Source organism: Bradyrhizobium sp. UFLA05-108 (genome assembly GCF_059803455.1).
Genome location: NZ_JBANAZ010000018.1, coordinates 1 through 57671 on the forward strand (window position 1 = coordinate 1; position 57671 = coordinate 57671).

General features: G+C 63.4%; 49 protein-coding genes and 1 tRNA gene (1 of these 50 running past the window's edge). 15 read left to right on the top strand and 35 right to left on the bottom strand.

Features of this window, described 5'->3' with window-relative positions:
- Positions 1-95: 95 nt before the first annotated feature.
- The 5 genes from SO140_RS15300 to SO140_RS15320 all read right to left on the bottom strand — a co-directional run bounded on the left by SO140_RS15300 (position 96) and on the right by SO140_RS15320 (position 5398).
- Complete coding sequence (locus SO140_RS15300; protein ID WP_449384531.1) at positions 96-410, bottom strand: DUF3551 domain-containing protein; 315 nt, start codon at positions 408-410, stop codon at positions 96-98.
- A 118-nt stretch (positions 411-528) separates the two neighbouring features.
- A complete protein-coding gene (locus SO140_RS15305; protein WP_449382426.1) occupies positions 529-1602 on the bottom strand; it encodes a sensor histidine kinase in 1074 nt (357 codons plus the stop codon).
- Complete coding sequence (locus SO140_RS15310; protein ID WP_449382427.1) at positions 1589-2281, bottom strand: response regulator transcription factor; 693 nt, start codon at positions 2279-2281, stop codon at positions 1589-1591. Before SO140_RS15310 ends, SO140_RS15305 begins: the two co-directional genes overlap by 14 nt.
- Before the next feature lie 110 nt (positions 2282-2391).
- A complete protein-coding gene (locus tag SO140_RS15315) occupies positions 2392-2931 on the bottom strand; it encodes a hypothetical protein (RefSeq protein WP_449382428.1) in 540 nt (179 codons plus the stop codon).
- A gap of 130 nt (positions 2932-3061) precedes the next feature.
- The gene (locus SO140_RS15320) at positions 3062-5398 is read right to left on the bottom strand and encodes a Tex family protein (RefSeq protein ID WP_474801801.1); all 2337 of its coding nucleotides are present in this window, start codon (positions 5396-5398) and stop codon (positions 3062-3064) included.
- A gap of 492 nt (positions 5399-5890) precedes the next feature.
- Between SO140_RS15320 and SO140_RS15325 the strand changes: the two genes are divergently transcribed.
- Positions 5891-7366 carry an amidase gene (locus SO140_RS15325; protein WP_474801799.1) on the top strand — a complete coding sequence of 492 codons (1476 nt, stop codon included), beginning with the start codon at positions 5891-5893 and terminating at the stop codon, positions 7364-7366.
- Positions 7367-7502: 136 nt separating this feature from the next.
- Here SO140_RS15325 and SO140_RS15330 read toward each other — a convergent pair whose 3' ends face one another.
- A complete protein-coding gene (locus SO140_RS15330) occupies positions 7503-7820 on the bottom strand; it encodes a hypothetical protein (RefSeq protein WP_449382431.1) in 318 nt (105 codons plus the stop codon).
- Between the two features lie 123 nt (positions 7821-7943).
- Between SO140_RS15330 and SO140_RS15335 the strand changes: the two genes are divergently transcribed.
- Both SO140_RS15335 and SO140_RS15340 read left to right on the top strand, forming a co-directional pair.
- Positions 7944-8855, top strand: a complete 912-nt coding sequence (locus tag SO140_RS15335) for a PaaI family thioesterase (RefSeq protein ID WP_474801797.1) — start codon at positions 7944-7946, stop codon at positions 8853-8855.
- Positions 8856-8924: 69 nt separating this feature from the next.
- The gene (locus SO140_RS15340) at positions 8925-9290 is read left to right on the top strand and encodes a hypothetical protein (protein WP_449382433.1); all 366 of its coding nucleotides are present in this window, start codon (positions 8925-8927) and stop codon (positions 9288-9290) included.
- A gap of 10 nt (positions 9291-9300) precedes the next feature.
- Here SO140_RS15340 and SO140_RS15345 read toward each other — a convergent pair whose 3' ends face one another.
- The 5 genes from SO140_RS15345 to SO140_RS15365 form a co-directional block, all read right to left on the bottom strand.
- Positions 9301-9933 (bottom strand): 2-dehydro-3-deoxy-6-phosphogalactonate aldolase, encoded by a 633-nt coding sequence (locus tag SO140_RS15345; RefSeq protein WP_474801794.1) that lies wholly within the window; start codon positions 9931-9933, stop codon positions 9301-9303.
- A 13-nt stretch (positions 9934-9946) separates the two neighbouring features.
- Positions 9947-10861: a 2-dehydro-3-deoxygalactonokinase gene (locus SO140_RS15350; protein WP_474801792.1), complete on the bottom strand. Its 915-nt coding sequence runs from the start codon at positions 10859-10861 to the stop codon at positions 9947-9949.
- Positions 10862-10962: 101 nt separating this feature from the next.
- The gene (locus SO140_RS15355) at positions 10963-14268 is read right to left on the bottom strand and encodes an acetyl-CoA carboxylase family protein (RefSeq protein ID WP_474801790.1); all 3306 of its coding nucleotides are present in this window, start codon (positions 14266-14268) and stop codon (positions 10963-10965) included.
- Positions 14269-14580: 312 nt separating this feature from the next.
- Complete coding sequence (locus tag SO140_RS15360; RefSeq protein WP_474801788.1) at positions 14581-16260, bottom strand: methyl-accepting chemotaxis protein; 1680 nt, start codon at positions 16258-16260, stop codon at positions 14581-14583.
- A 97-nt stretch (positions 16261-16357) separates the two neighbouring features.
- Complete coding sequence (locus SO140_RS15365) at positions 16358-17380, bottom strand: AraC family transcriptional regulator (RefSeq protein WP_449382438.1); 1023 nt, start codon at positions 17378-17380, stop codon at positions 16358-16360.
- 257 nt (positions 17381-17637) lie between these two features.
- Here SO140_RS15365 and SO140_RS15370 point away from each other — a divergent pair, with 257 nt between their 5' ends.
- Complete coding sequence (locus tag SO140_RS15370; protein WP_449382439.1) at positions 17638-19653, top strand: glycogen debranching protein; 2016 nt, start codon at positions 17638-17640, stop codon at positions 19651-19653.
- Positions 19654-19712: 59 nt separating this feature from the next.
- Here the strand turns inward: SO140_RS15370 and SO140_RS15375 are convergent, their stop codons facing one another.
- The 3 genes from SO140_RS15375 to SO140_RS15385 form a co-directional block, all read right to left on the bottom strand.
- Complete coding sequence (locus SO140_RS15375; protein WP_449382466.1) at positions 19713-19955, bottom strand: GCG_CRPN prefix-to-repeats domain-containing protein; 243 nt, start codon at positions 19953-19955, stop codon at positions 19713-19715.
- Positions 19956-20050: 95 nt separating this feature from the next.
- On the bottom strand, positions 20051-20914 hold the full coding sequence (locus SO140_RS15380) for an urea carboxylase-associated family protein (RefSeq protein ID WP_449382440.1): 864 nt from the start codon (positions 20912-20914) through the stop codon (positions 20051-20053).
- Positions 20915-20987: 73 nt separating this feature from the next.
- Positions 20988-22256, bottom strand: a complete 1269-nt coding sequence (locus SO140_RS15385) for a serine hydrolase domain-containing protein (RefSeq protein WP_449382441.1) — start codon at positions 22254-22256, stop codon at positions 20988-20990.
- Between the two features lie 118 nt (positions 22257-22374).
- On the opposite strand from SO140_RS15385, the gene SO140_RS15390 reads away from it, so the two are divergent.
- Both SO140_RS15390 and SO140_RS15395 read left to right on the top strand, forming a co-directional pair.
- On the top strand, positions 22375-23319 hold the full coding sequence (locus SO140_RS15390) for an AEC family transporter (RefSeq protein WP_449382442.1): 945 nt from the start codon (positions 22375-22377) through the stop codon (positions 23317-23319).
- Positions 23320-23340: 21 nt separating this feature from the next.
- Positions 23341-23736: a GFA family protein gene (locus SO140_RS15395; RefSeq protein WP_449382443.1), complete on the top strand. Its 396-nt coding sequence runs from the start codon at positions 23341-23343 to the stop codon at positions 23734-23736.
- Between the two features lie 205 nt (positions 23737-23941).
- On the opposite strand, the gene SO140_RS15400 is transcribed toward SO140_RS15395, so the two are convergent.
- The 11 genes from SO140_RS15400 to SO140_RS15450 form a co-directional block, all read right to left on the bottom strand.
- Positions 23942-24520, bottom strand: coding sequence for a redoxin domain-containing protein (locus SO140_RS15400; protein ID WP_449382444.1), 579 nt, complete (start codon positions 24518-24520; stop codon positions 23942-23944).
- Between the two features lie 39 nt (positions 24521-24559).
- Positions 24560-26320, bottom strand: a complete 1761-nt coding sequence (locus SO140_RS15405) for an MOSC domain-containing protein (RefSeq protein ID WP_474801784.1) — start codon at positions 26318-26320, stop codon at positions 24560-24562.
- A gap of 196 nt (positions 26321-26516) precedes the next feature.
- Entirely contained in the window at positions 26517-27575 is a 1059-nt protein-coding gene (locus tag SO140_RS15410; RefSeq protein ID WP_474801782.1) for a transporter substrate-binding domain-containing protein, read from the bottom strand.
- Between the two features lie 404 nt (positions 27576-27979).
- Positions 27980-28396 carry a YybH family protein gene (locus tag SO140_RS15415; RefSeq protein WP_474801780.1) on the bottom strand — a complete coding sequence of 139 codons (417 nt, stop codon included), beginning with the start codon at positions 28394-28396 and terminating at the stop codon, positions 27980-27982.
- Positions 28397-28416: 20 nt separating this feature from the next.
- Complete coding sequence (locus SO140_RS15420) at positions 28417-31779, bottom strand: adenylate/guanylate cyclase domain-containing protein (protein WP_449382448.1); 3363 nt, start codon at positions 31777-31779, stop codon at positions 28417-28419.
- The gene (gene qhpG, locus SO140_RS15425) at positions 31776-33188 is read right to left on the bottom strand and encodes a flavin-dependent monooxygenase QhpG (protein ID WP_449382449.1); all 1413 of its coding nucleotides are present in this window, start codon (positions 33186-33188) and stop codon (positions 31776-31778) included. Before qhpG ends, SO140_RS15420 begins: the two co-directional genes overlap by 4 nt.
- Positions 33181-34533, bottom strand: coding sequence for a radical SAM protein (locus SO140_RS15430; RefSeq protein ID WP_449382450.1), 1353 nt, complete (start codon positions 34531-34533; stop codon positions 33181-33183). The genes qhpG and SO140_RS15430 overlap by 8 nt, the downstream gene beginning before the upstream one ends.
- A 26-nt stretch (positions 34534-34559) precedes the next feature.
- Positions 34560-36947 carry a hypothetical protein gene (locus SO140_RS15435; protein ID WP_498542768.1) on the bottom strand — a complete coding sequence of 796 codons (2388 nt, stop codon included), beginning with the start codon at positions 36945-36947 and terminating at the stop codon, positions 34560-34562.
- An 18-nt stretch (positions 36948-36965) separates the two neighbouring features.
- Complete coding sequence (locus SO140_RS15440) at positions 36966-38447, bottom strand: ferritin-like domain-containing protein (RefSeq protein WP_449382452.1); 1482 nt, start codon at positions 38445-38447, stop codon at positions 36966-36968.
- A gap of 405 nt (positions 38448-38852) precedes the next feature.
- A tRNA-Glu gene (locus tag SO140_RS15445) sits at positions 38853-38927 on the bottom strand.
- A 286-nt stretch (positions 38928-39213) separates the two neighbouring features.
- Positions 39214-39555 carry a hypothetical protein gene (locus SO140_RS15450; RefSeq protein WP_449382453.1) on the bottom strand — a complete coding sequence of 114 codons (342 nt, stop codon included), beginning with the start codon at positions 39553-39555 and terminating at the stop codon, positions 39214-39216.
- Here SO140_RS15450 and SO140_RS15455 point away from each other — a divergent pair.
- Together SO140_RS15455 and rpoH are read left to right on the top strand one after the other, a co-directional pair.
- Positions 39554-40561 carry an RluA family pseudouridine synthase gene (locus SO140_RS15455; protein ID WP_474801774.1) on the top strand — a complete coding sequence of 336 codons (1008 nt, stop codon included), beginning with the start codon at positions 39554-39556 and terminating at the stop codon, positions 40559-40561. The genes SO140_RS15450 and SO140_RS15455 overlap by 2 nt on opposite strands.
- A 216-nt stretch (positions 40562-40777) precedes the next feature.
- Positions 40778-41677, top strand: a complete 900-nt coding sequence (gene rpoH, locus SO140_RS15460; RefSeq protein ID WP_449382455.1) for an RNA polymerase sigma factor RpoH — start codon at positions 40778-40780, stop codon at positions 41675-41677.
- A gap of 505 nt (positions 41678-42182) precedes the next feature.
- Here the strand turns inward: rpoH and SO140_RS15465 are convergent.
- The 4 genes from SO140_RS15465 to SO140_RS15480 all read right to left on the bottom strand — a co-directional run bounded on the left by SO140_RS15465 (position 42183) and on the right by SO140_RS15480 (position 45717).
- Positions 42183-42806, bottom strand: coding sequence for a peptidoglycan recognition protein family protein (locus SO140_RS15465; RefSeq protein ID WP_449382456.1), 624 nt, complete (start codon positions 42804-42806; stop codon positions 42183-42185).
- 39 nt (positions 42807-42845) lie between these two features.
- Positions 42846-44066, bottom strand: a complete 1221-nt coding sequence (locus tag SO140_RS15470; protein ID WP_449382457.1) for a GGDEF domain-containing protein — start codon at positions 44064-44066, stop codon at positions 42846-42848.
- Between the two features lie 611 nt (positions 44067-44677).
- A complete protein-coding gene (locus SO140_RS15475) occupies positions 44678-45289 on the bottom strand; it encodes a LysE family translocator (RefSeq protein WP_449382458.1) in 612 nt (203 codons plus the stop codon).
- Positions 45290-45342: 53 nt separating this feature from the next.
- The gene (locus tag SO140_RS15480; RefSeq protein WP_498542769.1) at positions 45343-45717 is read right to left on the bottom strand and encodes a response regulator; all 375 of its coding nucleotides are present in this window, start codon (positions 45715-45717) and stop codon (positions 45343-45345) included.
- Between the two features lie 127 nt (positions 45718-45844).
- Between SO140_RS15480 and SO140_RS15485 the strand changes: the two genes are divergently transcribed.
- Positions 45845-46675 carry an SDR family NAD(P)-dependent oxidoreductase gene (locus SO140_RS15485; RefSeq protein WP_474801768.1) on the top strand — a complete coding sequence of 277 codons (831 nt, stop codon included), beginning with the start codon at positions 45845-45847 and terminating at the stop codon, positions 46673-46675.
- Positions 46676-46949: 274 nt separating this feature from the next.
- Here the strand turns inward: SO140_RS15485 and SO140_RS15490 are convergent, their stop codons facing one another.
- The gene (locus SO140_RS15490) at positions 46950-47756 is read right to left on the bottom strand and encodes a lytic murein transglycosylase (RefSeq protein WP_449382461.1); all 807 of its coding nucleotides are present in this window, start codon (positions 47754-47756) and stop codon (positions 46950-46952) included.
- A gap of 119 nt (positions 47757-47875) precedes the next feature.
- Between SO140_RS15490 and SO140_RS15495 the strand changes: the two genes are divergently transcribed.
- The 3 genes from SO140_RS15495 to SO140_RS15505 all read left to right on the top strand — a co-directional run bounded on the left by SO140_RS15495 (position 47876) and on the right by SO140_RS15505 (position 49929).
- Complete coding sequence (locus SO140_RS15495; protein WP_498542770.1) at positions 47876-48730, top strand: OmpA family protein; 855 nt, start codon at positions 47876-47878, stop codon at positions 48728-48730.
- Between the two features lie 143 nt (positions 48731-48873).
- A complete protein-coding gene (locus tag SO140_RS15500) occupies positions 48874-49215 on the top strand; it encodes a hypothetical protein (RefSeq protein ID WP_474801803.1) in 342 nt (113 codons plus the stop codon).
- A gap of 477 nt (positions 49216-49692) precedes the next feature.
- Positions 49693-49929: a hypothetical protein gene (locus tag SO140_RS15505; protein WP_449382463.1), complete on the top strand. Its 237-nt coding sequence runs from the start codon at positions 49693-49695 to the stop codon at positions 49927-49929.
- Positions 49930-49947: 18 nt separating this feature from the next.
- Here the strand turns inward: SO140_RS15505 and SO140_RS15510 are convergent, their stop codons facing one another.
- Positions 49948-50328 carry a thiol-disulfide oxidoreductase DCC family protein gene (locus SO140_RS15510; RefSeq protein WP_474801763.1) on the bottom strand — a complete coding sequence of 127 codons (381 nt, stop codon included), beginning with the start codon at positions 50326-50328 and terminating at the stop codon, positions 49948-49950.
- Between SO140_RS15510 and SO140_RS15515 the strand changes: the two genes are divergently transcribed.
- Together SO140_RS15515 and SO140_RS15520 are read left to right on the top strand one after the other, a co-directional pair.
- On the top strand, positions 50309-50530 hold the full coding sequence (locus SO140_RS15515; protein WP_449382465.1) for a hypothetical protein: 222 nt from the start codon (positions 50309-50311) through the stop codon (positions 50528-50530). The genes SO140_RS15510 and SO140_RS15515 overlap by 20 nt on opposite strands.
- Positions 50531-50644: 114 nt before the next feature.
- Positions 50645-51058 carry an alpha/beta hydrolase family protein gene (locus SO140_RS15520; RefSeq protein WP_474801760.1) on the top strand — a complete coding sequence of 138 codons (414 nt, stop codon included), beginning with the start codon at positions 50645-50647 and terminating at the stop codon, positions 51056-51058.
- A gap of 256 nt (positions 51059-51314) precedes the next feature.
- On the opposite strand, the gene rpoD is transcribed toward SO140_RS15520, so the two are convergent.
- Together rpoD and dnaG are read right to left on the bottom strand one after the other, a co-directional pair.
- Positions 51315-53474 (bottom strand): RNA polymerase sigma factor RpoD, encoded by a 2160-nt coding sequence (gene rpoD / locus SO140_RS15525; protein WP_498542771.1) that lies wholly within the window; start codon positions 53472-53474, stop codon positions 51315-51317.
- A gap of 377 nt (positions 53475-53851) precedes the next feature.
- Positions 53852-55858, bottom strand: a complete 2007-nt coding sequence (gene dnaG / locus SO140_RS15530) for a DNA primase (RefSeq protein ID WP_474798495.1) — start codon at positions 55856-55858, stop codon at positions 53852-53854.
- Between the two features lie 162 nt (positions 55859-56020).
- Between dnaG and SO140_RS15535 the strand changes: the two genes are divergently transcribed.
- Positions 56021-56584, top strand: coding sequence for a chlorite dismutase family protein (locus tag SO140_RS15535; RefSeq protein ID WP_449377429.1), 564 nt, complete (start codon positions 56021-56023; stop codon positions 56582-56584).
- Here the strand turns inward: SO140_RS15535 and SO140_RS15540 are convergent.
- Both SO140_RS15540 and SO140_RS15545 read right to left on the bottom strand, forming a co-directional pair.
- Positions 56581-56976, bottom strand: a complete 396-nt coding sequence (locus SO140_RS15540) for a gamma-glutamylcyclotransferase family protein (RefSeq protein WP_474798493.1) — start codon at positions 56974-56976, stop codon at positions 56581-56583. The two genes, SO140_RS15535 and SO140_RS15540, sit on opposite strands and share 4 nt — an antisense overlap.
- 117 nt (positions 56977-57093) lie before the next feature.
- Positions 57094-57671: the 3' portion of a transglutaminase-like domain-containing protein gene (locus SO140_RS15545; RefSeq protein WP_474798491.1), read on the bottom strand. It continues 238 nt past the right edge of the window; the window shows 578 of its 816 coding nt (coding positions 239-816); its start codon lies off the right edge, out of view; it ends in the stop codon at positions 57094-57096.

Here is a 57671-nt window from a genome sequence, read left to right on the forward strand (position 1 = left end):
TCGCCTGCGACGATGTCCGTGCTGTACTGCTCTCATCCAAAGACGTACCGTGCGGATGATTTTATGACACAGTAAGATTAGTAGACGCGGCCTTGTCATCGATGGACGCGGCCCGGTGACGTCTGATCCCCCTGCTGCCAATATGGGTTGGCGTAGCACGTAGCCGAGAGTCCCGACGCCGTCGCCCTGCATTGGTCCAATGATGTATAACCGCAGTAGATGGAGGTGGCACCGCTCTGCCCCCACTTCTGGAGGCAAACTGGGTAATTGGAGTCGTAGCGTTGAGCCGTGACCGGGGTGACGGCCAGGAACGTCGTGACCACGAGGATTGTCCAACGAAGCATGCGCATCGCAACCTCGTTCAAACCAGCGCTATTGAACAGGGCGCCGCTGACCCGCGCAAGATGCATTTCACCGCACTTCTGCTTCCTGGGAACAGCGGGGCCATCGCCTAAAACGCCATGAGATTAGGATGAATCGTCATCCGCTCCACACTTTTCCTGATCATGCTCCAGCAAATTTGTACGCCTACAGTGCGGACGACGGAAAACGGACCTGGATCGTCAGCCCCGGCGCGTTGTCATGGAGTACGATCTCAGCACCGTGCAGCCGCACGATCGCGGCGACGAGGCTCAAGCCTAGGCCGTTGCCTGGCGTGTAGCGACTCTGCTCGAGTCTGTAAAAGCGCTTGAATACGTGGTCCCGCTGATCTTTCGGGATGCCGGGCCCGTCGTCCTCGATCGAGATCAGCGCGCCACCGTCGCTGGACTTGCAGATCACGGTCACCTGCCCGTTCGCGCGGCCATGCTTGATCGCATTGTCGACGAGGTTGGCGATGGCGTCGAACAGCAGGTCGCGGTCGCCGGTGACCCTGACCTCGCGGTCGCCCGTCAAATTGAGACGGGTTGCCACCTGCTCGGCGGCGGCATCGTAGAGCTCGACGACTTCGCCGGCGATCTCCACGAGGTTCAGCTCGCGGAACGCGCCCTTGCGCGCGCGGGTCTCGATCTCGGATATCCGCGTGATGGAGGCGAACATTCCGAGCACGGCATCGAGGTCGGCGATGGTATCGCCGATCAGCGCAGCGTCGGCTTCGCTGTTGCGCGGGGCATGATAGGCCTTTTCCAGCCGGCCGCGCATGCGCGTCAGCGGCGTGCGCAGATCGTGCGCGACGTTGTCGCTGACCTGCTTGACCTCGCCCATCAGGGTCTCGATGCGGTCGAGCATCTGGTTGAGGTTTTCAGCGACGCTGTCCCATTCGTCGTGGCTGCCGCGCAAGGGAATGCGCTGGTCAAGGCCCGAGAGCATGATGGCGCGGCTGGTGGCGTTGATCTGCTCGATGCGGCCGACCGTACGCCGCGTCACCAGTACCGCGGCGACCGCGGCGAGCACCAGCAGCAGCAGGGCGACCGCGATCATGGCAAGCTCGATCATTCCGGTGAAGCCGTCGTGATCGCCGACATCGCCGACCCGGCTCTGCACATAGGCGAGCGTCCCATAGTAGACATAGGCGATGATCGCCGCGACGATCAGGCCGAAGACCGCGATCGCGATCAGCGCCAGGCGGAACGTCGATGATTTGAGCGTGTTAGCGAGGAGCACGGAGGCAATATCCGATGCCGCGGATGGTGTGGATCAGCGGATAGGCCTGGCTGTCGTCGACCTTGCGGCGGACACGGCCGACATAGACGTCGATGATGTTTGTGGAGGGATCGAAATGCAGGTCCCAGACGTGCTGGAGCAGCATCGCGCGGGAGACGACGCGGCCCTCGTTGCGGACGAGATATTCGAGCAGCTGGAATTCACGTGGCAGCAATGGGATCTTCTTGCCGCGGCGGCTGGCGCTGCGGGAGATCAGGTCAACCGCGAGATCGCCGACGCGCAAGATCGTCTCCTTGGCGATCGTCTCGCTGCGGCGGCCGAGCGCTTCGAGGCGCGCGAGCAACTCGACGAAGGAGAACGGCTTGACGAGATAGTCGTCACCGCCGGCGCGCAGGCCCCGCACGCGGTCGTCGACCTCGCCGAGCGCGGAGATGATCAGGAAAGGCGACGCGATACCGTCATCGCGCAGCTGGCGCATCACCGTGATGCCGTCGATGTCGGGCAGCATGCGATCGATGGTGATCACGGCATAGTCGCGCTCGCTGCCGCGGCTGATCGCCTCGCGGCCGGTCGCGGCGAGATCGACCTCGTAGCCGCTGGTCGTCAGCTCTTCTGCGAGCTGGCCTGCGGTCTCCAGGTCGTCCTCGACGACGAGAATGCGGCGGTGACCTCCGCTCATGGCTCAACCCGTGGCTCAACTTCTTGCGACGATCGCCACCAGACTATCCCGTTCCGGGGCAGGGCGGAACTGCCCGGCGGCGATCGCGACAACGGTGCGGTTACGCGATGCTAGTACCAATCGTCCCCGCACACATTGACCCACTGCCAGCCCCAGGGCGTCCAGCTCTGCCGCCAGCAGCCACCGTAAAAGCCAGCATAGACGAAAGGCGCGCCGAAGAAGGCGAAGCGACGATGGTGCCGGAAGAAGAAGGCGTGGCGGCCGATGAAGGGCCTGCCGTGCCAGCCGGCACCGGCGAAGCGCGGCCCGACGAAGGCAGCGCGGGCGGCCATTGGGTTGCCTGCAAAGCGCGATGCGAAGGCCGCACGGCCTGCAATCGGTGCGCCGGCAAAGCGCGCGCCACCAAAACTCGCGCCAGCGAAGCGCGCGCCGCCCATGCCGCCAAAATGAGCGCCGCCCATACCGCCGCCCATGCCACCACCACGAAAGCCACCGCCGCCCATGCCGCCACCACCCATATGGCCGCCACCGCCGCCGAAGCCGCCGCCATGCCCGCCGCCGCCACCGCGTTGTGCGAGGACGGGCGACGCAACCGCCAGCGTCGCGGCGACTGCCGCTGCGACGAGGCCTGTGAGAAGCCTGTTGTTCATCGGAAAACCTCCTTGCAGTGCGGCGACATGCCTCGCCGCCCGAGGAGGCTCAGGAGATGAGAATAGACGGGCTCCTTCAACTTACAAATGCGCCAGATTCTAACGCAGAAGTTAATTTGCGCGGCTCGCCTTACGCCGGTTTGCCGCGGCCACTCTTTTCAGCGGCGCGACGCAGCGCTTCGGCGAGCGCGCCGCCGCCGGAGGATTCCTGCTTGCGCGGCGCCGAGGAGGTCATGCGGCCGGAGTTGCGCGAATTGTCGCGCTGCATGCCGGGCGCGTCCTTCGTGGCTCCGACTTCGTCGTCGAGGCGCAGCGTCAGCGAGATGCGCTTGCGGGCGACCTCGAAGTCCAGCACCTTCACCTTGACGATGTCGCCCGGCTTCACCACCTCGCGCGGATCCTTGATGAAATTCTTGGACATTGCCGAGATGTGCACGAGGCCGTCCTGGTGCACGCCGATATCGACGAAGGCGCCGAAGGCGGCGACGTTGGTGACCGTGCCCTCGAGGATCATGCCCTTCTTGAGGTCCTTGATCTCCTCGACGCCTTCCTTGAACACCGCCGCCTTGAACGCCGGACGCGGGTCGCGGCCGGGTTTTTCAAGTTCGCGCAGGATGTCGGTGACGGTCGGCAGACCGAAGGTTTCGTCGACATAGTCCTTCGGCTTCAGTGTACGGACAACGTCGCTGTTGCCGATCAGCGCCTTGATGTCGCTCTTGGTGGCGCCGAGGATTCTGCGTACCACTGGATAGGCTTCCGGATGCACGCCGGAAGCATCGAGCGGATCCTCGCCGCCGAGGATGCGCAGGAAGCCCGCGCATTGCTCGAACGCCTTGGGTCCCAGCCGTGGCACGTCCTTGAGCGCCTTGCGCGACTTGAACGGACCGTTGGCGTCGCGATGCTGCACGATGCTTGTGGCAAGGCCCGCACCGACGCCCGACACGCGCGCGAGCAGCGGCGCGGAGGCGGTGTTGACGTCGACACCGACGGCGTTCACGCAGTCCTCGACCACGGCATCGAGCGACTTGGCGAGCTTGGCCTGGCCGAGATCGTGCTGGTACTGGCCGACGCCGATCGCCTTGGGCTCGATCTTGACGAGCTCAGCGAGCGGATCCTGGAGGCGCCGGGCGATCGAGACCGCACCGCGCAAGGTAACGTCCAGGCCCGGCAATTCCTGCGAGGCGAAGGCCGAGGCCGAATAGACCGACGCGCCGGCTTCCGACACCACGATCTTGGTCATCTTCAGCTCGGCCAGGCCCTTGACGAGCTCGGTCGCGAGCTTGTCGGTCTCGCGCGAGGCGGTGCCGTTGCCGATGGCAATCAGCTCGACGCGATGCTTCAGCGCGAGCCGGCCGAGGGTCGCAAGCGACTCGTTCCACTGCCGCTGCGGCTCGTGCGGATAGATTGCGGTGGTGTCGACCACCTTGCCGGTCGCATCGATCACCGCGACCTTGACGCCGGTGCGGTAGCCGGGATCCAGTCCCATGGTGACGCGAGTGCCGGCGGGCGCGGCCAGCAGGAGATCGCGCAGATTGGAGGCGAACACGCGCACGGCCTCGGTCTCGGCCGCGTTCCACAGCCGCATGCGCAGATCGATATTCAGATGCACCTGGATCTTGGTACGCCAGGCCCAGCGTACTGTGTCGATCAGCCAGCGGTCGCCCGCGCGCTTGAGGTCGGCAATGCCGAACCGTTTCATGATCCTCAATTCATAGGCGCTCGGCACGCCCGCCGGCGGCACTTCGGCCTCGGCCTGGATCTGGAGATCGAGGATCTCCTCCTTCTCGCCGCGGAACATCGCGAGGATGCGATGCGACGGGAGTTTTGTCAGTGGCTCGGAGAACTCAAAGTAGTCGGCGAATTTCTCGCCCTCGGTCTTCTTGCCGTCGCGCACCTTGGAGGCCATCCGCGCATTGGTCCACATCTCCTCGCGCAAGCTCCCGATCAAATCGGCGTCCTCGTCGAAGCGCTCGACCAGGATGGCGCGGGCGCCATCGAGCGCGGCAGCAGCATCAGCGACGCCCTTCTCCGCGTTGACGAACGTTTCCGCCACCAGCTTCGGATCGTTGGTGGGCTCCGCCATCAACTGGTCGGCGAGTGGCTCGAGGCCGGCCTCCTTGGCAATCTCCGCCTTGGTGCGGCGCTTGGGCTTGAACGGCAGGTAGATGTCCTCCAGGCGCGCCTTGCTGTCGGCGGCCATGATGGTGGCCTCCAGCGTCGCGTCGAGCTTGCCCTGCTCGCGGATCGATTCGAGGATCGCCTTGCGGCGGTCTTCGAGCTCGCGCAGGTAGACAAGGCGCTCTTCCAGCGTGCGGAGCTGCGCGTCATCGAGCGCACCGGTGGCTTCCTTGCGGTAGCGAGCGATGAAGGGAACCGTGGCGCCACCGTCGAGCAGCTCCACCGCCGCCTGAACCTGCTCCTCCCGGGCCCCGAGCTCCTGCGCAATCTTCTGGTTGATGTTTGCCACGCCAGTTTCCTCTAATCAAAGCACGCGACGCGAACCGAACCGACGGCCCGCGGGACGCCGCTTATGGACCATCCCGACTTGATTCATCAAGGTACGACACCGAACAGTCGACAAGGGATTTTTTTGTTGCGCTGATGCGATCTCGCCACATTCGGCTGGTTGCCGCGGCTGGCGCGCCCTTCATTGCGAGCGTGGGCGCCGACGCTCCAGACTATCGAGATTCCGAAGCTCTACAAACCAAGCCATTTGCGCCGCGGAGCACTTGTAGCCCGGACGGAGCGAAGCGAAATCCGGGCCACCCGATTTGCCCGGTCGTCAACGCTTACGGCGCGACTCGTCGAGGGTCTTCAATCTCAGGATTTAGTCACGCGCGCGTGCCGCCAGGACCGCCGCAAAATCTCCGGATTCGGCGGCGCAGCCATGCGGGTCCTGTCGATTGACACACCCTCTCGCGAAACTATGTTCGCCGCCGAACGAGAGGATTGAATCGCCATGACCTTGCCGATGAGCTGGAATGAATGGGCGCAACACGATGGCGTAGCGCTGGCCGCATGCGTCAAGAAGGGCGACCTCACGCCTGCCGAATTGGCGCGCCAGGCCGCGGCCGCGGTGGCGAAGGTCGATACCGCGCTGTCCGGCGTGGTCGAGCTGTTCGACGACGTGATCGCGGATCCCGCCAAGGACGGCGCCAACCTCACCGGCCCGTTCGCCGGCCTGCCCTTCCTGATGAAGGATCTCGGGCCCACCATGAAAGGCCGCTTGCAGGAAATGGGCTCGCTGCTGATGCGCGGCAATCGCGCAGGCGCCGACACCTTCCTGACCTCGAAATTCCGCCAGGCCGGATTGAACCTGATCGGACGCACCACGACGCCGGAGTTCGGGGTATGCAGCTCCGCCGACAACCCGGCCGTCTATGTCACGCGCAACCCCTGGAACACCGACTACACCACCTGCGGCTCGTCGGCAGGCAGCGCCGCATCGGTCGCCGCCGGCATCGTGCCGATTGCGCATGCGACCGACGGCGGTGGCTCGATCCGCATTCCTGCAGGGGTCAACGGCAATATCGGGCTGAAGGTGTCACGCGGCGTGTTCTCGCTCGCGCCGCACATGTCCGATCTCACCGGCCTCGTTTCGATCCAGGGCTGCCAGTCGCGCAGCGTGCGCGACACCGCGGCCTTCGTCGATCATGCCCGGGGACCTGCGCCCGGCGAGTTCATGCCGTTCTGGACCACGGCGCAGCCCTATACCGATATGATCAAGCGCGATCCGGGCAAGCTCCGCATCGCGCTGTCGCATCAATGGGGCGATTATCGCGCGACGCCGCACATCGCAGCCGAACTGGAGAAAGTCGGCCGCTTCCTCGAAGGCCTCGGCCATCACGTCGACTTTGCCCTGCCCGAGCTCGATTTTCGCGCCGCTTTCGACGCGCAGACGACCTGCTACATCTCCAACTTCGCCGTCGTGATCTCCAACATGCTCGCCGCGCGCGGGCTGGAGCGGCCGCCGGAGGATCTGATCGAGCCGATGAACATCCGGATCTGGGAGGCGGGCCGGCACACGAGCTTTGCCGAGCGGGCAAAAATGCAGGCGGTGTTCAACACGACATCGCGCGGCTTCGGCGGCTTCTTCGAGCAGTGGGACGTCATCCTGACGCCGATCACCGCGCTTCCGACGCCGAAGGTCGGCACCAAGGAGTATCTCACGATCTCCGACAATCCGGATGTGCTGGACTGGTTCGGCAATCTCTGGCGCAATTTTGCCTTCACGCCGCTGGCGAACCTCTGCGGCATGCCGGCGATCTCGCTGCCACTCGCCGAGAACGAGCACGGCCTGCCGCTCGGCATCCAGGCCATCGCCAAGCAGGCCAATGACGGCCTGCTGCTTCAACTCGCCGCGCAGATCGAGCGCGCCATCGACGGCAAGTGGAATGCCGGCAAGAAGCCGAAGGTGCACGTGACGAAGGGATGAGCGCGCGACTGCTTGACCTGCGTAGGGTGGATCAGCCGAAGGCGTAATCCACCATTTACGGGGCACAGAAGTGGTAGGTTACGCCCGTCGGACTGCGCTTCGCGCAGCCGCGGGGCTAACCCACCCTACGAAGCGATCAATTCTTCATGGCCGGAATCGTCTCCATCGGCTGCTGCTGGCCCTGCTGCATCATGGCGAGCGCCTTGTCGAGCGCTTCGCGCAGGGCGATGGCGGCGGCAGGACTGCAGCGGATGTGTCCGGTCTGGATCACGTCGACCCGGACGCCCGGACCCACCGGCATCAAAAGGTTCGCGGCGAGCTCGATCTGGATCGCGCCGTTGTGATGGCCGAAGCAGGACACGCCGTCGAAATAGATGAACGGCGCCCGCTCGGCGCTTCCTGTCGAAATCGTCACGCCCCCTGAACTGGTCGCCGGCGCGTCGGGGTCTGCCATGGGGTTCCTCGTCGTTCTCAAAACAGATGATCCCGCAGCATCGTTGCTTCGTCCTCGCCTGTCGAGCCCCGAATGAAGCAGGAGATTTTTGCGCGAGCCGCGACAACGGTCTAAAATATGGTCATGTCCAGATCGCAAAACACGACTCTTCCGTTCGACGTGCTCGCCGAGGCCATTAGGGGACGCCGCTCCGATTATGGCTATATCAGCGGGCTCAGGCTCGACCGCGCAGCACCTGGTGAAGCCTGGTCGAGCCTGCCGTACCGCCCAGTCTTCGTCGGCGATACCGAAACCGGCGTGCTGCATGGCGGCGTGGTCACAGCGATGCTGGACGAGTGCTGCGGCATGGCGGTGCAACTCGCGCTCGACGGCACGCACGCGATCGCGACGCTGGATCTGCGCATCGACTATCAGAAGCCGGCCACGCCCGGCCTCGACATCCGAGCGCATTCGATCTGCTATCGCACAACGCGCTCGATCGCCTTCGTGCGCGCGACGGCCTACCAAGAGTCGGAGGACGACCCTGTTGCAACCGCGACCGCCTGCTTCATGATCGGCGCCAACCGCACCAACATGCTGGCCGAGCGCGCGACGGACCAGCGCAGCATCCCGACGCTGGACGCACCGGAGGATCCGGCCGGCCCCTTCGCCAATAGCCCCTTCGCGCGCTGCCTCGGCATCCGCTTCCAGGATAACGGCACGCTGATGATGCCGTTCTCGCCGAAGATCATCGGCAACCCGATCCTGCCCGCGATCCATGGCGGCATGACCGGCGCATTCCTGGAGACCACGGCAATCGTCGGCGTGACACGCGAGCTCGGCATCTCCAGGCCGCCCAAGCCGATCGGACTCACGATCAACTATTTGCGCTCCGGCCGCGCGCTCGACAGCTTTGCCAACGTCTCGATCGTCAAGCAGGGCCGGCGCATCGTCGCGTTCGAGGCAAGGGCATGGCAGGACGACCCGGACAAGCCGATCGCGTCCGCCTTCGGTCATTTCATGCTGCGGCCGACGCCTGGAAGCGAGGAAGAATAGGCGCATTGGGGGCTTGACGGCCGGCGCAAGCGCCACAACGATAACGCGGCTTCCACCAGAGGAACCGCAGTGCGGCATCCGATCGACATCATCGCCATGTTCGCCGCCATATGGCTGTTGGCGTCGATGGTGCTGGACGCGCTGACGCCGAAAGAGCTGACCGCGGTCATGATCGGCGTCGCAATCGGACCCGCTGTGATCATCACCGCGATCTTCTATTACCTGCGTTTTCCGCGAACCGACTTTGCCGTGCTATTCGCCGCGCTGTGGCTGATCTCGGACATCGCCATCGAGTTCATCTCGCCGAAGCCGCTGCCAAACTTCCTGATCATCCTCGGCTTCGTGCCTGCGCTGCTGGTCGGCGCGGTGCTGCACTGGCAGCGCTTTGCGCGCCGCCATGAGCGGCTGGTGTGGCCCTCGGCAAGACGAAGCTGACGCTCCGCTCTCACGCGTCCTGAATTGCGAGATCGTAGGCCGCAATTGTCGCCTTGGCGCGCGCGGCGACATCGGCCGCGGTCATGCCCGGCTTGTAGAGGCTGCTGCCGAGGCCGAAGGCGCGCACGCCGCTTTTGACATATTCGGCAAAATTCTGCTCGGAGACCCCACCGACAGCAGCGATCATTGCGCTTGCCGGCAACACGGCGCGGATCGCGGCAATGCCCGCGGCGCCGAGCACGCTGGCTGGAAAGAATTTCAGGCTCGATGCGCCGGCGCGTGCGGCCAGCAACGCTTCAGTCGGCGAGAACACGCCGGGCATGGTCACCATGCCGTGCTCATGCGCACGCGCAATCACCTGCGTGTCGACATTCGGGGCCACCAGCAGCTTGCCGCCGGCCTCATTCAGCCGGTCGACATCGGCGGTGGTGAGCACAGTACCGGCGCCGACCAGCACGCCAGTGGGCGCACGCTTGACCGCAATCTCGATCGAGCGGAACGGGTCGGGCGAATTCAAGGGAATCTCGATCGCAGTCATGCCGGCTTCGATCAGCACGCTGACGATGCCGTCGGCCTCGTCGGGCTTCACGCCGCGCAGGATTGCGACCAGCGGACGCTTCATCGTCGGAAATGGCACGTTCATGCAAAAAATCCTTCTATCTCGTCCAGATGGCGCGCGCCGCCATCGCAAGGCCGCTGCGCACTGCCTCGTCGGCATCGATTGGCTCAACCGCCACCGCAAGTGTTTCAAACGCCAGCCGATACAGCATCTGAAGCCGCCCTGATGCAACCAGTCTGATACCGCTCTGCGGCCGGCCGTGGGCGAGCCCTGCCGCGAGCTCGATTCCGATCAGGGTGCCCGAGATGGTTTCGCGCGCCGCGGCCGGCGTGCCGCCGAACAGGAGCTGCCGCGACCGCACCTGGAACAGAAGGTTGGCTGCCGATGCCGGGGTCTTGAACCCAGCCGCAACCGCTGACCTGAACGCCTCGCGGTCTTCAGCATCATCGGCTCCAGTAACCGCATGCGAGAGGATCGTCTCGCGCGAGACGACGCTGAACAGCTCGCCCGTCATGAAGGTGGCAAAACGTGCGACCGTTCCACCGCTGACGCTCACCCATTTCGAATGCGTCCCGGGCATGCAGACCAGCGCCTCGCCGGCGGCCTCAAGACCAAGCGCGCCGAGCAACTGGGTCTCCTCGCCCCGCATCACGTCCGGCGCGCCGGCGTCACGCTGCGCAATTCCCGGCAGAATCCGGATGTCGCGCGACTGTCCGGCGACCGGAACCGCGCGCGCGAGGATCGCGGCGAGCGGAACCGGGGTATCGACATAGCCGGCTTCGACCCAGCCCTGGCGGGCGCCGGCCATGCCGCAGATCAGCACAGGCAGCTCGCTTCCCGCCCCGACCGCATCCAGATGCGATTGCAGCACGGTGGCAAAGCCAGTCTTCGCCGCCGCCATCATGCCCTCGCCGCTGCGGCGCTCAGCCAGAACCTGGCCGTCACGGTCGATCAGCCAGAGCCTGAAGCTCGTCGTGCCCCAATCAACCGCAACATAGGCAGCTTCCGTCATGACAAACCACGTCCTCTGATTCGATCGTCCGGTCCCGACATGACCGTCGCTGAGGCGAGAATGTCAATCGGGAACCGGCACGCTGCCGTTGCTGCGCCTGCTCACCACGCGTCGATGCAGGGGCGCTTCTTGGTCGTGCGCTCGGGCGGCTTCGGCACGGAGCGCAGGCCCGCCATGATCCACCGCCGCGTCTCAGCGGGATCGATGACGTTGTCGATCTCGAACACCGAGGCAATCGAGACCGCCTTGCCGTTGGCGTAGAGCTCGGCGACCTTGTTGCGATAATACGTTTCGCGCTCGACCGTGTCGACGATCGCCTCCATCTCCTTGCGGAAGCCGAGCCGCACATAACCTTCGAGACCCATGCCGCCGAATTCCCCGGTCGGCCAAGCCGCGGTAAAGAAGGAGGCATGGAAGCCGCCGCCGATCATCGACTGTGCGCCCAGACCATAGCCCTTGCGCAACACGATGCCGAACAGCGGGACGGAGAGGCTCGCGCCGGTGACGAACATGCGCGAGACGTGGCGCACGATCGCGGTCTTCTCGGCCTCCGGGCCGACCATGAAGCCGGGCGTATCGCAGAGCGAGACGATCGGGATGTCAAAGGCGTCACAGAGCTGGAGGAAGCGCGCCGCCTTGTCGCCGGCATCCGCATCGATCGCGCCGCCGAGATGGCGGGGATTGTTGGCGATCAGGCCGAACGGCCTGCCTTCGATGCGGATGAAGGCGGTGACCATGCCGACGCCGTAGTCGCGGCGGAGTTCGAGAACGGAGCCCTTGTCGGCGATGAGATCGATCACGCTTCGGATGTCGTAAACGCGCAGCCGGTTCTCGGGGATCGCGCGGCGCAGGAGGCGCTGATCGGCCGCCTGCCACCCGCTCACCGCGCCCTGGAAATAGGACAGATATTTCTGCGCAACGCGCGTTGCTTCCTCCTCGTCCTCGACGAGGATGTCGATGACGCCGTTCGGGGACTGGAACGAGACCGGGCCAACCTCGGCGGGATGATAGACGCCAAGACCACCGCCTTCGATCATGGCCGGCCCGCCCATGCCGATCGAGGCATTCTTGGTGGCGATGATGACGTCGCAGCAGCCAAGCATCGCCGCATTGCCCGCAAAACAATAGCCTGAGACAACGCCCACGACAGGCACGAGGCCGGAAAGCCTTGCGAATTGCAAAAAGGAAGGACCATCGAGGCCGGTCATGCCGAGACGATCGGTGTCGCCGGGCCGCCCGCCGCCACCTTCGGCGTAAAACACCAGTGGCATGCGCCATTGTTCGGCGAGCGTCAGCATGCGGTCGATCTTCTTGTGGTTCATGTGGCCCTGCGTGCCCGCAAGCACGGTGTAGTCGTAGGCGACCACCATGCAGCGCGCATCATCGGGGCCGAACTTGTCCGCATTTACGGTTGCGACGCCGGTGATCAGGCCGTCCGCCGGCGTGTTCTTGATGAGATCGTCGAGCTTGCGGCGGCGACGCTGCGCGGCGATGGCGAGGCTGCCATATTCCATGAAAGAGCCGTCGTCGACGAGCTGCACAACGTTTTCGCGCGCGGTGCGCTGATTGGTGTTGCGGCGGCGCTCGACGGACGCCGGGCGATTTTCGTCGCGCGTGTCGGCCTGGCGCGACAACATCTCGGCGAGATCGGGGCGGATGTGATCGAGATCGATCTCGGCTTCCTTGGCAGCGCTGTCGGCCGCGACGTCGAGTGGCTCGAGATAGAGGATCGGCTCGCCATGCAGCAGCGTGACGCCGTCGCCGGCCACGAGCCTCATGACCCGGCCACCCTGCTCGGCCATTACCAGGTGCTCCATCTTCATGGATTCGATCACCGCGAGCTGCTGGCCGGGCCGCACGATCTCGCCCTCTTTGACCTGGATCGTCACGACGGTGCCCTGCAAGGGCGCCGCGACCATCACCGTTCCCTCCGGCACCTCCTGCGCCACGTGGGTTTGCGCCGCGTGATCGCCGGACTTGTCAGTCGGTGCAAAGAACAGCGGCCGCGCCGCGCCGTCGGCCGCCTCTACGAGCTTTGCGACATTGCGATCTATGAAGTCGGTCGCGATACGATTGGTCCTGAAGTCGGGATGAGCGAGCACCGCCTGGAGGAAGGGGATGTTGGTCACGACGCCATCGATGCGGAATTCGCGCAAGCTCCGCGAGGCCTTCGCGACCACGTCGTGCCAAGCCTCACCCAACGTATGGACGATGACCTTGGCAAGCAGTGAGTCGAAGGCGGCGCTGGTTTTGTAGCCGGCATAGCCAAAACTATCGACGCGCACGCCAGGGCCCGAGGGCGGTTCGAACACCGCAAGCACGCCACCGGTCGGGTGCGTCGCACCAGTCTCGTCCAGCGTCTCCATGTTGATACGGAGCTGCATGGCGTGGCCGCGCGGCGTCGGGATCGAAGCCTGGTCGAGGCCCAGCGAAGCGAGCGAGGCGCCGGAGGCGACCGCAAGCTGCGCGCGGACGAGATCGACACCCAGCACCTCCTCCGTCACTGTGTGCTCGACCTGAAGCCGCGGATTGACCTCGATGAAGGCGAAGCTGTCTTCAGTGGCGCCATCGACCAGGAACTCGAAGGTGCCGAGATTGTCGTAGCCCGCGTGCGTGGCGAGCTGCTTTGCCGCCTCGATGATGCGGCCGCGCAAGCCGTCGCTGAGCGAGGGACTGGGCGCCACCTCGATCAACTTCTGGTGCCGGCGCTGAACGGTGCATTCGCGCTCCCAGAGATGGCTGATCGCGCCATGATGGTCCCCGATGATCTGCACCTCGATGTGGCGCGCCTTGCGGACCAGGCGCTCCGCATAGACGCCGTCAAAGCCGAAGGCCGCTTTCGCCTCCGACTGGCAGCGCGCATAGGCCTCCGCCAGATCCGCCGCCTTCTCCACGACACGCATGCCGCGGCCGCCACCGCCGGCCATCGCCTTGATCACGATCGCTGCGGACTTGTCGAGTGAGTCGAAGAACGCCTGGATCTCGCCAAGCGAGGACGGCCCGCTGGTGCCGGCGATGATCGGCACGCCGCAGCGTTTTGCAAGCTGCCGCGCGGCGACCTTGTCGCCAAACAGCTCGAGCGCGATCACCTTCGGTCCCACGAAGGCGATGCCCTCGGTGGCGCAAGCCTTGGCGAAGTCGGCGTTCTCGCTGAGGAAGCCATAGCCGGGGTGCACGGCGTCGCAGCCGGCACCCTTCGCAGCCTTCACGACGCTTTCGATGTCGAGATAGGCACGCGCCCCGCGGCCGGGAACCTCAACGGCCTCGTCGACGACGCGGACGTGCAGCGACAGCGCATCGTCGGCAGGAAAGATCGCCACCGTCGCAATGCCGGCATCCGCCGCGGCCCGCGCGATGCGGATGGCGATCTCGCCGCGATTGGCGATCAGGAGCTTTCGGAACGACATTTGAGCGGGCCTCCGTGCACCGCGCCTATTTGCGGCAGGCATGGAAGGACGTCAACGACAAGCGGGGGAGGAGTCAAGCGTGACGCGGGCCCGGTGCCGCGACGTGGAATAAACGGTCTCTCCCTGCGTACCGACCTCACACCGTCATCCCGAGGCGCGAGCAGCGCAGTGCATTCGCACTGCTGGGAGCCTCGAAGGATGAGCGGCCGAGGTATAGCAGCGCACTGTGATGTCCTCGCGGCAACAGCCGGGCCGTCGCCCTTCGAGGGCCGCTTCGCGGCCACTTCAGGGTGACGGTGAGGGAGTAGAGTCCTACGCCGCCCTTACGCCGGTGACGAAGGTCGTCACCTCGTGCTGCAACGCCTGCAGCTTCTGCGTCAGCCGGCCGCTCGATTGCAGCACCCGACCTGCGGCATGGCCGGTCTCGGAGGTTGCCTCCGTGACGCCGGAGATGTTTTGCGAGACCTGGTTGGTGCCGGACGCGGCGTCCTGCACGCTGCGCGCGATGGCCTGCGTCGCGGCGCCCTGCTCTTCCACGGCCGCTGCGATCGAGGAGGAGATCTCGTTGACCTCCATGATGGTCGCGCGGATGCTCTGAATGTTTCCGACCACCTGATCGGTCTCGGCCTGGATCGCCGAGATCTGCGCACCGATCTCGTCGGTTGCCTTCGCGGTCTGGCTCGCCAGCGACTTCACCTCGCTTGCGACCACGGCAAAACCCTTGCCGGCTTCGCCGGCGCGCGCCGCCTCGATGGTGGCGTTGAGCGCGAGCAGGTTCGTCTGCGAGGCGATCTGGTTGATGAGGTCGATGACCTCACCGATCTTGTGGGCCGCCTGGGCCAACCCCTGCACGGTGTCGTTGGTGCGCTGGCCGTCGGCCGCCGCCTTGTCGGCGACTTGTGCGGCTTGCGCCACACGCTGGCTGATCTCCGTGATCGACGACGATAGCTCGCCGGCGGCGGAGGCCACCGTCTGCACGTTGCTCGAAGCCTGCTGGCAGGCATCGGCGACGATGCTCGCGCGCGCGCTCGCCTTGTCGGCGGTTTCAGACATGCCCTGCGCGGCCTGCTGCATCTGTTGCGCTTCGTTGAAGACGTCGCGGACCACGGCCTGGACACTGGCCTCGAACTTGCCGGCGAGGTCGACCATCACCTTGCGCTTCTCGGCGTCCGTCTTCTGCTTCAGCTCCTGCTGCTCGGCATGCATCCGGTGCACCGCCGCGGCATTGTCCTTGAACACGGCGAGCGCCTTGGCCAATCCGCCGACTTCACCACGGTGATTCGTATAGGGCACGTCGAATGCGCTGTCGCCGGACGCGAGCCGCTCCGTGAGCGCAGTGATGTTCGCGAGCGGCCTGGTGACGCTGCGGCCGATCACGAAGGAGGCGAGGAGAACCAGCGCGAACACGGCAAGACATACCCATGCGAAGGTCATCGCGGTCTGGCGGAACACGGCGTCGACGTCGTCCAGATAGATTCCGGTGCCGATGATCCAGCTCCACGGCGCAAAGCCCTTCACATAGGAGATTTTCGCGACCGGCTGCTCGAAGCCCGGTTTGGGCCAGAGGTAGCTGTAGAAGCCCGCGCCCTGCCCCTTCACGACGTTGACGAAACCCATGAACAGCGCGTTGCCCGCAGGGTCCTTCATGCCGGAGAGATCCTTGCCGTCGAGTTCGGGCTTGATCGGATGCATGACCATCTTCGGGGCCATGTCGTTGATCCAGAAATACTCGACCTTGTCGTAGCGCAGGCTCTTGATCTCGGCCTGAGCGGCGGCCTGCGCCTGCTCGCGCGTCAGCTTCCCCTCGCTCTCGAGCTTCTGGTAGTGCGACAGGATGCCATAGCCGACGTCGACCATCTGCTGGGTCTTGGCCTGGCGATCGGCAACCATCTGCGCGCGCATGGTGTAAAGCGCGATCGGCGCCAGCACGATCATGCCGAGGAGGCTGATGGCGACAATCAGGACAAGCTTGAAACTGATGCGGGAAAACATCTTGGTGCTCGCATGAATTGGCAGAATGCTGAAATGCCAATTTATCCCGAACCGCTTAGCAAAGATTTAAGCATTCGGGTTCGATCGCACGCGCTAACTAGGTTGCCGGTACCCCGTGCAGCAGGCGATTGCGATATTCGCCCGGCGAGGCCTTGAACCAGCGCCGGCAGGCTCGGAAGAAGCTGCTCTGGTCGGCAAAGCCGAGCAGATAGGCTGCCTGCCCGAGCGACAGATGCAGGCGGCCGAGATACTGGTCTGCCAGTTCTCGCCGCGTATCGTCCAAAAGCTGGACGAACGAGGTCGCTTCCTCTTCCAGCCGCCGCTGCAACGTGCGCTCGCTCATGCAGAGCTCGACCGCGACATCGTCTCGCCGCGGCTCGCCGTCGGGAAGCCGCCGCACGATCGCCTCCCGCACGCGAAAGCTGGTCAGTGCGTGATCGAAGTGGCGCAGATATTCACCGGCATAACGCTCGTGCAGCTCGGCGAGCTGCGGATTGAAAGTCGGCAGCGCCAGGTTCATGTCGCTACGCGCGAGCACGACGCTGTTGCGCTCGGCGTTGAACGTGACCGGGCAGCGGAACGCGGCGTGATAGGGCGAGATATCCGCGGGCGGGGGATAGGTCAGCGCGATGGCGCGCGGATTGACGTCACTGCGCGCGATCCAGCGGCAGAAGCCGATCACGGTGACGAAGATGAACTCGATGCGCTGGCGCGGGATCGGCCGGTTACCGCCGAACAGCACGAAATCGATACGGCAGCAATCACCCTCTTCCGTCATGCTCATTGTCAGCGCGTCGCTGAGGATGAGCAGATAGCGGTTCAACCGCTCGAAAGCACCGCGCAGATCGGCGCATGACATCATGGTGTAGCCGACGACGTCGAACGCCGCCGGTCGCGCCATCTGATATTGCGCGAGCGACAGGACCGGATTTTTCGAACGCTCGACCGCGAGCTCCCAGAGATGACTGATCTTCTCGGTGGAGAGCCGTGCGCTCGAACCTTCGAGTTCGTGCGGATCGATGCCGGCGGCCGCAAACAGGCTCGCGACATCCAGCCCCTCGGCGGCGAGCATCTCCGCGATGCTCCGCACCCAGACCGCGGCCGTCGTCCGCTTCGACATCCCCAACGCTCCTCCAGCGCTTGTTGGTTGATTGGCGCCGCAACTGCCGACGCGCACCGGCCGCCTGGCTCGGAATATGACACGAAACGGCTCGCCGTGCCACCGAGGCAAAGCCTCGCACAAATCGAACCTGAGGTGAGCAGTACGCTGTTATCCCTCGGTCTCGACATTGTCATCCCGGTGGGCTCTTATCTCCGCAAGACGCCCTCTTGATGTGAGCATGAAGCCAGCCGTCGGCAGGTGTATTGGAGATCGTCATGGCGGATCTGGAAGGCAGCGAGGGCTTGCCCTGGCCGCTCGGCTGTTCCCGCAACGAGGCGGACCAGAGCTGCAATTTCGCACTCTATTCCAAGCACGCGACCGCGGTCACGCTCCTGCTCTTTCGTGCCGGCGAGTTCGCGACACCGCTTCGCGTTCTGCCTTTCACATTTCCAGTCAACAAGACCGGCCGCGTCTGGCACATGCGGGTGCCATCCGATGTGATCGCGGACGCAAAATATTACGCATATCAGGTCGATGGTCCCTTCGATCCCGCCAGCGGGCAGCGCTTCGATCCCGACAAGATCCTGCTCGATCCCTATGCGAAAGGCGTGTTCTTCCCGCCCGCCTTCAGCCGTGATGCGGCGATGGTGCCCGGATCGAATGCGGGCAAGGCGCCGCTCGGCCTGCTCGCTGATGGCGCGACGGCCCCGCCCCCCGACCGGCCGCCGGCGCCACGCCATAACCACGAGCTGATCATCTACGAAATGCATGTGCGCGGCTTCACGCGACGGGCCAATTCGAACGTCACCGAAGAGCAGCGCGGCACCTTTGCCGGCGTCGTCGCAAAAATCCCGTACCTGAAGGAACTCGGCATCACTGCCGTCGAGCTTATGCCGGTGCACCAGTTCGAGCCGGGGACGAACAATTACTGGGGCTACATGACGCTCAACTTCTTCTCGCCGCACACGCCTTACAGCGTGGCCGGCACGCCGGAAGGGGCGCTTCGTGAATTTCGCGCCATGGTCGACGAGCTGCACAAGGCCGGCATCGAGGTGCTGCTCGACGTCGTCTACAATCACACCGCGGAGATGGGCAAAGGCGGTCCGACTTATTCCTTCCGCGGCATCGACAACTCGACCTACTACGCGCTGTCGCCGACCGACTTTTCCAGCTACGTCAATTTCAGCGGATGCGGCAACGACCTCAGGACCGCACATCCGGCGCCGCGGCTGATGGTGGTCGACAGTCTCAGATATTGGGCGACATCGATCGGCGTCGATGGCTTCCGCTTCGACCTCGCCTCGATCTTCGCCCGCAACGAGGATGGATCGCTCAATTCCGACGATCCGCCGATCGTGGTGGAAATCTCCGGAGATCACGATCTCGCGGATGTCAGGCTGATCGCAGAACCGTGGGACGCGGGCGGCGGCTATCAGATGGGCCGTGCCTTTCCGGGCCGCTCCTGGTGCCAATGGAACGATCATTTCCGCAGCACCGTCCGCGGCTTCGTCAAGGGCGATGGTGGTCTGGTCGCCGATCTCATGACCCGCCTCTACGGCAGCACGGACCTGTTTCCGGACACGCTCACTGATGCCGACCGGCGTACGCAGAGCATCAACTTCGTCGATTGCCACGACGGGCTCAATCTGTGCGACCTCGTCAGCTACACCAACGACGACCAGCGCAGCTGGGGCTGCGATTACGAGGGCACGAAAGACGTGCCCGCCGAGATCGCCGCGCTGAGGAAGCGGCAGGTCAAGAACTTCTGCTGCCTGCTGATGTTGTCGAATGGCGTGCCGATGTTCGTTGCGGGCGACGAATTCATGCACAGCCAGAACGGCAATCCAAACGTCTACGACCAGGACAACGAGACCACCTGGCTCGACTGGGACCTCACTGTAACCAACGCCGACGTGCTCCGCTTCTTCCGCATGATGATCGGCTTGCGCAAGGCGCATCCGGTGATCGCTGGGAGCACGGGATGGGGTGCCGACTGCACGTGGCACGGCACAGACGGCGATCCCGATCTCGGCAGCGGCTCGCGCTCGCTGGCGCTCCACTTAAGCGGCGCGTCGACGGGCGGTGCCGACATTTTCGCGATGTTCAATGCGTATTGGGAAGCACTGAGCTTCGAACTCCCGACGTCGTCGATCTGGAAGCGCGTGGTGGATACGTCGCTGGAGAGTCCGAACGATATCGTCGAGGAGGCGGGCGCACAGCCATACATCTCCAACGCGTACGGCGTCGGCCCGCGATCGGTCGCGGTCCTGATTTCGAGCAAAGCAGCTTAGCCAAGCGCGATCGCACCGAGCCAACGGCTGGCCAGACAGTCGTTTGGCGAGAAGCAATGCTAATAGCTGGCAAAGCAGGCGCGTTTACGCGGGCTCCAGGTGTAGCCGGATGGACAGGGCGGCCGGGGCTGTGCGCCCGCCGGGCACTCGTTCCAGCCGCGCGCGCCGCTCCCCCATCCATCGACGACACACGCCCCGGAGACGGTGGTGCGGCAGCCGGGGCCACATCCATCGGCGGCGCTGGCAAGACCAATGCCGGCAACGGTCGCGGCGAGCAAAGCTGTGACGAAGAGCGCTTTCATGATCTCCCCCTTCCGGTTGTCTCCGGCTCCTGCCATCGGCAGGAGCCAAGGGAACCCGTCAATGACGCGCGGACAGCGGCTTTGGTTCCCGGCGATTAGCGATCACTCCCATGGCCGCGATCGTAGGTATTCGGCAACGGCCAGCTCCAGGCGTCCAGCGTCGTCCGGTCCGGCTCGAAGATTTCGATCTTGAGCGGATAACAGGCCGCGACATCGCTGGAATGGGTCGCGCTGCAATCGCCGCCCGGGCAGGCCGACAAGGCGCCAAGCAGATCGATCTCCGCGAAGAGCTCGATGAAGTCGCCGGGTCGGACCGGACTGGCCTTCATGAAATATTGGTGCGTATCCCCAGTGAAGCCGGTGCACATGAAGACATTGAGGACGTCGTGGACGTGATGCTCGACCGCACGTGCGTCCATCTTCAGTTCGGCAGCCAGCGCGCGCGACAGATTGGAGTGACAGCAGAAATCGTAAGCCGTGCCATTGAGCAGCAGGTTCGTGTAGGGATCGCAGCGCGTGCCGATCACGTCGTGGATGCCGGCGCCATCCGCGTCAAAGCCGTACCAGCCGAGCGTGTCATGGCTGATGGTCGCCATCGGCCGCAGATGCGGCATGGTGCTCCAGAGCCGGTCGCCAGCGCCGACATGCGTTGCGTGAAGCGCGCGGGTCTTGCCGCTGAAGAAGCGCTCGGAGAGATCGTGGGCATTCCAGAGATTGAGATCGCCGACCTGCGGGCCCTCGATGCTGACGATGCGGAAGAACTGGCCGCGCGAGACGTGAAACGCGCGGGCATCGCGCGGCGGCACCGCGATCTCCTGCGTCTTGACCATCGTCTGCCGCGCGGATTCCAGGATGGCCATATCAGGCCTTGGCATTGAACCGGCGGGGTAGACGACAGTCGGTTTGGCCGCCCGGCGTGAGGCTGCGTCGGCGGGTGCAGGTGGAATTTCGGGAGACATGATTGACCTCGAGGTGAGCGCGAAGCGCGAGCGCACTTGCAGATCATGCCGCAAGCTCCCGCGTTATAAAAGATCAGGACTGCCGCAACGCGCGGTAAACCCCGTGTTCGAACTGGCGATAGGCGTTCAGCGCTTCGCGGTCCGCGAAAGGCAGGATCTGCATCATGATGACGCCAGCAAGGCGCTTCGCGGGATCGATCCAGTAATAGGTGTTGAACAGGCCGGCCCAGGTCAGGCTGCCGGCGCTCCTGCCATCCGGGACGGGATCGAGATTGATCATATCGCCCAGCCCCCACCGCAGATGGGCACCCGGGAAGAAGTCCACGTCGTTCGAGAGCGCCGGATTGGTCGTCTTGAGGATGCCGGCCTCGAGATTGCCGATCTGATTTTCGGACATCGAGGCAACCGTCGCAGGCTGGAGGATACGGTTGCCGCGCAGGCTGCCGCCGTTGAGCAGCGCCTGGAGCAGGGTCAGGTAATCGGACGCGGTGGAATAGATGCCGCCACCACCCAGAAACGCCTTGTTGCCGCCCGGCTTTTCCAGCGGCTGCTCCAGAAGCTTGCCCCGCGCATCCCGCACGAACAGGCTGGCCTCTCGCGCACGCTGCTTGTCGTCGAGCGCGACGACGGTGTCGTTCATGGCGAGCGGACCGGTGATGTGGTCGCGGAAGTAGCGCTCGAGCGGCTCGCCGCTCGCGATCTCCACCATCCGGCCGACGCGGTCGAGGCTGCCGCCATAGGCCCATCTTGCGCCGGGCTCGAACATCAGCGGCATGCGCGGCAGCCTCGGCACGCCGCGCGCGACCTTGAGATAGCGGGCGACCTTCGGATCCCAGAGCAGATAGCTGAAGCCGGAGGTGTGCGACAACAGATGGCGCAGCGTCAGCGGCCTCTCGGGAGGATGCAGTTGCGGGGCACCCTTCGCGTCGAAACCGGCGAGCACCTGAATAGCGGCGAGCGCCGGATCGATATCGGCGGCCGGCTCGTCCAGATGCAGCCTGCCCTGCTCCACGAGTTGCAGCGCCGCAACCGATGTCAGCAATTTGACCATCGAGGCGATGCGGAAGATCGTATCAGTCGACATACGCGAGGCCGCATCGCCATTGCGCAGGCCGAAGGCCCCCTCATAGAGCACCGACTGCTCGTTCGCGGCCATTGCCACCACGCCGGGAATCCTTTGGGCGCTGACGCCGGCCGACAATGCACCATCGATTTCCCGGCTGCGCAGCGGCGCCAGCGACGACACCGCCCGGCCGGCCACAGGAATGGCGGCGGCCACGCTCGCGGCCGCAAGCCCCGCGGTTTGCAGCACCGCATCACGCCGGCTGAGCGGACCCCACATGAGGTTTCCTGGAAGCTGATCCGGAATCTGAACTAGTATAGCCTCAACAACCCGGGGTCGCATGCCCCGAGATGACATGACGGGGCCTGATCAGGGAATCAGCCAGGGGGAAACCAGGATGCAAGTCGCCGGCCTCGTCCTTCCCGTATTTGCCATCATCGTCACTGGCTGGCTCGCCGGTTGGCTCGGCTACATCTCGCGGTCGCTGGCCGACGGGCTCGTGCATTTCGCTTATAACGTAGCGATGCCAGCGCTGCTGGTCGTCACCATCGCGCAGGAGCCGGCGAGCAATCTGCTGGAATGGCGCTTCCTGTTCGCCTTTGGCGGTGGATCGATGCTGTGCTTCGCGCTGGTCTTTCTCGTCGTTCGCTTGGTCCTCGGCCGCGATCTCGCCTCCAGCACGATGCAGGGCATGACGGCCGCGATGACCAATACCGGTTTCGTTGCACTGCCGGTCCTGCACTCGATCTACGGGCAGCCGGCCGTGCTGCCCGCGGCCATCGCAACCGTGTTCGTCGCAGCCGTGATGTTCCCGGTGACCGTCATCCTCTTGGAGAGCAGCGGCCGGGGCGCGCCGGGCGCGGCAGCCCCCTCTACGCTCGTGAAGCAGATCCTGCTCAACCCGATGGTGCTCTCGACCCTGATCGGTCTTGCCTGGGCGATCACGGGCCTGCCGATTCCTGCTCCGCTCAAGGATTATCTGAACATTTTCGCGGCCGCGCTCACGCCGTGCGCCCTCTTCGCCATCGGGCTCGGCCTCTCGATCGAAGGCGTGCGCGCGAACCTCAAGGCCTCGCTCGTGCTCGCGGCCGTCAAGCTCGTGTTCATGCCGCTGCTCGTCTACGCCCTGTGTGTCGCCTCCGGCCTCAATCCGTTCTACACGATCGCCGCCGTCATCTGCGCCGCCGTGCCGACAGCCAAGACGGCCTACATATTGGCCGGAGCCTACAAGGTGGAGCATTCGCTGGTCGCAGCCACGGTCTCGATCACGACGCTGCTATCGGTCGTGACGCTGCTGGGGTGGCTCTATGCGCTGCAAGGGTTCGCGGCCAAAGCGGGCTAGGATGAGAATGAGGAGACCATGATGGCCGCGTTTAAGGGAAGCTGCCTCTGCGGCGAAGTCGCCTTCGAGGTCGAGGGTCCATTCGATCGCTTCCTGAACTGCCACTGCTCGCGCTGCCGGAAGGCGACCGGGACCGCGCATTCCTGCGAGGTGATCGTAGAGGCCTCCGCACTGCGATGGCTGCGCGGAGAAGCATCCGTCACCCGCTACGACCTGCCGACGGCGCGAAGCTTTGCAACCGCATTCTGCAAGATTTGCGGCAGCCCCATGCCACACCTCACCCGCAGCGGACGCGAGGCGATCATCCACGCCGGCGCATTCGACGAACCGCTTGGGATGACGCCGGACCGGCACGTGCAGTGGGCGTCACGGGCGGAGTGGTATGTGCATGGGGAGGGGTTGGCGGTGGAGGAGTAGCTATTGCACGGCGCCTAAAAATGCTCTCCGAGAGCGTGCCGCACAATGAGCCGTATTACGGAGCTTCCCAAGCTTACGCGCCTGGCGAGAAAGAACGATTTCTCGAAAGAGTGAGACGAAATCTTTAGACACTCGTTCTGGAGGAGGGAGTGATGCTCGGGGGATGCGGCCGGTACTTCATCTGTCGCAGAGCGAGCGCTGCGCTCTATCCATCGCGAGGCTTGCCATATGGGTAGAAGAGTTCCTTCCGGCCTTGCTGCCAAAGCGCCTTCAGCTCGACCGTCGTGATGTCCCAATCCGGCCGGCATTTCTTGCCGACGGCCCGAAGGTCCTGGCGGAGTTCTTCGACGGTTGGACGCCCGAAGAACCAGTAGCCATTGTAGATTTTGTAGATGACAAGCCCAGGCTCCAGCACGATCACATGCGGAATCATCGGATTGTGAATGGGATCAGTATACTCTGCGATGTCCAGATCCTTCTGCACGATGCGCCGTGCATCGGAAAGAAAGGGCCAGTGGGCGCCTACGCCGCTGCGATATTCATTCGTTTCAATGATGTTGTCAGTCGTGATCGTGACCATTCGGCAATATCCAACCTCCATCTCGCGATGGAGTTGAAGCAGGCCTTCGGCCTGACGGCGATCCTTTGGACAGTATCCGCCCCGGCCAAGGACCAGGACCATCGGATCGTCGCCCTGCAATTCCGAGAGCTTGCGATGCTTGCCTGTGTGGTCGCTGAGCTCATAGTCCGGAAAAATGGCTCCCTGCGTCATGTCGGATCGCATCTCGGTTCCTCCGTCGTTCTTGCCGTTGCCTCACCACGATCAGAGATCAATCACGATGTCGCCCTCGGGGCGTGAGCAGCAGATCAGCAGATTACCCTCTGCCGGTGCATCGATCGGGTCTGGCCGATAGGCGATCGTTCCCGACACAAGTCCGGACTCGCAGGCGTGGCAGACTCCGGTTCGGCACGACCACCGCACAGGCACGTCACAAGCCTCCGCCAGCTCGAGCAAGCTTTGGAAGGATGGTCTCCAGCGGACATCGAGACCGCTGCGGGCGAAGGAAACCAGCGGTCCTGCATCCGAAGTCCCGGCCGGCGGATGCGGATGCCGGCGAGGTGAAGCAACAATGCCAGGTGTCCGGGAGGGCTTGGCGCCGAACATCTCGGTCTGGATGCAATCCCGCGCCACGCCCATTGCGCCAAGACCCGTGGTCAGATCTTCCATGAATTTTGCCGGACCGCAGATATAGAAGTCGGCGTCGCGAGGGACGCGGAGCTTGTGAAGCACTGCGGGATCGAGGTGTCCGGTAGCGTCAAAATCCACGCCGGGCCGATCCCCGGAATCCGGCGCACTGTAGCAGATGTAGCTGTGATGGTGAACCAGCGCTTCGAGCAGCCCACGCGTCTCCGCAATAAACGGATGCTCCCGACCGTTGCGGGCGCCGTGCAGCCACCAGATTTCCCTCGTCGTGGCTTCCGCCGCCAGCGCGTGGAGCATCGCGAGCACGGGTGTCACGCCAATGCCGGCGCTCAACAGCACCACCGGCCGTTTACCTTGTTGCAGCGTGAAACTGCCGCGCGCCGCACTTGCCTGCAGGATGTCGCCAACCCCGAGCTCATCTGCGACATAAGTGCTGGCCTTACCATGCGCTTCCCGCTTCACGCTCACGCGATAGGACGTATCGTCAGGCTTTCCCGACAACGAATAGCTTCGCATCAGTGCTGGCGCAGAAGCCGGCCCGAGCTGCAACACGACGAATTGTCCGGGGAGAGCGGCAGCAACAGGCCGTCCGTCCGTGGGCTCAAGCACCAGCGACGTTACGTTGTCGCTCTCCCGCACCTTGCGCGCGACACGAAACGGGCGGAATCCGCGCCAGGCCGGAGGCGGCCCGGACGCTGCGACAAGGCCCGGGTTTCCGCGTGCCGGGCCGTCCCTGCGCTGTTGCTCGAGCAGTGCCACAAAGGAATTGCGCCAGCCCGGGCTCAATGCCGGAATGCGCATCGCGCGCTCCAGGCGGTCGCTGGGGTGGTCCGCCGTGTAGAGCAGCGCATTGATCTCGGACACGCTCATGCGCTCGGGGCCGACTGCGACCAGGACAATCTCGTCACCGGCCTTTACTTCCCCTTCCTCGATCACACGGAGATAGAAGCCAGGCCTGCCGTGCTTGACGAGCAGCGCGGCCATTTCCGGCTCGTCCATACGGATGCCCACGCGATAGCAGGTGACGCGCGGCTGCGTCACCTCGAACAGGGCGTCCGCGATCCGGTAGCGGTCCCCGATGCACACTTCGGTGTCGCCCATGCCTTCCACGGTGAAATTCTCGCCAAACTGACCGTAAGCGAGGTCCTTCCGACCGAGTTGGTTCTGCCAATATTGATAGGACTCGATTTGATAGACGAAAACGGCGCGGTGCTCGCCGCCGTGGCCTGCGATGTCGCCTTGTCCGTCGCCGTCGACGTTGAGCCGGCGCACCATGCGCGGGCCTGTGATCGGCGTTTTCCAGATGCCCGTATGAACGGTCCTGCCTCGCCATGCGATGTCACGCGGCAGACCGACATTGACTGAAAGCAAACGTGCCATCCGCTTTCCTCAGCCGCTAGACGTTGCCAGGAAGCTTGCCGCTGGATTTTGGGGCGCGAGTGCAGGTGACGCCTGGTTCCCGGGAGTGTTGAACGTAACACCAACGCGCAGTCCGGAAATTCAGAGCTGGGTTGCACAGACGGGAGGCTGGGATGGATGATCGAGCCAAGCTGGTGACCCTCTATGCATCCTGGTGCTAGCGAGACCGTGCATTTCCAAGGGCCTGGAACAGCGTCTGTTGCCACCACTCACTTTCGATTTGATCAAGCACGGCGAGATCGAGCATCGGCCGCAATGCGCTGTCCTTTGGCAGCACGATCGCATAGCTTTCGCTGTTGAAGCTGGTGTCGACGACCCGGACGGAGGCTGAGAAGTCGTTGCGAACCATCCAGGCGATCAGCGGCTTGTCATGCACGAAGGCGTCGATCGATCCGCTACTCAATGCGGACAAGCCGCCCTGAACGTCCGGAAATGTCCGGAACGAAAGCTGCTGGCGAGTGAGGTAGTCGCTTGTGGCGGAGTTTGCGACGGCGCCGACCCGCACGGATCGCAAGTCGTTGAAGCTGTGGACCGCGCCTTGGAGCTCTCTGCGCGTGAGAGTGGAGGTGATGCCGGCGGTGAACACCGCTATGGCGATGACAGACGCGATCATCCAGCCGACCGCGACGATTCGCCCGGGGAGGGTTGTCGGAGCGTTCTGAGCGGCTCCCGCCTGCGTCATTGCAATGGCTGACCACCAGAAGCTGGAGCCAAGCCCCCTGGCTCCTCCGCTGAAATGCTCCGTTTTCCGGCGTTCCAGCAGCCAAATCAGGAAGCCTACCGCCATAGCAAAACAAAGCAGCGCCGCGACAGCCTGGAAGAAGCCGAAAGAAAAAAGCGCCCGGGCGATGGCGACCCAGGTGCTTTCATTGATCGGGACTGCAATCCCGAGCCCGGTGTTGTAGAAAGGTTGGGTAAAGTCGACGCTGCGCGCACGCGCAGCAGTCACGGTTATCGCCGCAACACCGACGTCGAAGTTGCCTTTCGCGACGCCATCCAGCAGATCCTGCACGCTCTGGGTCTCGACCACGCGAAAATGCAGATGCGCTCCATCGGCGATCCTTTTCCAGAGCTCGATGCTGATACCGCCCCAGTTCCCATCCGTCTGTTTCATGGCGAAAGGCGCGGCTTCCTTGGTCGCCACCACCAGCTCGCGGTCGGGCGCCAAGCCCTGCGCGCGAACCAAGCTACTGCTCAGCGCGAGCAGTGCCAGCAACAAGAGGCATGAGAGATTCAATCGAAGTGACGAAATCACAGGTTCGCCTACAGCGTGCCGATCCGGCCGCTCCGCGTGTGTCGCCTCATCGGCAATGCAGTTTGCCAAGCCGGCGAGGTGATCAAATGAAGCGGCGCGAATTCATCTCGAACTCCACCGAATTGCCGCGCGCGTTCGCTTCTCTCCGTCGAGTACCGGAGCCGGTCCGGACGCGGATTTGGAGGTTGGAGTTCTTATTCTGAAAGATGGCAAAATGGCGCGCCATTCAGAATAAAACCAGTTCCTTCCAACCCAATTTCCGGGCTTCATTCAGTGGTCGACCAACGAGTTCTCGGGACCAGCCTCGGCGCTTCTTCCGGTTTCAGTGCGACTGTCGCGTCCATCAATCCCGCACTCAGGATCGATCATTTGCGATCCTTTTCCGGTGCGTTCCAGTTCCAGCAGTCGTAAAGCACTTTCCAGTCGCCGTGTTCGCGCTTCCAGACCACGAGATACTTTGCGGTGTTCTTGCGATCATCGGGTTTGGCATGCGGTGCGAAATGCACCACGCCGAAGTCAGAAGCCATGTCGCATCCGCTGGCGATCTCGATGTGCGTCGGTTTGAAATCCAGATACATGTTCGGCGCTGCCTTGAAGATTTCCTCCCACCTGTCGCGAATGTCTGCGTGTCCCTTGGCGGGCGGCTGGTCCGGCCACACTATCGAACCGTCGATTGCGTAGAACTTCATCACATCATCCATATTCTTTGCGGTTGCCGCTTTGCTCCATTGCGCATCGAGCTCCCTGATCGCCGCTTCCTCCGCCTCATGTTTCTTAGACATCGTGATACTCCCTGCTAGGCTCAGGCTTTTTGAACGGTTCGGGATTGTCGCGCAGGCGGGGCGCCGCGAAGTTCGGCCAGAAGTTGGGCGGCTTCCCTCAAATCCCTGGTGTCGCGCCCTTCGGTGAACCATTCATAGACGGGCGCCAGCACCGCAAACGCTTCAGCCTGATCGCCTCCGGTCGCCAAAAGACGGGCGAGCGTGGTCGCGGTGCGAAGCTCCCAGGATTTTGCGCGCTGGTCACCGGCAACCGTCAAGGACTTGCGTAAGGTCGCCGCGGCTTGTTCAGGTTCGCTTCGCAAGATCAATATCCAGCCCCTCAAGCGCAGCACCTCGGCATAGTGCGACCGCTCCTCGCCGGCTTCGATGCGAACGACACTCTCCTCGATGAGCCTCCAGGCGCCATCGATGTCTCCGGTTAGCGCCAGCGCTTCGGCGCGCAAAGCCCTGAGATACCAGATCCAGATCCGGTGCCCTGTCTGCATCAGCCGCTCGATACCGTGATCCAGCTGCGTCAAGGCCTCGGCCAAACGGCCGGCGCGCAGCCACGCGACGCCGCGGCTGATCTCGGTCATGATTTCGCCAAGCAACGCGATGCCGCGCTCCTTACCGATGCGTTCGGCCTCGTCGGTACGTTGCAGCAGCGCATCGGAATCGCAGAGATAATCGAACAATTGCGCACCGAGCGTGAGCGCGAAGGCAAGGTCGAACGGATGGCCCCGGCGCCGGGCGTTGGCCTCGGTAGCCTGGTTCGCCGCGAGCGCTTGATCGGGATAACCCATCATCCAGAGGAACTGCGCGCGATAAATGCCTTCGCCGGTGAACGGGTCGGTGTTGGTGAGCGCCACCAGGCCCCAATGCCGCTCCGGGTCGTAAAGCCTGTGCACTTCATCGCCAGAGCGGCGCGCCGCTTCGAATTCGCCGAGCCAGTAATGGCAGGCGGAAGTGGCGCGATGTCCGACAATTTCCAAGCCGTCGTCGCCGAGTTCTGCCCCCGCCCTTGATAGTCTGTCAGCCCAGCGGAGGGATTCCGTCAGCTGGTCTATGCACATATAGTGCACCGACAACGCGTTCAGGATCGGCAAGTAGGCCGTCGTGTGCTTGAGCGACTGCGCGAGCCGCCATGCTGGTTCGAGAATATCACTGACCTCCGCCTGCCCCCAACCTCGCTGCGCCACGATCGTTGGCCCGAGCGCGGTTCTCAGTGAGATTTCCATAAGGTCGCGCGCTTTTGAGGGCCGAAGCTTCGATACCGCCGACATGCCGGTCCGCAAATGGGTGATTGCTTCGCGCAAGGCAAATCGCCCGATCGCGGCTTCGCCGGCCCGCAGCCACAGCGGCGCGGCGACACGATGGCACTCCGCCGCGGTGTGATGAAAGGCGAGCAATTCCGGGGCGGAGTCGCGCGTCGCTGGCCAACGTTCCTCGAGGAGATGGGCGACATCACCGTGCAGCTGCCGACGTCGACTTTTTAGGAGAGATTCATAGGCGGCATCCTGAACAAGGGCGTGGGAGAACGTATACGCGGCGTGGGGAGTCTCACCGTGGCAGGTCGCCAGCCCGGACGAGGTCAAGTGTCGTAGTCCGTCGCTCAGCGCCTCCTCGCTCATCAGCTCTAACCCGGCGAGTAGTTCATAACTGAACTCGCGGCCGATGACCGAACCCACCTGGGCGATTTCCTTGCTCACCGCTACCCTATCGAGGCGCGCCATCAGCGAGTCTCGCAGGGTCTCGGGGATCGTGACGTTGGCCGACGATCCGGCATAGGCGTACCGATCGCCCTCGAGGATCAGGTCGCCGGACTCCATGATGGTTTTCGTCAGCTCCTCGACGAACAAGGGAACGCCGTCGGCCTTGGCAACAATCTGAGCAGCAAGGCCTGGCGGCAGCGCCTTCCGCCCTACGACATTCGCGACGAGCGAACTGCTCTGCGCCGGGGTGAACTTCGCCAAACCAATCGCGGTTACGGCAGAGTGATTCGTCCATGGCGCTCTAAATTCAGGGCGCGCCGTGACCACTAGCAAAGTCGGAATGTCGGCCAGAACATCGATAAAGCGTCCAAGCAGGTCGAGCGTCGTCGGGTCAGCCCAGTGAGCGTCCTCGAACAGGATAAGGGTAGGTCCCGCGCGCGCCTCAGCCCGGACGATCTCAATCAACACTCGCATCGTCTCTTCCTTGGCGAGCTTGGGGGAAACGAGAATCACCCCGTAGCGCTCCTGGTAAGGAACCGAAAGCAACGCTGCGACAAAGCGCATGTCTTGCCGGGCGAGGCCCAGTCGGTTGACGAGCCGCGCCTCGAGCTGGCCCAATTGGATCTGCGCACCCTTGTTGCGAACCGGAAGGAGCGCCCGTTCGAAAGACGAACGAATAGGATAGAAAGCGCTATTGACGAAGAATGGCGAGCATTGAAACAGCCGAGTTTGGACGGGTTCGTTCTGGAGGCGTTCGCGCAGCGCACTGACCATTCGGCTCTTGCCAATACCGGCTTCCCCGCACAGCAGGATCGCCTGCCCCGAACGCGACTCTTTCACCTGCCGCCACATGTCTATCAATGTCGAGAGCTCTGCATCACGCCCGACAATCGGCGTGAGCCCACGCTTCGTTGCGGCTTCAAAGCGGCTCTCGGCCTGACTCAGACCGAGTACGTGATAGACCTTCGTAGAGCCGCTGACGCCCTTCAGATCCGTTTCCCCTAGATCCTCATATTCGAACTCCCCGGCCGCCAACCGGCGCACGCTTTCGCTCACTACGACGGAGCTCGGTTTGGCGACCGTCTGAAGGCGGGAGGCCAGGTTCATGGTTTCGCCGAACGCGTTCCGTTCGCCGGAGGCGACGACAATTATGCCTGAAGCGATACCGATGCGAACCTGCAGCCGCCCAACGCCTTTGATATTCAGTCGTGCGATGGCCTCGACGATATCCAACCCGGCGCGGATCGCGCGTTCAGCCTCGGATTCGTGCGCGAGTGGGAATCCGAAAAAAGCGACGACGCCATCGCCCAGCATCCTGAAGACGTAGCCCTCGTAACGATTCACACAGGTCGTGCAGGCCTCTTCGTAGGCGCGAAGGATGATCTGCTGCCTCTCGGGATCGAACTTGTAGGCAAGCTTGGTGGACTCCACCATGTCGCAGAACAGTACCGTCAACTGGCGGCGCTCACCCGTCGCCGTCCCGGCCTGCGCGGCCGATTCGTTGAGCGCCCTTCCCTCGCCCAGCACGCTGAGGATTCGCTTGCGCGGTCCGAACGGGATACCAAGCTCCTTGAGATCACTGTCGGTCAGCACCCGAAGGGTCGCGAGGTCAACCTCGTTTTCCTCGAACACTTCAATGAAACGTTCGAGATCGTGTGACTTGAGCCATTCCGAGAGGGGGGCAGCTCTCATGACGGCGCTCCGCCCTGCTTAGACTGTCCGACCAGGACGCCGTGATTGACGAGCCAGCCTGCGATCGCCATGCCGGATTTGAGCGGCATGCGGTTCGACCAGGATTGCGCGATCTGCAGCGGCGTCTTGCCCGGCGGTAGGTCCTGCAGCAGCGGCGCAAGTTCCCGGCCCCCGAGGAACACCAGCGGGCTTCCAAGGCGCGGATGATGCAGGGCCGAGGCGATGCTGACAAAGTCACCCCGCAGACAGGGCGTGGAGACAAACTCCAGTTCGGGCGACAGCTCCACGGGCGTCATTGCCAAAGCGTCGGCGTCGAAGGCCGGAAGCGGTGGGGGTTCCCCGGTCTCGAACGGCGCCGAGCGCTGCCGCCAGAACGGGCGATCGCATTGATCCGCGACAGCGCGATAGTGCCCGGCGGCCCAGCGACGATGTCGATCCGATGCATCGTTCAGCTGCGCGCCATAAAAATCCAGAGCAGCCTTGGTCATTTCGCGCCGGTTCAGCAGGGTGTTGGCGACGATGGCGCCGGAAAGCGCCGTCTGGATCGCCTTTTGAACACCGCTGGATGAAATCGGATCGATCGCAAGCGCTGCGTCCCCTAGCTGAATTCGCGTGGGCGCCACACAGTCGCTGCTGAGATAGGGTGTCGCGTCGATGGCGCGCGCGGGGGCGACCAGCTCGGCGTCGCGACAGTCCGCCATCAAACCGGAGCGACCGATGAGCCCCAGAAAGCGCTCCGACAGATTGGAGCCCGGAGCCGACCTGAACCGGTCGGGATCGACAAACACCAGCGTGTTATAGGTTCCGTCGGGCAAGGGAACGCCCCAATACCAAACGTCCTCGCCCGCCTCGATCCACGGCGCGGTCCGCACGCTCGCGCCACGCCAATAGCCATAAAGCGCCAGCGTGGACGCACCCGTCTTGGTTTGACGGCGCGGTGAAACGCCGCGCCGTCCGCTGGCATTCGCCACGAAGTCGGCAGCTAGATGCACGCAGGTACCGTCGGCGTCGACGGTCAGCCGCCATTTCGCGCCGTCCCAAACTTGCTCGAGGACATGCGCGGGTTGATGAACCCGCACCCCGAAGGCCCGCGCGCGCTCCAGCAAGCGCAGATCGAACTCGCCGCGATCGACCAGGAGGCATTCCTCTCTGGGATCCTCACGGAATCTCGGCCCGTCAGCCCATTTTACCCAGACACCGCTCACTCTGGGAAAGCCCGCCGCCTCCACCGTCTCATGCATATCGGCCGCCCTGAGCAGCGTCATGACGCCGGGACTCAAGGACTCGCCCAGATGCCTGCGCGGGAATAGCTTCCGTTCGATCAGATGAACTCGATGTCCGAGTTGGGCCATTCGCGCAGCGAATGTGCTACCGGCTGGCCCCGCTCCGATGACGCAGACGTCAGCCATGGGCCGTTCCTGTCAGGCCGAACCTAGCCGCTCCCGGGTCGGACGACAGCCGGAGATAGGCCTCGAGGCAATAATTTAGCCAGGCGCGGATGTAGTCGCAAGCCGGCCGCCCGCGCCGGATGACCTCGTGGTGGCAGCCCCCACCGCAGAGATAGCGCGCCCAGCAGGAATTGCAGGGCTCCTGCTGGTGGACATGCCTCGTTGCCAGCCAGTCAGCCTGGCGAGAAAGGTCGACGCCGTCGTCGAGCGAGCCCATCGCGCCAATCTCGTCTCCGACAAAACGGTGGCAGGCCGAAAGTTCGCCTTCGGCGGACACACCAAGGTAGCCGGCGCCTGCGCCGCAGGGATAGGGGCGATGCGTTCCACGGTGGATCTCGCGCATCGCATTGACCATGTTGGCGAAGGGATAGCGCCGGCCGCTGCGCAAAGCGCGCTCGAACTCCAGCCCGCAATCGATCATTTCCCCCAGCATGCGTTCGAGATCCTCGGACTGCATTTCGCCTTCGGCGTTGGGCGCGCTGAGCACAGGGGAAAAGCCGACGCTGTGAAAGCCGGCGGCAATAAACGCGTCGAGCGTCCGGCGCAGGGAAAGGTTTCGGGGCGTCACCGACACCCGCGCGGAGACCTGCATTCTTTGCTGCATCTTGAGCAGCGGCGCGACGCGTTTCATCACCGCGTCATAACTGCCGCCGCCGCCCTTGAAAGGGCGCAAGGCGTCATGGGCTTCCCGCGGGCCATCGATACTGATGGTGACCGCAAAACCATGCTCCTCGAAGAAGCGACCGTCGTCCTCGCTCAGCAACGTACCGTTGGTCGTGATCGAGAAGGTGATCTTTGCCTTGCGGCTTTCGGCCAGATGCACGGCGTGCTGTGTGGCGGCCCGCAACACTTTGCGATTGACCAGCGGCTCCCCGCCGAGAAACGCGAGATTGAGGCGCGCCCCCGGTTGGGCGCTTCCCACCAGCAAGTTCACCGCGCGAAGTGCCTCGCCAAGTTCCATGTTCTTGGCGGTCCCGCCGAACTCACCTTGCTGGGCGTAACAATAGGTGCAGCCGAGATTGCACTTCTGCGCGATGGCGAGCGACAGTGCATGAATCGGCGGCGCGGGAAGCGGCGCATCGTCGATCAACGGCGGCTCGCCGACGCCGATACCGGACAAAACCTCGCTCACCCGGTCGGCGGCGATCGCAGCGCCGAGGCGAGCGAACAGGTCAGGCTCGACGTCGAACAGCCGGCTGCCGTTGACCACGAACAGATGATGGCCAGCCTCGGTTTCCAGCAAATGGATGTCGGGTGAGCGCGGCGCGCCGGCGGCCATGAAACGCATCGCGACGGGTGAGGGCATTGCAAACGCGTCCATGCCCATGGGGATCACTTTTTCTTCGGGAGCTCGTCGGCGTGCTCGGATTCCTCATCGGGCTCGTAGTCCCATCCCCCCACCTGGAATTTGAGGATGCGCTCCCATTCCTTGAACAGATCGTCGTACAGGATGAGCCGCGAGTCCTGGTAATCGTCCGGAAGGTAGTCGCCGTTGCGTTTCTTCTGCAGCCAATTGTCGCCGCGGCTCGTCCCGTCCGGCCCGATGGTGACATTGACATAGTCGGGCCGGCTGGAGGCCCAGTAGTAGCAGGAGCATTCGCGAAAATCGTTCTGCCAGGGCGAGCACAAGCCCTGGGTCAATTCGCCTGCTTCCGCCAGCCTTTCCGAGACGACCGCAGAGTCGTCTTCAAAGAAATCGCGGATCTCCAATTGCTGCTTGATTGTCTTCACCCGATATTCGGGATTCTCGGTCTCCTCGGAGTCCTCGGTCTCATCGGGATCACCTTCAGGATATTTGCCGAGAGCAGTGCGTGGGCCCCACTTTTCGTCACTAAAAATACAGGTAACCTTCTCACCCGCCTTGGTCAGAATGCGCGCAAGACTGTTCGACCACTCCATGCATATTACGCCCTGCGGGTTGTCCTCGTTGGTTTCGACGGCGGAGCCGATCGGGTTCGATGTTTTTGGTCCCTTGATCCTGGTGACCACTTTGTGACCGTCGATCTTGAGCAGCCGACGTCCCCGCAATTGCCGAAACTGATGATCGGCGTCGACGACCAGGTTGTCGTGCTCGACCAGCGTGATTCCAACAAACAGCCGGCGCCAGACCGCACGAAAATCGAACTCGAGACCCGGACAACAGTTGCCGATGGCCGTGATCGGATGTGAACTGATTGGATTGCCCGCCGCCTTGTACAGCAGCTCTGCGCTCTTGTTCACCGGGCGCAGCCGGACAAGCTTATCCGCGTCGATTGTTTGCAACGGCGGAGGTGGAGGCGGCTCTTGCTTTGGCGGCGCACCAGGCTCCTGCGTGGACCCCTTCGACGCGGGCGGAACCATCTTTGGCGGCCCGATCTTTTCGAGCGCCCTGATCTGTCGGCGCGTCAGAGCGAGATAATTACTGTCGGCGCCACACATGAGCGCCGGCATCTTGCGCCGTCCGTCGTCGGTCAGATCGGCGACCTCTTCGGGCTGCCGAAGCAGCTTTGCGAACCAGGCGGCGGTCCCGCTCGTCACCGCAGCGAAGACACGTTGATGCAATGCCATGATGGCCCGCGTGTCCGCCGCCGGGGGCGAAAACACCGGCCGCAGCGGGCGTTGATTGCCGAACGCCTCTTCGGCCGGCATGGTATCGAGATCGATGCCATCGCGACCTCTGAACGGATTGCCGTTCATGACGGCGACGTTCATGAAGCGGACGGTTTCGAACGCCCGCCGCACGATCTCCAAAGCGCGCTCGCGCGAATCGCCTTCGATCTCGACGCCTTCGCGCGCCTGTTCGAGCTCATCAAGAAGATTGCGAACAAACAACGTGTCGGGCGCGTAATGCGGCGGCGCGACGCCGATGCGCGCCTTTGCGTGTAGAGTCTTGCCGGGTATTGTGAGTTTCGCTCGCACGAACCCGTCGCAGGCATCATCGAAATAGCCTCGACTCTCGGCCTTCTCCTGCTTGAGCCATGGCGGCGCAGGCGGAATGATCGCGAACAGATCGGGGGGCACGGTATCGATATCATGTTCTTTCTCGTTCTGGGGTTCATGCTCCCAGCGCACCCAAGACTTGGCCTTGGAGTTGGACTTTGGCTTGGCATTCTGACCCGGGTATTTGTAGACGCGCGCTGCCAGGAACTCTTCGTCCAGGTGGTCACCCGCGGGCTGCTCGGGGCCGTAGATGCGCCCCGCCGCCGGCGTGAAGCGCAAGCGGATGTGGGGATACCTCCTGTTGGGCTTGATGTAGCGCACCTCGCCGAAGCCGATCGAAGCGCCGGCAACAAAGTTCTTGCACTTACCCTCAAGCTTCTGAACCGCATGGTCTGAAAACCATTTGGTTTCTGCCTTGACTTTATCCCGATCATTGTTGGTGCGCCGGAACACCTTGCGATTTTCGACCTCGATGCGCCATTCCAGCTTGGCTTTCCTCAACATGTCTTGATCGAGGTGGACAAAACGGCCGTCATCAAGTTCGCCCCACAGCTCGAAGAACGGGGCCACCGGGCGGACCTTGCCGTCCTGCTTGAAAATGATCGTCTCCGGCGTCTTATCCCCCGTGATCTCACCGTTCGCCGAAACCTGGAACGTCGGCTCGGGTACGATGCGGCGATACCCGAGCGGGTCATCGTCCGCCTTCGGCGGTTCAAGTGTGTAATTGTCGACCGGTTCCGGGTGCGAGCCAAAACGCGCAAAAGCTAAAGGCGGCAGAATCGCAATTTTTTTGATCGTCATCGAACTAGCCCCCCAAGTTTACCGGAGCCCTTCAAAAACGGTGTTGATCCATTTAAGCGCGTCCCTGTCGGCTTGCATCAATGCCGCGAGGTAGTTTCTCGCCGCGGGTCTGGTCTCCACAGAGAATGCATATTTCTTGTCGCTGAGCAGCTTCTTGCAAAGCTCCTGCGATGTTGCGATCGCCTCCCTGTGAATCCGCCAGGTATCGCGCTCGTTGGGCGGAAGCGTCAGGCGGGAAGGCATCTGGAACGGGGGCCCGGCGCGCGGACTTTTCGGATCTTGCAGATCACTCAGATCTTGATCGTCTTTCAACGGCGACTTGACGAGAATTTCTGAAATCGCCTTTATGTTGTACATCTCGCCGAACACGCGGTGGATGATTTGTCCGCGCAGATGCGCCGTCGCCGGCGGCGGATGCCGTCTGGTCAGCGTGAGCGCGTGCAGCAGCCAGGTCAGCAGCATGCGATATCGAACATTGAAAAGCCCCGCCCACCGGCGCGACCGCCTGCTTTCGATCTTGGTGCTGCTTGCAGTTGTGCCCTGCGCCGAAGGGCGGTCTTCCGAATAGTCGCTCGACGGGTTGTACGGAACGTTCCAGCTGAACTCACTAGCATCCTTATAGTTGCAAAGCTCCTCGTACATCGCGCGCAAGCGCCCGTAATGGCTGTCTTCAGGTTTTACCTTATGAATACTGGGGCGGATCGCTCGCAGGATAGGGGTGCCTCCCATCAATTCGTCGACCGCAACGAGGCCTTCGCCCTGCTCGGAAAGCTCCGCGAGAGCGAGAATGGCCTGCTCTCGAGTCGTGACTTTGCTGATGAAGAGGGTGGCCCGTTCGGAGCCTGTTTGCGCTGCGAACTCTGGAGTTGTCGTCTTCGGTGCAGGTTCGCCGCGGTAGCTGCGCCCCCAGTCATCCCAACTCATTTGGCCGAAAGCGGCATCGACAAAGCAGTGGTCCGGGATTTTCTCGGGATCGCCGAGAATCCCGACGATCCGGTGGTAAAGCTCCCCGACGTGTTTGACTTCGTCCCCTTTGACTTCGTCCCCGAAGTTTTCTCCGTGCTCCTTGACGTGCGTCTCCGCGGCCGCGCGAATTGCATCGTACTCTGCACGGCGCTCCTTTTCCAAACCCACGGGCATTTCTGCATAGCAATAGCAGGCCAGGGAGCCGTGGGTCAGGCGCTCAAGCTGGAACGGAAAGGCCTGGAACGGCGTGTGAAAGGGGTAGTCCTCGCGGTCGATGTTGATGGGGCCGCCAAGCAGCGCGAGAACGTTCTGCACCGTCAGCAGATGCCCCATTTCCTCACGCGCGATCAGCAACAGAGCCTCGCGCCAGCGCCGCGCCTGCTCGACATCGTCGCGCAGCGAATAGGCCGCGTACAAATATTGCACCATGAGGGCATGCTCGATCGACGCCCCCATCTGCAAGAGCACGAGCAGATGTTCGTACCAGGAAAGTTCTCGGCTCTTGTCGATCTGACGCTCTTGACGTGGCTGCACGACAGTCCTCCCCAAGCAAACAGATCCTAGCTCACGTCATCTCCCTGAAAATCGACGGCATGCACAACCAGCATATCCCAACGATCGGTTCCACACCACCACAAGGTGAATCATGCGTCGTCACGACGCGATCGCAGCGCGGACCCTCCGCTGCGCTCCCGCCCATACGGCGCTTTTGTTTTCCAATTTCTACGGGCCCTTCGCGCGGGCAGGGCATCCAAACACGAACCGCCGCGTCCCTAGGTATCCCCATGAGAACAGAGACCCTCGTGCGGAGCCTCCGCATTCCGGACCCCACATCTGCTTGGGGAGTTGCCCCACGTCGCGAAGCAGGTGTGAGTTGGAGAAAAGTTGGAGAAGCCGGGGGCCAGCAACTCAAAAAATCAGATAAGCGGTTGAAATCGCTGGCGCTCCCTAGGGGAATCGAACCCCTGTTTCAGCCTTGAGAGGGCCGCGTCCTAACCGCTAGACGAAGGGAGCGTGAGGGACAGGACATAGCCGCGAATTCCGCTGGCGGCAAGCGTGATTGGGCGACTTTGCGAAACTCGGATTGGAACGGGCTTAATTTCTCGGTGTCGTTCTGGCGAAAGCCAGGACCCCCGCGCGAGCGCTTGCGCTCGTCGCGATTACCCCGGCTAGACATTGTTGCGGCAAATCCCAGGCGACCATCTCGCTTTACGAGAGCGCGTTTTGCGCGCCCCGGGACGACGGTTTGAGGATGTGGCCGCTTCTCGAGCTTGCCTTGGCCGGCAGCGGCGAGCTCGCCTTACGGCTCGTTGGCAAATTTAAGCCGTCCTACCGGCTTCAGCGTGTGGGCGTCGAAGGTGCGGATTTCGGTGACCCCGCCGATATCGAGCGTCACCACCAGCCGATCGCCGGCAACCGCGGTCGACACGATCTTGGCGCCTTTCGGCACGGTGGCGGTGACGTCGCTCAACGCCTCGGTCGCCCTTCCCTCGGACTTGAAAAGGCGGTAGCCCACCGCGATCAGGACGGCGCAGATTGCCAGCGCCGTGGTCAACCCCGCGATCAGCATCATCCGCCGCACCCGCGCGAACAGCGCGGCTTGCTCGGAGGTCGGTTCGGGAACAGCGGTTTCGGTCGTCATGCAGAGCTCTGGGTCAGCGCAAAGGTTGGAGGTTGTCGTCGCCGGCGACGAGGGGTCGGCCCGGCTCGATCGGGTGCTGGCCGCCCGCCTGCCGGAGCTGTCGCGATCAAGGCTGAAAACCCTGATTCTGGCGGGCGCGGTGAGCCTCAAAGCCGCCGCGATCCGCGATCCCGCTTACCACGTCGCATCCGGCGATACGATCATAATCGACGTGCCGGAAGCCGCCCCCGCCGAGCCCATGGCTGAGGATATCGCGCTCGATATCGTGTTCGAGGACGACGACATCATCGTCATCAACAAACCGGCGGGCCTCGTCGTGCACCCGGCCGCCGGCCACGAGACGGGCACGCTGGTGAACGCGCTGATCGCCCATTGCGGCACCTCGCTGTCCGGCATCGGCGGAGTACGCCGGCCCGGCATCGTGCACCGGCTGGACAAGGACACTACCGGGCTGATGGTGGTCGCCAAGAACGACCTCGCCCACCAGTCGCTATCGGCGCAATTCGCCGACCATGGTCGCACCGGCGAAATGCGGCGTGGCTATCTCGCCTTTGCCTGGGGCGTGCCGAACCGGCAGCGCGGTACGGTCGATGCGCCGATCGACCGTCACCCGCATGCGCGGGAGAAAATGGCGGTGAGGCAAAGCGGCCGTGTAGCGGTGACGCATTGGGAGATCCTGGAGAGCTTTACCGGACGCGACGGCAAGCCGGTCGCCGCGCTGCTCGCCTGCGAGCTCGAGACTGGGCGCACCCACCAGATCCGCGTCCACCTGTCCCATATCGGCCACCCCCTGATGGGGGATGCCGTCTACGGCCCGCACTTCAAGACCAAGGCGAACCAGCTCGGGCCGGAATCGCAAGGCGCCCTCGCCGACCTTGGCCGGCAGGCCCTGCATGCTTATCTGCTGGTAATCCAGCACCCGCGAAGCGGAGAACTCCTTCACTGGGAACAGCCCTTGCCGGAGGATTTGCTTCTCCTCGAGGGGAGGCTAAAAGCGGCGCTATGACGCAGGCCGCTTCAGAAAACCTTTACATTACAAAAAGTTATAGCAGCCACACGGGGACGTGACGTCAACAATCCTTCCCTAATTGCCTCCCGATGAGGTATATTGCGCCTGCGTTGAAAGATCGACGCGGAACATCGCAGCTCGACTGGCTTTAACCAAGCGGTCGTCTGCCTGGCCCGCCGCTATCGGGGGCCTGAACCTTTGGAGGGCGCAAGTATGGCCCGTGCAGCTACGTTGCCGGTTCTGAATGGAGAATCCGGCCTTTCCCGTTACCTCGCCGAGATCCGCAAATTCCCCATGCTGGAACCCCAGCAGGAGTACATGCTCGCCAAGCGTTGGCGCGAGCATGACGATCGGGACGCGGCGCATCAACTCGTCACCAGCCACCTCCGCCTCGTGGCCAAGATTGCCATGGGCTATCGCGGCTACGGCCTGCCGATCTCCGAGGTTGTCTCGGAAGGCAATGTCGGCCTGATGCAGGCGGTGAAGCGATTCGAGCCCGAAAAGGGTTTTCGTCTCGCCACCTACGCCATGTGGTGGATCAAGGCGTCGATTCAAGAGTACATCCTGCGTTCCTGGTCGCTCGTGAAGATGGGCACCACCGCGAACCAGAAGAAGCTGTTCTTCAACCTGCGCAAGGCGAAGAGCAAGATCTCGGCTCTGGACGAGGGTGATCTGCACCCCGACCAGGTGAAGCTGATCGCGAGCCGCCTCGGCGTCACCGATCAGGACGTCATCGACATGAACCGCCGCCTCGGCGGCGACGCGTCGCTGAACGCACCGATCCGCGACGACGGTGAGGCCGGCGAATGGCAGGACTGGCTGGTCGATACCTCGCCCAACCAGGAAGCCTTGATGGCCGAACACGAGGAATACGATCATCGCCGTGACGCCTTGAACGGCGCCATGGGCGTGCTCAACCCGCGTGAACGCCGCATCTTCGAGGCGCGGCGCCTTGCGGACGAGCCGATGACGCTGGAAGACCTCGCGGCCGAGTTCGGCGTCTCGCGCGAGCGCGTCCGCCAGATCGAGGTCCGCGCCTTCGAGAAGGTGCAGGCCGCGGTCAAGGGCACCATCGCGAAGCAGGAACAAGCAGCGCTGGAAGCCGCGCACTAAGCGCGAGACTTTCCGGCGCCAGAAATTGGCGGATCGAAGAGACCTAAAAGCCGGCGGCAACGCCGGCTTTTTTGTGTGTGGTGGAACGCGACCAATCTCGCGGTGTCATGCCCAGGTTTGACCGGGGCATCCAGTACGCCGCGGCCGCCGCGGCTTGTCGATTCAATCACGACCGTCTCGGAGTACTGGATCGCCCGGTCGAGCCGGGCGATGACGGCGGTGATTGTGGTTAGTAAAATGCCTGGAAATACTCCGCGAGCGAGTCCACCTCGCCCGGCGTCGCCAGTTGCACTGGCGCCGCCTAGTACGCTCGACCATGCGTCCATCGCGGCTATTTGCGCGACAGGTCAAACTCTTCGGTGCGCTCAGCGGCTCCCCACCGGCGACGGCCGGGCTACTTTGCATGGGGTTGTTTTCGACATTTTGGTCCGGACCCGCCCGCCGGGCCATCAAGCCAGGCGATGATGGCGTTACTTGCGCTCAACAAAACGCGCGAAGCTGGTCCCTATTCGCCCCACTCCCTCGCCAGGGTCGCGAGCCGGCAGCCTTCGCAGTAGCGGGCGTCCTTGAAGTCGATCCAGTTGTGCGCATAGACGTGGTCGAGCGGGATGGCGTAGCGTGCCCGCAGGACGGCCACGAGGATGCGCCATGCCGCAACCTGCGCCTCGGTCGGCCCCCTCGTCACATCCGGAAAATTGCCGGCGAACTCGACACCGATCGAGTTGTCGCGCACGACCCGATGGTAAGTCGCGGAGTTGTCGATGAAGGTGTTGTCGTTGCGATTGGCGCCATCGCCATGGGTCGGAACGAGGTTCTCAGGGACGGCCCAATAGACCGTTCCGTCGGTCTCGACCCATATCGTGACGCCGCGCCGCGTCGGGTTCTTCGATTGCGCAAGGGCACCCATGCGGGCCGATCCCGCAGGCCCCTCGGTCTGGTGCACGATGATGTTGTGCCAAGCATGGGCTGCCGCGACGTCGCCCCAGGGCGCGAGCCAGACCATGTTCAGGCCGGGAATCGTCGGCGTGCCCGACGAGCGCGCCAGTCTGGCAAGGTCGGGGTCGGTTGCGGCGGCCGGAGCCAGCAGTGCAAGCGCGGCGAGCAGCGCCGCGAGAAAGCGGGAAAGCATGAGGCGGGGCGGTCCGTTGCGTCTCCAGCCTAACATGCGTCAGGCGAATTTGCGTGCCGCTTCCGTTAGCAGCTGCAGCGCATCCGGCTGGAGCGGTGGCGCTGGATCGTAGATCGCGAAATCGTTCTTGCCGCTTTTCTTGGCGGCATAGAGCGCATGATCGGCGTTCGCCATCAGCCGGTCGGGAAATTGACCGATGCCGCGCTCCCACTGCGCGATGCCGATCGAGACCGCGATCGGAATCTCGCCTCCTGCGCAGGTCTCGGCATCCCTGCGGCAAACGTCCAGCACGCGGCGGGCAATCAGCGCGCCCTCGGTCTGCGTCGAGGACGGCAGCACGATACAGAACTCGTCGCCACCGGTGCGGGCGAGCATGTCGCCAGGCCTGAGGCGCGTCTGCGCCATCAAGGTGAAATGCTGCAGGCAGGCATCGCCCGCAGCATGTCCATGGGTGTCGTTGATGGCCTTGAAGCCGTCGAGATCGATGACCAGCAGCGAGAACGGCTTGCCGCTGCGCTCCGAGCGGGCACACTCTTCGGTGAGGCGCTGCAACAGGTGCCGCCGGTTGGCGACACCCGTGAGATCGTCGAGTAGCGCGAGATCGGCGACCTCGTTGCGCAGGCGCTCGATTGCCATCAACAGGCAGCCGAAATTCCAGGCCATCGCCAGGAATACCAGCACCAGGATCAACGCGGCCTGCAATCCGTTGAAATTGATCGCGGTGATGGCGCCGCCGAAGCCGAGCAGCGCGGCAACGGAGCGGATCAGATGCGCAGACAGCAGCATGAAGGCGACGATCGCGGCGAGCCGCGCGCCGGGATTTTCCCGGCCATCCTGCTTGCCGAGGAGAAGCGGCAGCACCATCACGATCGGCGTCGATTGTCCCAATGAATAAATCAGGACACGCGCGGGCATGTAGTCGATCACGACAAGGAATCCGGCGAGGCCGGCCGTGGTCAGCAGCGAGATCCCGATCGCCGTGCGCCAGGCCACCGGCTTGTTGTAGAATCGCGCCACGCCCATGCAGGCGAGCCAGGACGAGAAGATCATCAGCCCGCCGCCGGCAATCAACGGAAAGCGCGGATCCATCACGCCGCGCAGCATGGTGATGCCGGCACCGACCGCCGCGAGCACCGCGGCCGCCGTCCAGAACCGTGCCGCCTCGAACTTGGGATAGGCGTTGGCCACGTAGGCCCAGATGAGGCCCAGCGCCAGGAAATTGATGACGATGACGATCCAGAGTGTCGACACGCTCAGCATGGCGACTGCGAGACACGTGTCGTCTCGCCCTCTCCGTTTGGCAGCCGTCCGTCCATGACCATCCCCGTCTTGTTACGGAGGACAATGCGCGCGGCGCGCTTAACGGAGTCTCACCGCGATCTGCGAAAGCGCGCCCTTGGTTTTGGATTGATGAACGCCGCGCGCGTTGGCGGATCGTTAGCCATGCCGTGCGGGCATCTGGCGGACGGTTGCAGGCGGATTCGCGGACGGAAATCACCTATAAGAGCGTTTGAGCTGTGGATAACGTAATGACAGCGGCGTGACAGCGCGGGGCAGGCGCCCGCGAATCTGCTGAGTTTGGCGTCGAGGATGTTGCGAGGCTGGCCCTCCGCCGAGCATCCCTCGTGTCGCGTTCCACCATTAACCCTTGAGAGGATACTATGGCTAAGAAAGCGAAGAAGGCGAAGAAGGCGAAGAAGGCCAAGAAGGCGAAGAAGAAGTAACGCTACTTCTTGTTCTGCCCGGGTGGAGCCTCGCTCCGCCCGGGCATCAGATCGGACGAGACGAAAAACAGCGGGCACAAGGCCCGCTTTTTCATTGGCTAAGCGTCGGCTGCTTCGCTCCCTTCTCCCTAAGGAAAGGCGAAGCGCCTACCGCTCCGCGAACGCCAGTCTCGCGCCGAGCACAGAAAAACCGGCGGCAAAACTGCGGCGGAGCCAGGCCATCACACGAGGGCGGGAAATGACGCGCTCGCGGACGGAGGCGGCAAACAGGCCGTAGACCACGAACACGGCAAAGGTCATCGCCATGAAGACCCCGCTCAATTCCAGCATCCGCGCCAGCACATGCGCCTCATCAGCAGCAATGAACTGCGGCAGGAAAGCGAGGAAGAAGATCGAGAGCTTCGGATTGAGGATGTTGATCAAAAAGCCGGTGACAATCACCCGCCAGCTCGAACGCTCCTTGATCCGCCCCTCCACCGCCAGCGCCCCGGTTTCGCGCAGAGCCTGCCAGGACATGTAGAGCAGATAGACGACCCCGCACCATTTCAGCGTCGCAAAGGCGAGCGCGCTGGTGTGAAGCACGGCGGCGAGCCCAAGCATCGCCGCCGTCATATGCGGCACGATGCCGAGCGTGCAGCCGAAGGCAGCAGCGACGCTCGCCCGCGAGCCGCGTGTCAGGGCCGCAGCCAGCGTGTAGAGCACGCCGGTGCCAGGCGAAGCGACCACGATCAGGGATGTGAGCAGGAAGGGCCAGGTCATGGCCCGACCTTATCACCGCGGCTGACGGTGACAATACGACGCCTGAACGGCCGTCAGGAGAGCTGGGCGATCTCGGCCTCGCGCAGCACGTCGAGCGGTGCCCAGGGCTTCGCCCAGAACTTTGCACCATCCGGCAAGGGCTGCGTCAGCGGACGTCCGGAGGTGACGACGACGTCCAGTCCCGGGTTGCGTTCCTTCGCGATGTGGGCAAGCTCGACCCCGTCTGTGCGGCCGGCGAGCTGCACGTCGGTCATCAGGAAACACAGCGTACCCGCCGCCACGTCGAGAACGTGCCGGGCATCTTCGCCGCTTGCGCACTGGATGACGTGATAGCCGCTCTCTTCCAAGAGAAGGCTGAGCATCTCGCGCTGCATGGCATCATCCTCGACAATCAGCGCCACTGCACGAAATGGCCGGGCCTGTCCCATAGGCTGCTCCTGATATTGCTGGTCATGGGCCTAAGTATCGTAGGTTAAAAGAGGAACCGCGAATTGGTTCGGCTCCGGACCAAATATTGTAAGTAGTGTTCCCTTCTTTGAACCCATGGAGCCCACCATGACTGCGATCCGCGGTGCCGCCGCCATCACGGGAGCTGCGAGCGGCATTGGCCGCGCGCTAGCGATCGAGCTCTGCGAGCGCGGCTGCGATCTCGCGCTTGCTGACCGCGACGAGGCCGGACTGAAGGCGCTGGCCGCCGAGATCGGCGGCATAAGCAAGATCAGCGTGCATCGCGTCGATGTCGCAGAGCCGAGCGAGATCGCGCTGTTTGCAATCGAGGCGGTCGCGGCGCACCCCGAGCTCAACATCCTCGTCAACAATGCCGGCGTCGCGCTGCTGGGCTCGTTCGAGGAGATCGACCAGGCGCAGATGGAGTGGCTGTTCAACATCAATTTCTGGGGCGTGGTGCACGGCACGCGCGCCTTCCTGCCGCATCTGAAGGCAAGACCGGAGGCACATATCGTCAATCTGTCCTCCAGCTTCGGCATCATCGCCCCGCCGGGACAATCGGCCTATGCGGCAGCGAAGTTCGCGGTGCGCGGCTTTTCGGAGAGCCTACGCCATGAGCTTGAGGTCGCGGGGAGCCCAGTGAAGCTGTCGGTGGTGCACCCCGGCGGCATCGCCACCAATATCGTACGCAATTCGCGCACCGGCGTTGGCGTCACCGACAATACCCGCCGCGCGCAGTCGATCGAGTGGTTCGAGAATGCCGCGAAGACGACACCGAAAGCCGCCGCGCTGCGGATCATCAGGGGCATCGAGCGCAACGAGCGGCGCATCCTGATCGGCAACGACGCCCGCTTCATGGATCTCCTGCAACGCTTCCGGCCGGGGACGTATTGGAAGCCGTTGCAACGAAGGCTGGAGAAGATGGCGCAGGGGAAGTGAGCGAGTGGCGCGACGATAGTGCCACACGCACCATTGTCATTCCCCGCGAAAGCGGGGAATCCAGTACGCCGCGGCTTCGCCGTATCAGTCACCGCTCTGGAATACTGGATCGCCCGCCTTCGCGGGCGATGACAGTTAATCTCGTGGATGTCGCTTGCCACAAGGTTGTCATTGCGAGGAGCAAAGCGACAAAGCAATCCAGACTAACTCCGCGGAAAGAATCTGGATTGCTTCGCTGCGCTCACAATGATGGTGGTTGAGGCTAGCTGCGCCCTCACTGCCCCATCAGCCGATCGGCAAAATAGCCGATGGTCTTGCGATAGATCAGCGCCCTGTTCCACTCGCGCATGGCTTCGAAATTGGCGGTGCCTTCGCCATAGGGCTGGCCCATCTTGAAGCCGTTGGTGTGCAACAGGTTGGCGGTCGAGGCGAGCACGTCGGCGGCGCTGTGGCGGAGGTCGACGCGACCGTCGCCGTCGAAATCGACGCCGTACTTGATATAGGACGACGGCAGGAACTGCGTCTGCCCGATCTCGCCGGCATAGGCCCCGATCAGATCGCGCAGCGGCAGGTCGCCGCGCTGCACGATCTTGAGCGCAGCGAGCAGTTCGCCCTGGAACAGCTCGGTGCGTCGGCAATCATGTGCGAGAGTTGCGAGCGTGCGGATCACCGGCAGCTTGCCCATATCACCCTTGCCGAAATCACTCTCCAGCCCCCAGATCGCAACAAGGATCTGCCGGGGCACGCCGAATTGCTGCTCGATGCGCGAAAGCAGCGCGGCGTGGCGCTGGAGCAGCGCGCGGCCGCCATTGATGCGTCCGGGACCGACGCGGGTCGAAACATACTGCTCAAAGCTCTTGTTGAATGTGTAGCGCTGGCGCCGGTCGAAGGCGAGCACCGCGCCGTCCTCGGTCACCCCGCCGAAGGCTGCACTGGTCACGCTCGGCGAAACGCCGGCCGCCTGCGCCTCCGATGCCATGCTGGCGACGAAGCTGTTGAAATCGCCGCCGCAGCGAGCGGCCTTAGCCGAACCGCCGGCCACGAGAACAACGGATGCGATGGCCAGGCCCAGTCTCAGCATGTTGAAAGATTCCTCTCATCTTCGCGCGAAGCAGCGCGCGATCATGCCCGGGAACAGGACTTGCGTCAAAGCGGCGCACCAGCTCCGCGCCAGAACCAATCGCGCTGCGGCTGCGACTAATGATGTGTATAAGAGACAGCTATCCCGGCGTCGGCCGGTTCGCAGGCAGTGTGATCACGGGCTATGTAACAAAGGATTTCGACGCGACGCGGATGCAGGCAGCGGCATTCAGGGACGGCCAGCCCACCGACGCGCGGCGGCTGGATGGCCGCGTCGTCCGCATCGCCTACCGCACCAGTCCCGGCCCCTCGATCCTGGAAGTGTCCCGAAATTTCGAAACGCAACTTGCAAAGGCCGGCTTGGAGACCCTGCTCGCCTGCGATACCGATGCCTGCGGCGCCATACCCTTCACGGAAAGCATCGATACGCTGCCGGTCCCGCAGATGTGGGTCGACGGCTTCAACTACCACTATTATGCAGGCCACAAGAGCGACGCCGGCCGCGAGACCTATGCCAGCGTGATCGTCAGCCAGAACAACCAGGAAATTTTCGCACAGCTCACTGTCACAGAGTTGGGGGCAATCGAGAACAAGATGGTGGATGCCGCCGCGATGGCGAAAGGCCTTGGCGAGGCCGGACACATCGCGCTCTACGGCATCTATTTCGATACGGACAAGGCCGTGCTCAAGCCCGAAAGCCGCCCGACGCTGGAGCAGATTGCAAAGCTGCTGACCAGCCAGCCGCAGCTCAACGTGTTCATTGTCGGGCACACCGACAGCCAGGGCGCCTACGACTATAATCTCGATCTGTCACGCCGCCGCGCCGAAGCGGTCGCGGCCGAGCTCGTGAAGAGTTTTCGTATCGCGCAGACCAGGCTGCGCACGGCAGGAGTCGGACTGCTCGCGCCGGTCGGCTCCAACGCGACGGACGCCGGCCGCGCCCTCAATCGCCGGGTGGAGCTGGTGGCGCCATGAAAACCGACCAACTTTCTCGTCATTCCGGGCTTGGCCCTTCGGGTTGCCCCGGAATGACGAGCGCGAAACTCTGCCTCTAACGGCTTGATGCTTCGCGCGCCGGTGCTAACCTCGAACCACCGGTGCAGACAAAGCTGTACGTCATGCCCAACGACCAACAACCTGCTCACCCAACCCGCCCCGCGCTCCTGCGTGCGCCGCTGTTCCGCCTGCTCGCCATCAACCTCGCGATCGGCGCCTGTGCCGCGACGCTGCTTGTCGGCGGGCTGCTGCTCGTCAATCCCGCGCACTTACGTGATCTCATCGTCGCCGACAGTTCGCCGGTCGTCGCGATTCTCCTCCTGCTCGGCTCCTTCCTCGTCACTTTCGGCTCGGCCGCGATGGGGACCGCCATCATGGCGCAAGGACGCAAGGAGAATGACGGCGGCGGCAGCGGCGGAAAGCTGCACCTGGCACCGCAGAAGCTGATCGACGAGGTGCGTTAGCGTGCATACGTAGCCGAATGCACCATTGACGTGCGATGGAACTGATGCAGTTCGCTGCCGCCCTACACAATCGCAGCGAGTTCCAATCGCGGCGTTGTGATCAGCATAGCTCAAGAGGCGAAGTTCGTTCGAATCAAACGTAAAACGCGAATGGCGATTAACTTATGTGGGTTGCACTCACTGCGACATCGCCCTGTCACAATTTTATCTTGCCAACACATCGATCAGGCGATAGAGTTCTATTTTAGGTTGTTGTCCCTGCCAGCCCCGGGCGACGCTGAAGACCAAAAATAAACGGCGGGCTTTCCGGCCCGCCGTTTATTGAGGCTGAGGGCCGCACCAGACCTTACGCGGCGTTTGACGCTTCCATCTTGCAAACAGTTTCGTCGATCGATGGCGCGGCCACGGGCGCCGCGCTCACCGCCTGCAGCCCACAAAGCCATTTGACTATAGCGCGGTGATCGACGACAAGCCGCCATGGCCAAAAAACCCGGAACTAACCCCAAAGGCGAATTCGCCTTCTTCAACGTCGTCTATGAAGACGATTCCCAACGCTCCAACCGCCGCGTGCCTGCCGAATTGCTCAGCGGCCTCGATGGCGACGAACCCGCACGCGGCTTCATCCTAGAGCAGGACCGCGAGATCGCCGAAAAGTCCGGCCGGCCGGCGCTTGAGATCAAGCGGATCGAGCGCGTGGGGGCGAAGAAGAAATAGGCAGACATCGACCGGCGCTCACCAGCGCCCGCACCACTTGTTCCAGGCAAACAGCAGATCGGCAAACCGGTCATAGAAGAACCGCGTGAACGGCAGCGCCACGCGATTGCCGAACAGCGCCGCAAGCCACCTCTCGCCCGGCGTCAACTGCCACAGCGCAATCGCGACATCCGCGCCAACGACGAGCCGGCCGGCTTCATCGGTCGCGTGCAGGCGCCGCCTGATGTCGTCGAGCGAGGCGCCGAAGCGCGCCAGCGCATCGGGCTGTTCATTGATGTCCCTGAACTCGACCGTGCCCGCCCGCACCAGCGCGAGCAGCTTGTTGCGCTGCCAGTCGATGCCGGCATCGCAGACGGGGCAGCGGGTGTTGTACCAGACGGTGAAGTGGGAAGCAGACATTCGCGCCTACCAGGTTAATTGCTCAACATATTCAAACCAACGCTCCAACCGCCGTGTCCCCTCCGAGCTGCTCGGCGGCCTCGACGGCGACGAACCCGCGCGCAGCTTCATCAGGGAGCAGGACCGCGAGATCGCGGAGAAGAGCGGCTGCCCGCCGCTGGAGATCGAGCGGATCGAAAGGGTTGGAGCGAAGAAGAAGTAGGCTTCGGCTCCATCCACGTCATTGCGAGCGCAGCGAAGATTCCATGGGGAGTGGATAGCGACCGGGTCTGAGGCCAGACTGAGGTTGCTGAATCCATTCAACCTGGAGACGACGATGTTGCTCGATCATCCTTCCGACGGACTGGCCGCTATCCGCACGCAGTTTGGCGCAATTTTTGTGTCATTGGAAGCGTTCAATGCAAAGATGTGGCGGGACTCCGGCGATCCTGGATGGCAGCCATGGGATCCCGCAAACCGTGCATGGACTTGGCGGGGTTCGTCCGATCAACTGCTGCCGACAACACCAATCGAAATCGAACGGTTCGATGGCCCACTATTTCTCAGTCACGGTACGGGGGACGCGACTTGGTCCGCAGAGATGACACGCCGACTATGGGAACGATTGAAGCATCACGGTCGGACTCCCGAAGTGCATCTTTACGAGGGAGAGGGGCACGGATTCACCAGCGACGCTGAAAATCAACAAAACGAACGTCTCATTGATTTCTTCGTCCGCCATTTGCGCTAGGGAGCCTGTCCGGCCTCCGCTTCCGACCGCATGTTGAACGTCCGCAACTGCCTCATCTCCGAAGTCGGGCACCGTCCACTCTTTTGTTTTGCCGTTGGAGGAGAAGCGGACATAGTTCGGGCCATCGCCTGGTGAATACAAGCCGCAGCCTGGATTGCTTCGTCGCAAGCGCTCCTCGCAATGACGGGGCGAGAGCCGGGTCAAAGAAAAACGGCGGGCTGTCGGCCCGCCGTTTTCGTTCTGATTGAAACTCGAATCAATTGTCCAAGAAGCTCCGCAGCTTCCTGCTCCTTGACGGGTGCTTCAACTTCCGCAGCGCCTTCGCTTCGATCTGACGAATACGTTCGCGCGTCACGCTGAACTGCTGGCCGACTTCTTCCAGCGTGTGGTCGGTGTTCATGCCGATGCCGAAGCGCATGCGCAGCACGCGCTCTTCGCGCGGCGTGAGCGAGGCGAGCACGCGCGTGGTGGTCTCGCGCAGGTTCGACTGGATCGCGGCGTCGATGGGCAGGATCGCGTTCTTGTCCTCGATGAAATCGCCGAGATGCGAATCCTCTTCGTCGCCGACGGGTGTTTCGAGCGACAAGGGCTCCTTGGCGATCTTGAGGACCTTGCGCACCTTCTCCAAGGGCATGCCGAGCTTCTCGGCAAGCTCTTCCGGGGTCGGCTCGCGGCCGATCTCATTGAGCATCTGGCGCGAGGTGCGCACGATCTTGTTGATCGTCTCGATCATGTGCACGGGGATGCGGATGGTGCGCGCCTGGTCGGCGATCGAGCGGGTGATCGCCTGCCGGATCCACCACGTCGCGTAGGTCGAGAACTTGTAACCGCGGCGATACTCGAACTTGTCGACCGCCTTCATCAGGCCGATGTTGCCTTCCTGGATCAGGTCGAGGAACTGCAGGCCGCGGTTGGTGTACTTCTTCGCAATCGAGATCACGAGGCGGAGGTTGGCTTCCACCATCTCCTTCTTGGCCTGGCGGGCTTCGCGCTCGCCCTTCTGCACGGAGTGCACGATCTTGCGGAATTCGCCGATCTCGAGACCCGTGAGCGCCGCGAGCTGATGTACCTCGTGGCGGAGGTCCTTGATGCGGTCCTTCTCGTGATGGACGAAATTCTTCCAGCCCTTGGCCGAAAGCTTTGAAACCCGGTTGAGCCAGCGCGGATCGAGCTCGGAGCCGGTGTAGTTGCGCAGGAAGTCGTCACGCGCGACGCCGTGGCTGTCGGCAAGACGCATCAGGCGGCCCTCATGCGAGACGAGGCGCTTGTTGATGTCGTAGAGCTGCTCGACGAGTGAATCGATGCGGGCCTGGTTGAGGCGCAGCGACTTCACCTCGACGATGATCTCGTCCTTCAGCTTCCGGTACTTGCGCTCCTGGTGCGGCGAGAGCGACGGGCCGTGCGTCGTGCTCTCGAGCTGGTTCTGGATGTCCTGCTCCTGGAGCTTGCGCAGCTTCTTGTAGTTGTCGGCGATCTTGTCGAAGATCTCGACGACCTTCGGCTTGAGCTCGGCTTCGATTGCCGCGAGCGACATCTGGTTCTCGAACTCGTCGTCCTCGTCCATGTCGGCTTCGGCGGCGGCTTCCGCCGGATCCTTCTCGGCCTCAGTGCCATTGCCGACACCGGGCGCGGGACGGAACGGGGTCGGCGACGGGGGCGCGGCGGGCGGGGCAACATGCGCAGGCGCAGCGGCAGTCGTCACAGCAGCTTCGCCGCCCTCGGCCGGCGCTTCGCCGTTCTCCCCGGCGGGACCGCCGATCATCGCGGTGTTCATGCCGCCCTTGGCATCCGGGCCGGCATAGGTCGCTTCGAGATCGATGATGTCGCGGAGGAAGATCTTGCCTTCGTTGAGCTCGTCGCGCCAGATGATGATGGCCTGGAAGGTCAGCGGGCTTTCGCAGAGGCCAGCGATCATCGCCTCGCGGCCGGCCTCGATGCGTTTTGCAATTGCGATTTCGCCCTCACGCGAGAGCAATTCGACCGTGCCCATCTCGCGCAGATACATGCGCACGGGATCGTCGGTGCGCTCGCCCGGCTCGCTCTTCTTGACCTCGGTGACGGCCTTCTGGGTGACCTCGACGAGCTCGTTGTCGGTCTCGTCCTCGCCGCCCTCGTCCTTGTCCTCCTCGCCTTCGCTGTCGTCGGCTTCGGTGACGTTGATGCCCATGTCCGAGAGCATGGACATGATGTCCTCGATCTGCTCGGGCGAGGTCTGGTCGGACGGCAAGACTTCGTTAAGTTGATCAAAGGTCACGAAGCCGCGCTTCTTGGCCTGCTTGATCATCTTCTTCACTGCCGCGTCGGACAGGTCGAGCAACGGCGAGGGCGCGTCCTGGGAATCCTTCTCCGGAGCGTCCGCTGCCTTGTCGTCCTTTTCCTTGTCCTTCGCCTGCAGCGTCTTTGCCTTGGTGGCCATCCATTGCTCCTAAACGCGCTTCATACAGGCGGCTCGCACGGCGCCTGCCTGAATTCACTTGAACTTGTTTCGACGCTCTCGCTTCGTCAGATCTCGACACGGAAAGGGCGGCGCAAACCTCTATCGCCACCCCAGAACTTCTCTCGCCGGATTTGCCTAACGCTTCGTAAGCACCTTTGTCGCCGGCGAATGCAGGTAGAGTGCCAACAGCGAATGCGCGGATTTATTCCTGACGCGTCTGTTTTGCCTGCGGCCGCCTGTTGGCCAAAGTGCTACAAGACCGTTAAGCCTCGATTAACCCTGTTTCTGCCGCCAAACCTTGGATTTGGCGAGTCTTTTTGCGGTTCCGGCCCCGGCCGTCCGCATGATTCTTCGTTTCACACGCTCTTCTGAAACCGGCCCGACAGCTCGCCAAAACCCTCGATCAGGGCCTCGGTACCGTCGACCTCGGCCATCCTGGCCTTGACGTCACGCAGCCACGCCAAATTGGCCTCGCTGGGGTCTTCCCCCAAGGCCAGCTCGGCATCCTTCAGCTCCCTAAGTAGTGAATGCCACTGCCGATGCAAGGCGACGAGCTGATTCCATGTGGCAAGAACGTCATCCCGCGCCGCGCCCTCACGGGCCCCGAACACGGCCTGGGTCGTGATGGCTCGCTCAACCCTTTGAAGTAGCGGAGAAAATCCACTCCGATCGAGGTCGGCACGCATCTTCTCGGCCTGCTCCGAGGGGTCCGGGCTGTGGTGATGGTCGTTGGCGAAGGCCGCGATAATACCGGCGCGGAGCTTGTGGGCCTCGGGGTGGGCAAGCTCCAGCGCGGCCACCTCCTCCAGATGGTCGTGCAGCAGCCAGGGGTGGTTGATCAGGCTTTGCAGGATCAGCGCTTCCCGCCGGGAGATTGCGCTGCGCTGTCCTCGCATGATCGGGCTTGCCGCAAGCTGCGGGCTCGCCGCCTGGTAGGGGCCGGAGGGGAGCGAGGTGGGAATCGGGCCGCCGCGGCGCCCCTGGCCGGCGAATCGATTCGCACCGCTCCCGCCGCGAGGCTGGAAGGAGCGGCCGGGTTGCGAGCGGAAATTACCGCGACCGGCGAAGCCGCCGCGGCCACCGCCTTCAGGCGCAAAGGTGCGCTGGAGGCGCTCGGCCAGATCCTGGCGATAATAGCGGCGCACGACCTCGTCGCGGATGCCGTTGCTGAGTTCATTGATGCGCGCCTCCAGCGCAGCGCGGCGCTCGGGCGTGACAAAGCTGCCGCCTTCGAGTTCGCGCGACCAGATCACGTCCGCAAGCGGGCGCGCCGCCGCGATCACTTCCTCGACCGCGCCGCGGCCGCCGGAGCGCACCAGATCGTCTGGGTCCTGCCCCTCCGGCAGCAGCGCGAAGCGCAGGCTCTTTCCGGGCGCGAGGAATGGCAAGGCGAGGTCCGCAGCACGATAGGCCGCCTTCTGCCCGGCCTTGTCGCCATCGAAGCAAAGGATCGGCTCGTCCGCCATCTTCCAGAGCAGAGCGAGCTGGCTTTCGGTCAGCGCGGTGCCGAGCGGGGCGACACTGCCTGCAAAGCCCGCGGTGACCATGGCGATGACGTCGACATAGCCTTCGACCACGATCAGCGCCGCACCGTCATGCGCAGCTTTCCGCGCGGTGGCGTGGTTGTAGAGATTGTCGCCCTTGTGAAAGAGCGGCGTCTCCGGCGAATTCAGGTATTTGGCCGGGACGTCCTTCTCCAGCGCCCGCCCGCCGAAGGCGATGACGCGGCCGCGCAAGTCCGTGATTGGAAACATCACGCGATCGCGGAAGCGGTCGTACGGCACGGGGATATCGTTGCCTGCCACGAGCAGGCCGGTCTCGACCATGTCGTCGACGGAAACGCCCTGCTTGCCGAGATACTCCTTCAACGCGAAGCGCTCGGGTGGTGGCGGCGCATAGCCGAGGCGGAATTGCAACTGCGTCGCAGGCGAGACGGCGCGATCGGCGAGATAGCCCCGCGCCTTGGCGCCGAGGCGGGAGGCCAGCGTCTCGGCAAAGAACTTTGCGGCGAGCTCCATGACGTCATGCAGTGTCCGGCGCCGCTGCTCATGCCGCGCGGCATCCGGGGTTGCCGCCGGCAGCGGCAGGCCCGCCATGTTGGCAAGCCGCTCGACCGCTTCGCCGAACGGCAGGCCGTCGGTCTCCATCACGAAGTTGATGATGTCGCCGTGCTTGCCGGAGGAGAAGTCGTGGTAAAAACCCTTCTGGTCGTTGACGTAGAAGGACGGCGTCTTCTCCTGCTGGAACGGCGACAGCCCCTTCCACTCGCGCCCCGCCTTCTTCAGCTTCACGCGCTTGCCCACGACCTCGGAGACCGAAAGCCGGGCACGCAGCTCGTCGAGGAATTGGGGCGTGAAGCGCATAAGGTGATTCTAGACGTGAGTCGGGGCCCTGTGCCAGCCGGCTAGGCATATAGGGCTGGCTCACGGAAATACGACGGTCGTGGGGTTTCTCCCGGATATTCACAGGGGCTTTCCCGCCACGTCGCGCTTGAACCCCGCAGTGTTCCGCGCTTCCATGCTCCGATGTTCACGACCTTTCGAGGCGGCCACAGCGGGGGTTGGCGCGTCACCTCGATCTCACCCGTGAAGGGTGATCCCCTGCCATTCATGCCGGCGCTGTCGGTGGTCGACAGCGAGGCGGCCGCGCTGCCGCTTGTGCCCTCGCGCAATTCGTGGCGTCTGGTCGGCGTCGCAAGCTATCTCCGCTACACCGAGCGCGCCGAGAAGGAGCAGCTTGTCGCGGTGCAGGCCGGGCTCGGCCGCCCCGAGGCGACTTGCGCCGCGCTGATCCCGATCCGCAAATCGCAGGCCTGGTGGGACCTCACGGCCGAAGAGCGGCGCAGGATCTTCGAGGACAAGTCACACCATATCGCCAGCAGCCTGCGCTTTTTGCCGGCGGTCGCGCGGCAGCTCTATCACTGCCGCGATCTCGGCGAGCCCTTCGACTTCCTGACCTGGTTCGAATTCGCACCGGCACACGCCTCGCTGTTCGAGGAGCTGGTCGCAATGCTGCGCACGACCGAGGAGTGGTCCTACGTCGAGCGCGAGGTCGACGTGCGCGTGGTGCGCGAGGTGCTGGCGGGCTAGTCCTCGAGGAATCTGCCGGACGCGATGCGGGGCAGGTCCATGACCGGCCAGTTGTAGACGTAGGTCCAGGCGTTCTCGGTTGCGCCATCTGCGAGCGTGACGTCGATGAGCGCGCGCAGATATTCGGTCGGCTCGGGAAAGCCCTCGCCGCAGGCCTCATACATGTCGAGCTCGCGCAGCAACTCGTCAGGCGCGCGGAGGCGAAAGAGTTCGCCGTGCACGAGGTCGGACGGTGTGTCCGATAGCAGGAGCCCCGGATAATGCTTCACGAGAACGAGCCGGCCGCGGCAGGTCGCATCCCCAAGGAAATCAGCATGCGCCGCCAAGAGCCGCGCCATCGGATGGTCGAAGCCGCGCATCAAGGTGCCGTAGACGAAGAGACGATCGGTCATGGGGTGTCTATAGCCGTCAATTCTACGGAACAACAGCGCCACCCCCTCAATGTCGTCCTGGCGAAAGCCGGGACGACATTGGGAGGCATTGCCTATCACCGACGGTGGCGCGACGGCTCACGCCGCCTTCACCACCTCATCGCTGACCACCTCGAACTTCTTCAACTCCATCCGGCCAAAGCTCGTCGACAGCGCGACGTCGGCAGCGTCGCGTCCCGTCGCCATCAGGATGCGGCCGATGCGCGGGACATTGTGGCGGGCATCGAAGGTGAGCCACTTGCCAGAAAGATAGACCTGAAACCAACCGGAAAAATCCATCGGGAACGGCTCGGCCGGAATGCCGATGTCGCCCATGTACCCGGTGCAGTAGCGCGCCGGAATGCCCATGCAGCGGCAGAACGCGACCGCGAGATGCGCAAAGTCGCGACAGACGCCGGAACGGCTTTCATAGACGTCGTGCGCTGACTTCATGTGATGGGCGTGCTCATAACCGAAGGTGACGTGCTGGTGCACGAACTCGGTGATCGCGCAGACGCGCTTCCAACCAGGTTCACTTTTGGCGAACAGCGACCAGGCGATGTCGGTGAGCTTGTCGGTCTCGCAATAGCGGCTCGGCATCAGATAGAGCAGCAGCTCGTTGGGCAGCTGCTCGATCGGCAATTGCTGCGCGGTCGGCATCACCTCGTCCGCCAGGC

Bases quoted from the DNA above. Each gene is read 5' to 3' on its own strand.
- SO140_RS15300 (WP_449384531.1), bottom strand. From the start codon at position 410: ATGCATCTTGCGCGGGTCAGCGGCGCCCTGTTCAATAGCGCTGGTTTG.
- SO140_RS15310 (WP_449382427.1), bottom strand. From the start codon at position 2,281: ATGAGCGGAGGTCACCGCCGCATTCTCGTCGTCGAGGACGACCTGGAG.
- SO140_RS15315 (WP_449382428.1), bottom strand. From the start codon at position 2,931: ATGAACAACAGGCTTCTCACAGGCCTCGTCGCAGCGGCAGTCGCCGCG.
- SO140_RS15325 (WP_474801799.1), top strand. From the start codon at position 5,891: ATGACCTTGCCGATGAGCTGGAATGAATGGGCGCAACACGATGGCGTA.
- SO140_RS15330 (WP_449382431.1), bottom strand. From the start codon at position 7,820: ATGGCAGACCCCGACGCGCCGGCGACCAGTTCAGGGGGCGTGACGATT.
- SO140_RS15335 (WP_474801797.1), top strand. From the start codon at position 7,944: ATGTCCAGATCGCAAAACACGACTCTTCCGTTCGACGTGCTCGCCGAG.
- SO140_RS15345 (WP_474801794.1), bottom strand. From the start codon at position 9,933: ATGAACGTGCCATTTCCGACGATGAAGCGTCCGCTGGTCGCAATCCTG.
- SO140_RS15350 (WP_474801792.1), bottom strand. From the start codon at position 10,861: ATGACGGAAGCTGCCTATGTTGCGGTTGATTGGGGCACGACGAGCTTC.
- SO140_RS15355 (WP_474801790.1), bottom strand. From the start codon at position 14,268: ATGTCGTTCCGAAAGCTCCTGATCGCCAATCGCGGCGAGATCGCCATC.
- SO140_RS15360 (WP_474801788.1), bottom strand. From the start codon at position 16,260: ATGTTTTCCCGCATCAGTTTCAAGCTTGTCCTGATTGTCGCCATCAGC.
- SO140_RS15365 (WP_449382438.1), bottom strand. From the start codon at position 17,380: ATGTCGAAGCGGACGACGGCCGCGGTCTGGGTGCGGAGCATCGCGGAG.
- SO140_RS15370 (WP_449382439.1), top strand. From the start codon at position 17,638: ATGGCGGATCTGGAAGGCAGCGAGGGCTTGCCCTGGCCGCTCGGCTGT.
- SO140_RS15375 (WP_449382466.1), bottom strand. From the start codon at position 19,955: ATGAAAGCGCTCTTCGTCACAGCTTTGCTCGCCGCGACCGTTGCCGGC.
- SO140_RS15380 (WP_449382440.1), bottom strand. From the start codon at position 20,914: ATGTCTCCCGAAATTCCACCTGCACCCGCCGACGCAGCCTCACGCCGG.
- SO140_RS15385 (WP_449382441.1), bottom strand. From the start codon at position 22,256: ATGTGGGGTCCGCTCAGCCGGCGTGATGCGGTGCTGCAAACCGCGGGG.
- SO140_RS15390 (WP_449382442.1), top strand. From the start codon at position 22,375: ATGCAAGTCGCCGGCCTCGTCCTTCCCGTATTTGCCATCATCGTCACT.
- SO140_RS15395 (WP_449382443.1), top strand. From the start codon at position 23,341: ATGGCCGCGTTTAAGGGAAGCTGCCTCTGCGGCGAAGTCGCCTTCGAG.
- SO140_RS15400 (WP_449382444.1), bottom strand. From the start codon at position 24,520: ATGCGATCCGACATGACGCAGGGAGCCATTTTTCCGGACTATGAGCTC.
- SO140_RS15405 (WP_474801784.1), bottom strand. From the start codon at position 26,320: ATGGCACGTTTGCTTTCAGTCAATGTCGGTCTGCCGCGTGACATCGCA.
- SO140_RS15415 (WP_474801780.1), bottom strand. From the start codon at position 28,396: ATGTCTAAGAAACATGAGGCGGAGGAAGCGGCGATCAGGGAGCTCGAT.
- SO140_RS15420 (WP_449382448.1), bottom strand. From the start codon at position 31,779: ATGAGAGCTGCCCCCCTCTCGGAATGGCTCAAGTCACACGATCTCGAA.
- qhpG (WP_449382449.1), bottom strand. From the start codon at position 33,188: ATGGCTGACGTCTGCGTCATCGGAGCGGGGCCAGCCGGTAGCACATTC.
- SO140_RS15430 (WP_449382450.1), bottom strand. From the start codon at position 34,533: ATGCCCTCACCCGTCGCGATGCGTTTCATGGCCGCCGGCGCGCCGCGC.
- SO140_RS15435 (WP_498542768.1), bottom strand. From the start codon at position 36,947: ATGACGATCAAAAAAATTGCGATTCTGCCGCCTTTAGCTTTTGCGCGT.
- SO140_RS15455 (WP_474801774.1), top strand. From the start codon at position 39,554: ATGCAGAGCTCTGGGTCAGCGCAAAGGTTGGAGGTTGTCGTCGCCGGC.
- SO140_RS15450 (WP_449382453.1), bottom strand. From the start codon at position 39,555: ATGACGACCGAAACCGCTGTTCCCGAACCGACCTCCGAGCAAGCCGCG.
- rpoH (WP_449382455.1), top strand. From the start codon at position 40,778: ATGGCCCGTGCAGCTACGTTGCCGGTTCTGAATGGAGAATCCGGCCTT.
- SO140_RS15465 (WP_449382456.1), bottom strand. From the start codon at position 42,806: ATGCTTTCCCGCTTTCTCGCGGCGCTGCTCGCCGCGCTTGCACTGCTG.
- SO140_RS15470 (WP_449382457.1), bottom strand. From the start codon at position 44,066: ATGCTGAGCGTGTCGACACTCTGGATCGTCATCGTCATCAATTTCCTG.
- SO140_RS15475 (WP_449382458.1), bottom strand. From the start codon at position 45,289: ATGACCTGGCCCTTCCTGCTCACATCCCTGATCGTGGTCGCTTCGCCT.
- SO140_RS15480 (WP_498542769.1), bottom strand. From the start codon at position 45,717: ATGGGACAGGCCCGGCCATTTCGTGCAGTGGCGCTGATTGTCGAGGAT.
- SO140_RS15485 (WP_474801768.1), top strand. From the start codon at position 45,845: ATGACTGCGATCCGCGGTGCCGCCGCCATCACGGGAGCTGCGAGCGGC.
- SO140_RS15490 (WP_449382461.1), bottom strand. From the start codon at position 47,756: ATGCTGAGACTGGGCCTGGCCATCGCATCCGTTGTTCTCGTGGCCGGC.
- SO140_RS15495 (WP_498542770.1), top strand. From the start codon at position 47,876: ATGATGTGTATAAGAGACAGCTATCCCGGCGTCGGCCGGTTCGCAGGC.
- SO140_RS15500 (WP_474801803.1), top strand. From the start codon at position 48,874: ATGCCCAACGACCAACAACCTGCTCACCCAACCCGCCCCGCGCTCCTG.
- SO140_RS15505 (WP_449382463.1), top strand. From the start codon at position 49,693: ATGGCCAAAAAACCCGGAACTAACCCCAAAGGCGAATTCGCCTTCTTC.
- SO140_RS15510 (WP_474801763.1), bottom strand. From the start codon at position 50,328: ATGTCTGCTTCCCACTTCACCGTCTGGTACAACACCCGCTGCCCCGTC.
- SO140_RS15520 (WP_474801760.1), top strand. From the start codon at position 50,645: ATGTTGCTCGATCATCCTTCCGACGGACTGGCCGCTATCCGCACGCAG.
- rpoD (WP_498542771.1), bottom strand. From the start codon at position 53,474: ATGGCCACCAAGGCAAAGACGCTGCAGGCGAAGGACAAGGAAAAGGAC.
- dnaG (WP_474798495.1), bottom strand. From the start codon at position 55,858: ATGCGCTTCACGCCCCAATTCCTCGACGAGCTGCGTGCCCGGCTTTCG.
- SO140_RS15535 (WP_449377429.1), top strand. From the start codon at position 56,021: ATGTTCACGACCTTTCGAGGCGGCCACAGCGGGGGTTGGCGCGTCACC.
- SO140_RS15540 (WP_474798493.1), bottom strand. From the start codon at position 56,976: ATGACCGATCGTCTCTTCGTCTACGGCACCTTGATGCGCGGCTTCGAC.